Raw genomic sequence first — 54,674 nt, 5'->3', positions numbered from 1 at the left:
ACTACACCCGCCTGCGCAACAACGCGCGTCAGGCCGAGATCACTCAGCAGATCGCCGAGATCGTCGGCGGCGCCGACGCGCTGGCGTCCGGCAAGTAACGACCACACCGAAAGAGACAGACAATGACTGCCACCGCCACCGCCGAAAAGGCCGAGACGACGGTCGTCGGGCGCGTTGCACGCGTCACCGGCCCGGTCGTCGACATCGAGTTCCCGCACGATGCGATCCCCGACATCTACAACGCGCTGAAGACGACGATCACGATCGGCGACGAGTCGACCGAGATCACGCTCGAGGTCGCACAGCACCTCGGCGACGATCTGGTGCGCGCCATCTCGCTCAAGCCCACCGACGGCATGGTCCGCGGTCAGGAAGTGCGCGACACCGGCGGCCCCATCACGGTTCCCGTCGGCGACGTCACCAAGGGCAAGGTCTTCAACGTCACCGGTGACGTGCTGAACGCCGCCCCCGGTGAGACCATCGAGGTCACCGAGCGCTGGGGCATCCACCGCCAGGCGCCGAACTTCGACCAGCTCGAGTCGAAGACCGAGATGTTCGAGACCGGCATCAAGTCCATCGACCTGCTCACCCCTTACGTCCAGGGTGGAAAGATCGGCCTGTTCGGCGGCGCCGGCGTCGGCAAGACCGTCCTGATCCAGGAGATGATCCAGCGCGTCGCTCAGGACCACGGCGGCGTGTCGGTGTTCGCCGGCGTCGGTGAGCGCACCCGTGAGGGCAACGACCTGATCGGCGAGATGGAGGAGGCGGGAGTCTTCGACAAGACGGCCCTCGTCTTCGGCCAGATGGACGAGCCGCCGGGGACGCGTCTGCGTGTCGCTCTGTCGGCCCTCACGATGGCGGAGTACTTCCGCGACGTGCAGAAGCAGGACGTGCTGCTGTTCATCGACAACATCTTCCGCTTCACCCAGGCCGGCTCGGAGGTCTCGACGCTGCTCGGCCGTATGCCGTCCGCCGTGGGTTACCAGCCCAACCTGGCCGATGAGATGGGTGTGCTCCAGGAGCGCATCACCTCGACCCGCGGTCACTCGATCACCTCGCTGCAGGCGATCTACGTCCCGGCCGACGACTACACCGACCCGGCCCCGGCGACGACGTTCGCCCACCTCGACGCAACGACCGAGCTTTCGCGCGAGATCGCGTCGAAGGGTCTGTACCCCGCCATCGACCCGCTGACGTCGACCAGCCGGATCCTCGACCCCCGTTACATCGGTGAGGACCACTACCGCGTGGCCACGGCCGTGAAGCAGATCCTCCAGAAGAACAAGGAACTGCAGGAGATCATCGCCATCCTGGGTGTCGACGAGCTCTCCGAAGAGGACAAGATCGTCGTGTCGCGCGCACGCCGCATTCAGCAGTTCCTCTCGCAGAACACCTACATGGCGAAGAAGTTCACCGGTGTGGAAGGCTCCACGGTTCCGATCAAGGAGACCATCGAGTCGTTCGACGCCATCGTCAAGGGCGACTTCGACCACGTCGCCGAGCAGGCCTTCTTCAACGTCGGTGGCATCTCCGACGTCGAGGAGAAGTGGGCGAAGATCCAGAAGGAGAACAGCTGACATGGCGCTGACCGTCACCCTCGTCTCCGCGGAGGAGGAGGTCTGGCACGGTGAGGCGAACCTCGTCGTCGCCAAGACCGTCGAGGGCGAGATCGGCTTCATGACCGGCCACGAGCCCGTTCTCGCGATCCTCGCCGAAGGGCAGGTGCGCATCACGCAGTCCGACGGCACGAAGGTCGTCGCTCGTGCGCAGGACGGCTTTCTCTCGATGGAAGGCAATGAGCTGACCATCGTGGCCGGTCACGCCGCTCTCGAGTCCTGATCGCCCGCTGAGTACCGCCAGCAACCACTCCCCGCTCGAGAACGCATCGTTTCTCGGGCGGGGAGTGGTTTTCGTTGTGCGCGAGGAGACCACCCATGCTGATCCTGTTGCCGCCGTCGGAGACCAAGCGTCCCGGCGGGCGTGAGCGAGCTCTCGACATCGGCGCGCTCGCGCTCCCCGAGCTGCGCGCGGCGCGCGACGCGGCGGTGGACGCGCTCGTCGCATTGAGTGGCGACGAAGAGCACGCTGCGCGCGTGCTGAAGCTGTCTCCGCGCCAGCGCCCGGACATCGCCCACAACGCCACGCTGCGCACCGCCCCGACGTTGCCCGCGGTCGACCGGTACACGGGAGTGCTCTTCGATGCGCTGGATGCCGCCACCTTGGACGCGGCGTCGCGGCGTTGGCTGGGCGCTCACGTGCTCATCCACTCCGCACCCTTCGGGCCGGTCGGCGCTCTCGACGCCATCCCGACCTATCGGCTCGCCGCCGGAACGGCGCTTCCCGGCATCCCGCCCCTGCGACGACACTGGGCGGGTGAGGTCACCGAGGCTTTACGTGCCGCCGCGCCCTCGTTCATCCTGGATCTGCGCTCCGAGGCCTACGTCGACCTCGGCCCCGTTCCCGCGGAGGTGGATTCGGCCTACCTGCGGGTGGTGACGATCGGTGAGGATGGCGTGACGCGCGCGCTCAACCACTTCAACAAGCACGGCAAAGGCGCCGTGGTCAGACGGCTCGCGCAGACCCGCCCGCGCATCGCGACGCGCAAGGCGCTGATGGCGTGGGCCGACACGGCCGGGGTAGCTTTGCGCGACGGTGCGTCGGGAGAGATCGACCTCGTCGTCTGATCAGTCGTGTTCCGTGTTGGCGGCGGTCCGCTCGGTGTTCTCGGCGATGGCTACGAGGGCGACCCCGGACTCGATGATGAAGCGCAGCACGACGACGGCGAGGAACGCGACGACGGGAACGACGATCAACGTCGACAGGATGAGCGCGATGCCACCGCCCACGTTCCACCACAGCGAACCGATGCCGGAGATGAGGCCCCACAGGAACGTCGCGATGAAGGCGATGCCGATCGCGACGAGGCCCACGAGATAGAAGACGCTTGCCAATCTGCGAGTGATGAACCGCGTGAACGACAGGTCGAACAGGGCGGAGAGGAAGCCGCGACCGATGTCGTCGAGGTCGCCGACCAGCCGTGGAACCCCCGTGTCGTCGACACCGGCGATGCCCGCCCCGGATGCCGTGTCGCGCGACACCTCCTCTGCGGGACGTTCCGGCAACGGCGGCAGTGTGGGCTCGGTCATCGGTGGATCCTTCCGGCGCGGGCGGGGGTGGCCCCAGGGTAGCGCTCCGGCCGACGCGCGATGCGACGAAACGCTCCGCGGGATCCCTCGCGCCCGTGGCTCCACTACCAATACGATGTGAGCCGGAGCCGGCCACGGTGGTCGCGCTCGACGGCGAGAATCGCCGGGGGAGGTACTCATGGATGATTACTCGGGCGGGAGCGCTGCGGCCGCCGCAGCTGCCCTGATCGTGTTTGCGTTCTTCATCTTCATCTTCGCGGTGATCGGCTACGTGATCAGTGCGTTCTTCCTGATGAAGATCTTCGACAAGGCGGGAGTCCAGGGCAAGTGGCGCGCCTGGGTGCCGATCTACAACTTCATGGTGTTCGCCAAGCTCGGCGACGTCAGCCCGTGGGTCATGCTGGGCGCCATCCTGGTGTCCGGTGTGCTGAACCAGGTCCCGGTTCTCGGGTGGATCATCGCGCTGCTCCCGGTCGCTGTGGGTGCACTGGCCGCGTGGCGAGTGGGCCTGAAGCTGCAGAAGGAGACCCCCTGGGTCATCCTCTATGTGCTGCTCGGCCTGGTCTGGCTCGGCATCCTCGCCTTCGACAAGTCGCGCTGGAACACGAACGTGCCGCCCGCGCCGTGGGCGGCGAACGGCTTCCTCGCCGATCGCACCGTCTGGCAGGGCGTTCCCGTCCAGACGTCGGCGGCGCCCGGAGGCTACACGCCTCCGGCGGGCTACCAGCCTCCGGCGCCTCCGGCGGGCTACCAGCCGCCGGCGCCTCCGGCCGGATACCAGCCGCCCGCGCCGCCCGCGGCCACCGAGCCGCCGGCGGCCCCTGAGTCGCCGACCACGGAGCAGCCCAGCGCTCCGGAGCCGCCGCGCTCCTGAGCGGCATCGACCGTCCTCGCCCGCCCGGGTGCACTGACAGCGCACCCGGGCGGGCGCGCGTGGCGGTCGGGTGGCCTGATGCTCGACCTGCTCCTTCGAGGCGTCCGCCGGTGCCGCAGCGGACTCCGCCCCGGCTGCGCCGCCTGTCGGCGGGGTGCAGACCCGCCCCGTCCACTAGAGTGGGACTGTGCCCGAAGCCGCGACTCACTCGCGCACCCTCCCGCTCGCGGATGGTGCGATCGAACTGCAGTGGGCGGAGCTGACCCACACGGGGCGTCGGCGTGAGGTCAACCAGGACGCCGTCCTCGCACGCTACCCGCTGTTCGTGGTCGCCGACGGGATGGGCGGCCACATCGGTGGTGAGATCGCCAGCAGCAGCACGATCGCACGCCTGGAGTCGATGGTCGGCAAGGGCGAGGTCAGCCCTAAGAACATCGAGAAGGCGCTCTCCAAGGCGGTCGGGGACATCGCTTCGCACCCCGAAGCCACCGATGACGGCACCGGGACGACGGTGACCGGGGTCTACCTCGACACGTCTACCGCCGAACCCACGTGGGTGACTCTCAACATCGGCGATTCGCGGGTCTATCTCTTCCGCGACGGTGGCCTTGCCCAGGTCACGACCGATCATTCCGTCGTCCAAGAGCTCATCGCTGCGGGACGCCTCAGCCCTGAAGAGGCCGAGAACCACCCGTACGGAAACGTGATCACGCGCGCCGTCGGTCCCTCCGACGGCGTCGCGCCCGACTACGTGCGACTCGAGGTCGTCGACGGCGATCGTTTCGTGATCTGCAGCGATGGCCTCACGAAAGAGCTGACGGACTACGGCATCCTGCACTTCCTCCTGCAGCACGACGATCCGGCCGCCGCGGCGGCGGACATGCTCGACGCCGCGCTGGAGAACGGCGGTCGCGACAACATCACGATCATCGTCCTGAACGTGCACCGCACCGGCTCCTCCCCAACGGTCGACTGACGTCCGTCGTGCACCGGTCTACCCGGTGCGCGTCGCACCGGGTCGCCGCCCCGCTTGACTGCCGGCATGACCGATGTCGACGATCTCGACGACGAGCCGCTCCGCCTGCCGCCCGCTCCGACGCCGCCGGCGCGGGCACCGCTGCCGATCCTGACCGCCATCGTTCCCGTCGTCGGTGCGCTGGTGCTCTGGCGCATCACGGGGTCGGTTCATTCCCTCTGGTTCGCCGCGCTCGGACCGCTCGTCGCGGTGGCGTCCTTCGTCGACGGGCTGCGGACGGCCCGGCGTGCCCGACGGCGTGCCCGGCGTGAGGACCTCCGTGCGCTGGCGCACCTGGAGGATGCGGTCGCTCGGCGGCACGAGGCGGAGCGGCGCAGCGCGTGGCAGCGTACCCCCGACGTGGCCACGCTGTGCGCCGACGAGGCAGAGGTGTGGCGCTCGGTGCCCGGACGTGACGAGGCGCTGGTGGTCGGTCGCGGGGAGGGGGTGAGCAGTCTGCGGATGGAGGGCGAGCCCGCCGACGACGCCGCGCGCGCGTTGCGACGGCGGGCCCGGCGCCTGGAGGACGCGCCCGTGACCGTGCCTCTGCATGCGGGGCTCGCCGTGCGTGGCCCCGCGACACAGGCCACGGCGGTCGTCCGGGCGCTCGTGATGCAGATCTGCCTCGCACGTGCTCCCGGTCGGGTCCGGATCCCCGACCCCGAGGCCGTGGGGGCGATCCTGGGCGACGTGTCGCCTCTCCCGCACGCGTTCGCGAGTGCCGGGGATGCCCTGGTGCTCGCCGACGGCGCGGCTCGCCTCGCCTCGGAAGCCGATATCCCGATCGTCGTCCTGGCCGACGACGCCCCGCCGCCGACGCGCTGTCGCGCCGTCCTGACTCTCCACGGTGGTGATGAGGCCGTCCTTGACCACGAGGGCTCCACGCGTTCGGTGCGCATCGAGGCGTTGTCGGAGCCGCAGGCATCCGAGGTGGCGGCCATGCTCTCGGAGCGAGCTCGCGAGCTCGGTCACCGCGGTGACGCTCCCGTCGCATTCGAGGAGCTCGTCGACGATCGCTCCGGCGCGGGACTGACCGCCGCCATCGGCGTGAGCGCGGGAGAGGTCGTCACGGTCGACCTCGTGGCCGACGGGCCGCACGCGGTCGTGGTGGGCACGACCGGCTCCGGCAAGAGCGAGCTGCTCGTCACCTGGGCGGCCGGCCTGTGTCGCGGACGACACATCGGTGAGGTCTGCCTGCTGCTCATCGACTTCAAGGGTGGCCGCTCCTTCGACGCCCTCGCGGCGCTCCCGCACGTCGCCGGGATCGTGACCGACCTGGATGACCGCGCGGCGGTGCGTGCGGTGGAGAGCCTGCGGGCCGAGATCCGGCGTCGAGAACGCGTTCTCGCCGAGCACGGTGCTCGTGATGTGGAAGAGGCCGCGGGAGCGCTGCCGCGGCTCGTCGTGATCGTCGACGAGTTCGCCGCGCTGGTGGCCGCGCACCCCGAGATGCACGAGCTGTTCTCGGACGTCGCGGCGCGTGGCCGGGCACTCGGCATCCACGCGATCCTGGCATCCCAGCGCGCAGCCGGAGCGTTCCGCGATGGGCTGCTGGCCAATGCGCCGCTGCGGATCGCACTGCGCACCCTCGACGCCGCAGACTCGCGCGCCGTGATCGGGCTCGATGACGCCGTGCGGCTGCCCGGCCGCGCCGAGGCACGGGGGACGGCGCTCCTGCGGCGTGCGGCTGACGTCGATCCACAGCGCGTGCGGATGGCGCGATGCTCCCCGGTCGCGCTCGCGGCGATCAGCGATTCCGCAGGAAGCGACCGCGCGACGGCGCCGTGGCTGCCCCCGCTTCCTCCCGTCGTGGAGCTGGATCGGGTCGCGGTGACCGGTCGCATCGCGCTGGGGCTCTCGGACGAACCGGAGCATCAGCGGCAGGCGCCCGTGCTCCTGCCCCTGGCGGCGACGGCGCTGGCGGTGATCGGCGCGCCGGGAAGCGGACGCTCCTCGTTGCTGCGCGCGATCGCCCGTCAGCTGCCGCAGCCCCCGACGTGGGTGTCCGACGACCCCGAGGCGGCATGGGATGCCGTGGGCGCCGCCGTCGGCCGGCGCGACGGGGCGGGCGTGGTGGTCGACGACGTCGACGCGCTGCTGGCGCGCTATCCCGCGGAGTACGCGGCGGAGATGGTGGTGCGCATCGAGCGGCTCGTGCGGGACGCAGGACAGAGCGGAGGCCTCGTCGTGCTCTCCGCGGCGAGATGTGCGGGGCCGCTCGTCCGTCTGTTGGAGCTGATCCCACATCGCGCCATCCTGCCGCTGGCGACGCGCGCCGACCATGTGGCGGCCGGGGGCGACGGATCCGACCACGTCCGCGACCAGCCCCCCGGGCGGGGGCGCTGGGGACGCGTGCTGGTGCAGTTCATCCGTGACGACGCACCCACGACACCGACGGTGGTCGGCTCCCCGCCGCCGACCTGGACTCCCGGTGAGGCCGACACGGCCGGTCTCGTGGTCGCTCACGGTTTCGCCCGTGACGGCCTGCATCGCGCGAGCGCGGCACGCGATGTTCCGATCATCAGTGTCGATGAGGCGGCCACCCGCGGCGCCCCGTCTCCGCGGACGCTCGTGGTCGGCACGCCGGAGGAGTGGCTTGCCCAGTGGAAGCTCCTGGGCGAACTTCGCATGCGTCACGAGTTCGTCGTCGCCGCCGAGTGCAGCGCAGAATATCGCGCGCTCACCGGGCGACGAGATCTTCCCGTCTACGCCGCTGCACGTGCCGACCGTGCCTGGCGCCTCGTGCCGGGCGGTGCCGCACAGCGCGTGCTGCTGCCCTGGTCGTGACCAGCCGAGGAGGAGGAGACGCCGGGCCGCGACAACGCCGGAACGCCCGAACGAGTCGAATCAGACGGTGGGGCGGATGCGTCCCACCTCGCGGCCTCCGCCGGTGATCTCCAGCGGCAGCTGGTCGAGCGTCGCGACGACGTCCGCCGACGACAGAGCGCCCACGCGCTCCAGCAGACGGATCGCGACGGCGGTCGCCACCCGGCCGCTGCCGTCCAGCGTCTTGAGTGCGACCGTGGCGCCGTTGGGTGCCGTCATGATCATGATTCCCTCGGCGCCTCCCTTGGCGAACACGCCGAGCCGCTCGATGGCGATGGTGTCCGGCCGCCCGGGTCCGTCGATCGCCCACGGGTTCTCGCGGACCGCGCGCACCAGGGCTCCGGCGAGACGGTGGAGGGCGAAGGGGGAGCGCTCCGAGGCGGTGCCGATCCGATGCGCGGCGCGAGCGAGGGCCGTCAGGCCCATGGCGTACACGGGCGCGCCGCAGCCGTCGATCGCGGTCGTGGAGATCTTCGTCCCCGTGAGGCGTTCGATGACCTCACGGATATGCACCTGCAGCGGATGCTGGGGATCGAGATAGCTGTCGGTGTCCCAGCCGTTCGCGGTGCAGGCCAGCAGCATGGTCGCGTGCTTGCCGGAGCAGTTCATGCGGACGCGCGCCGGCTGTCCGAGCTCGCGGACGAGCTCGTCGCGCGTGGCGGTGTCACCGGGCCACGCCGGCGGGCACTGCAGGTGATCCTCGCCGAGACCGGCTGTCGCAAGGATCTCGCGGACGACGCCGGCGTGTCGGTCGGTGCCGCTGTGGCTGGCGGTGGACAGGGCCAGCTGCTCGCCTTCCAGCGTGACGCCGGCGGTCAGGCAGCCCAGCGCCTGCAACGGCTTCATGCTCGAGCGCGGCAGGATCGGCGTGTCGACGTCACCGAGGCTGAGTTGGATCACACTCTCGGGGTCCAGCACGATCGCCGCTCCCGCATGTCGCGACTCGACGAAGCCACTGCGCTCGACGACGGCGAGTTCCACCGCATCGGCGACCGCGATGGTGCCGGACGGTGCGGAGGGACGGGACACGGTGAGAGGATCTGACACGCAGAAGAGCCTACTTCGCCGCGCACCGCGCAACGGGTCGGCTGGGACCACCGAGGAGATGGGCATGCGCCAGCTGGACGAGGTCGCCGACGGCATCTGGGTCACGACGAGCCGGCGCATGGCCACCACCAGCACCGTCATCGTGGGCGGCGCAGAAGCTCTGCTCGTGGATCCCGCGTGGGACGCCGACGAACTCGACACCCTCGCCGCCGCGCTGCGCGCCCGCAACCTGCACGTGCGCGCGGGCTTTGCGACCCACGCCCATCACGACCATCTGCTGTGGCATCCCGCGTTCGGGGACGTCCCGCGGTGGGCCTCCCGCGCCACGGCTGCGCTCGCCGTCTCGGAGCGCGCGGACCTGGTCGCCGCGCTGGGCGACGACGCACCGCCGTGGCTCGTCGAGCTCATGGGGCGGGTCGACGGGATCGGCGACAGCTTCCCCTCCGACAGCGCGCCGGCCGGTGTGCAGATCGAACCGGTCTTCCATGACGGGCATGCGCCGGGGCACACGGCCCTCTGGCTGCCGGAGCGGCGGGTGCTGATCGCCGGCGACATGCTCAGCGACATCGAACTGCCCCTGCCGTTCTTCCCCGACGACCTGCCGGCGTACCTGGACTCCCTGGACCGCCTCGCGCCTCTCGCGTCCCGCGCCGCCGTCATCGTGCCCGGTCACGGGACGGTGGGCGCGGACGCGCTGGTCCGACTCGACGCCGACCGGCGCTACCTCGACGACATGATCAACCGCGGCCGCTCCGACGATCCGCGTGTCGCGAACCCCGGCATGACCGAGGAGCACGCGCATCTGGCGGAGCTCGCGGCCGCCTACCGCGATACGGATGGCAGACTGGCGAGATGATCGGCGAACACCGCTACGCACTCCACGCCCGCTGGACAGGCAACCGCGGCACCGGAACGAGCGGCTATCGCGATTACGACCGTTCGGTCACGCTGGCCGTCGACGGCAAGCCCGCACTGGATGCCTCGAGCGATCGGCCGTTCCGCGGTGATCCCTCGAAGTGGAACCCGGAGGACATGCTGTTGGCCGCGCTGTCGGAGTGTCATCTGCTGTCCTACCTCCACGCGTGTGTGCAGGCGGGTGTCGTCGTCGTGTCCTACACGGACGACGCGACGGGACGGATGATCGAGGACGGTCGAGGTGGCGGCGCGTTCGCCGAGGTGGTGCTGCGACCGCGGGTCGAGGTGGCCACGGCCGCCATGGTCGCCGCTGCAGAGGCCGCACACGCGCAGGCGCACGAGTGGTGCTTCATCGCGAACTCAGTCAACTTCCCGGTTCGTCACGACGCCATCGTCACGGTGGCCCCGGATGCCGCCCTCAGCGGCGTTCGTGCGGAAGAACCTGCTTGAGGCGTTCGACGGGATTGGATGCCGGGGCCTCGTTGTACGCGTTGGCCAGCTCCTGGCCGGAGAGCGCATGGATCGCGGCCATGATCTCGTCGGTCGCCTGACGGCGGGCGCGCCCGGAGTCGGCGGAGCCGTGATGAGAGAGGTCGAGGGGTTCGCCGAAGCGCACCGTCACCCGCGGGCGCAGGCGGGGAAACTTCGCTCCGACGGGCATGATCTCGTTGGTTCCGACCAACCCCACGGGAATTACGGGTGCGCCGGTCTGCAGCGCGAGGAACGCGACACCGGTGCGGCCTTTGTACAGACGCCCGTCGAGGGAGCGCGTCCCCTCCGGATAGAGCGCGGTCGACCACCCCGCGTCGAGCATCCGTCGCTGCTGCTCGAGAGCATCGAGGGCCGCCTGGCCCGCCCCGCGCTGAACGGGGAATGCGCCGACGGCGTAGAAGAACTGCCGCGAGAACCATCCCTTCAGCCCCGGACCGTCGAAGTAGCTCGACTTGGCGAGGAAGCGCACCGGGCGAGGAGCGGCCATCGGAATGACGAAGGAGTCGATGAACGACAGATGATTGCTGGCGAGGATCACCGCACCTTTGCGGGGGAAGTTCTTGCGCCCCTCGATGCGCGGCCGGTACAGCAGCCGCGCGAGCGGGGCCACGACCCACCGGCCGATGACGTAGGTGGGGCCGATTCCGGTGACGTCATGGGCGCCGTCCGGGGGCTGCAGCTCGCCGGCGGCGTCGGGGGCGGGCTCTGCGGATGTCACCAGTCGAGGGTACTCCCGATCGCATGCCGCGTTGAGCATGGCGCCACGGGCGCGCTCCCAGCGCACGCAGAACAAAGTAGGGGAGGATGGAGCCAATCCGTCTTCCATCTGTGAGGTCCTATCGTGCGCCTGCGCCCGCTCGTCGCTGTTTCCGTCGCCGCCGTGTCCGTCATCCTGCTTGCGGGCTGCTCCGGGTCCACCGGCGCCACCGCGTCGGGGAGCCCGACCGCCGCGCCGGCTGCGGACCTCTGTGGCGCGCAGGTCTCCTCGGGTGCCGCCGCCGACGCGGTGACGGTCAGCGGGGATGCGGGAGTGGCTCCCACCCTGTCGTTCACGGCGCCGATCCAGATCGACACCCTGCAGGCCAAGACCATCGACAAGGGGTCGGGTACGCCCGTGACGGCGGGGCAGTTCATCTCCTACGCCATGACGGCCTACGACGCCGAGACCGGTCAGAAGCTCGGCGACATCGGCTACAAGCCCGGGCAGCTGCTTCCCGCGCAGATCTCGGCATCCAGCCCTCTCGGCCAGGTTCTCGGCTGCGGTGCGCCGGGCGAGCGCGTCGTCGCAACGTTCCCGGCGAGCGAGCAGGGTGCGGCGCAGGTCTACGTCGTCGACCTGCTCGGCATCGTCCCGAGCGCCGCATGGGGCGCCGAGCAGGCACCCGTGGCGGGGATGCCGACGGTGTCGCTGGCCGACAACGGAGCGCCCACGATCACGCTGCCGGGCGGCAACCCGCCCACCGAGACGCAGATCGCCACCCTGAAGAAGGGCGACGGGGCCGCAGTCCAGAGCGGCGACCAGGTGCTGGTGCAGTACACCGGCGTGCGCTGGTCGGACGGCAAGACCTTCGACTCGACCTGGGACAAGGGCGGCGTACCGACGAGCTTCAGCACCACCGGCGTCGTCCCCGGCTTCCGCAAGGCGCTGGAAGGCCAGACCGTGGGTTCCCAGGTGCTCGTGACGATGACCCCGGCCGACGGCTACGGCGAGGGCGAGATCAACGCGAACGACCTGAAGGGCGAGACCCTGGTGTTCGTCGTCGACATCCTGGGCGCGCAGACCTCCGCGGCCCAGTAAGTGCCCGCCGGTAGGCTGGCCGCATGCGGCGCATCCTGATCCTCGGTTCGACCGGTTCCATCGGCACCCAGGCTCTGGATGTGATCCGCGCCCGTCGCGACCAGTTCGAGGTGGTGGGACTCGCCGCCGGAAGTGACGCGGCGGGCGTCGCCGCGCAGGCGGCCGAGTTCCAGGTCGAGCACACGGCGCTCGGCGCCGACGAGGCCGAACAGCTCGTGCGGGATGTGGATGCCGACGTCGTACTCAACGGCATCACCGGATCGGTAGGCCTCGGCCCGACACTGGCCGCGCTCGAAGCCGGACGCACGCTCGCGCTGGCCAACAAGGAGTCGCTCATCGTCGGCGGCGATCTGGTCACCGCCATCGCGGCCCCGGGACAGATCGTCCCGGTCGACTCGGAGCACTCCGCGATCGCGCAGGCCCTGCGCGCCGGCACGAGCGACGAGGTGCGCAGGCTCGTGCTGACCGCCTCGGGCGGCCCCTTCCGCGGTCGCTCCCGCGGCGAACTCGAGGGCGTGACTCCGGCCCAGGCGCTGGCGCACCCGACCTGGGATATGGGTCGGGTGGTCACCACCAACTCGGCGACCTTGGTCAACAAGGGGCTCGAGGTGATCGAAGCCCACCTGCTGTTCGGCGTCGATTACGACCGCATCGACGTCGTCGTTCATCCCCAGTCGATCGTGCACTCGATGGTCGAGTTCATCGACGGATCGACCATCGCGCAGGCATCGCCGCCCGATATACGGCTGCCGATCTCGTTGGGCCTCGACTGGCCCCACCGTGTGGGCGGCGTCGGGGTGCCGCTGGATTGGACCCGGGCGGCCTCGTGGAGCTTCGAGCCTCTCGACGAGGGGGCCTTCCCGGCGGTCGCCCTCGCCAAGCAGGTGGGGCGCGCCGGCGCGACCTACCCCGCCGTGTTCAATGCGGCCAACGAACAGGCGGTCGATGCGTTCCACGCGGGACGCCTGAGCTTTCCCGGCATCCTGGACACGGTCCAGCGCATCGTCGATGCGCACGACGCGCCGCCCGTGCTCTCACGCGGGGCGCTGGTCGACGCGGAGGGCTGGGCCCGCGCCGCCGCCGACGAGGCTATTGCCGCCGGCTGAGGCGAGGCGCCCGCGCGCGCGACGGAGAGGACCGGACCGCCCGCAGAGGATGGGGAGGGCGGTCCGGTCAGCGCCCGATCGGGGGACGATCCGGGCGAGCGGCCGCGGGGGAAGCGGCGGCCGGGGGTAGGGTGAAAAGGTCAGTACGTGAGCAGGCCGTGAGCGCGGAACTGCTCGCGGACCCGGTCGACGAGGTCGACGGAGGGGGGTTCGGTCTCGGCCAGACGGTAGTCGCGCCCGAGCGCGTCCCACTTGTCTCGGCCCATCTGGTGGAACGGCAGCACCTCGACGCGGGTGACCGTCTCGGGGCGGATCTCATTGAGTGACGCGGCGTACGCAGCGACCGCCTCGACGTTGTCGACGTCGTCGGTCAGGCCCGGAACGAGGACGAAGCGGATCCACACCTCGGGCCCCTCGGGCCGAGCGGCCAGACGGCGACCGAACGCCAGCGTGGGTTCGAGCTCGCGCCCCGTCACCTCGCGGTAGGTCTCGGGGTCACCGCTCTTGACGTCCAGAAGGACGAGGTCGACGTCGTCGAGCATGGCGTCGGATGCCGCGGCGCCGAGGTAGCCGGACGTGTCGATGGCGGTGTGGATGCCGAGCTCCTTCGCGCCGCGCAGGATCCGTGCTGCGAAGGCGGGCTGCATGAGCACCTCGCCGCCGGAGAGGGTGATGCCGCCCCCGGTCGCCTGGAAAACCGCGGTGTAGCGCGCGATGCGGGTGAGCAGCTCATCGCTCGTGACGGGCTGACCGTCCTTCATCGCGAGGGTGTCGGGGTTGTGGCAGTAGAGGCACTGCAGCGGGCATCCGCTGAGGAACGTGGTCAGCCGCGTTCCCGGCCCGTCCACGGCGGTGACGAGCTCCCACGAGTGCACGGAGCCGAGCCGGCCCTCGCGCATCGCGGTCAGTCGCTCATGACGATCGACATCCGAGACCGCGAGCCCGTCGAGGCCGGCGCCCGCGCGCCGGTGGGCGGGCGCCTGGAGGGGGACCTCCAGGCGCACCGCGTCATCGGGGAGTGCGGGAAAGGTGGACGGCACCGCGTTGCACGGGTGGCGACGGAGCATCGCCTTGGCCATTGTCCTCAGCTTCTCTCTGCGTGTCGGTTCGTCTGCCGGAGGATCCGGATCACATGGAGCCGTGGAACGTACGCGACAGCACGTCGAGCTGCTGCTCGCGTGTGAGGCGGACGAAGTTCACGGCGTAGCCGGAGACCCGGATGGTCAGCTGCGGGTAGTTCTCCGGGTGCTCCATGGCATCTTCGAGCGTCTCGCGGTTCAGCACGTTGACGTTCATGTGATAGCCGTGCGAGCCCACGTAGGCGTCGAGCAGACCGGCGAGGTTGCGCACCTGTTCCTCGACGGTGCGCCCGAGGCCGCTGGGGACGACGGTGTTGGTCAGCGAGATGCCGTCCTGCGACTGCGCGTAAGGGATCTTGGCGACCGACAGCGCCGAGGCGAGCATGCCGTGGGTGTCGCGGCCGTTCATGGGGTTGGCGCCCGGGGCGAACGGCTCTCCGGCGCGGCGACCGTCGGGTGTGTTGCCCGTCGCCTTGCCGTAGACGACGTTCGAGGTGATCGTGAGCACCGACTGCGTGGGCAGGGCGCCCCGGTACATCGGGTGACGGCGGATCTTCGACATGAAGCTCTCCACCAGGCCGACAGCGATCTGGTCGGCGCGGTCGTCGTCGTTGCCGTAGCTCGGGAACTCGCCCTCGGTGAGGTAGTCCACCACGATGCCGCGTTCGTCGCGCACGGGGGTGACGGTGGCGTACTTGATGGCCGACAGCGAGTCCGCCGCGACGGACAGTCCCGCGATTCCGCAGGCCATCGTGCGCAGCACGTCCTTGTCGTGCAGGGCCATCTCGATGCGCTCGTACGCGTACTTGTCGTGCGACCAGTGGATGCAGTTGAGGGCCTCGACGTAGGTCTCGGCCAGCCAGTCCATCGTCTTGTCGAAGCGCTCCATGACGTCGTCGAAGTCGAGCGGGCCGTCGCCGACGGGTGCCGTCACCGGCGAGACCTGCTTGCCGGTGACCTCGTCGCGGCCTCCGTTGATCGCGTAGAGCAGCGTCTTGGCGAGGTTCACGCGCGCACCGAAGAACTGCATCTGCTTGCCGACGCGCATGGGGCTCACGCAGCAGGCGATCGCGGCGTCATCGCCCCAGGCGGGGCGGATGATCTCGTCCGACTCGTACTGCACCGCCGACGTGTCGATGGACACCCGTGCGCAGTAGTCCTTGAACCCCTGCGGCAGCTCGGGGCTCCAGAACACGGTCATGTTGGGCTCGGGCGCCGGACCCAGGTTGTAGAGGGTCTGCAGGAAGCGGAACGAGTTCTTCGTCACGAGGGGGCGACCGTCCTCGCCCATGCCGCCGATCGTCTCGGTGACCCAGGTCGGGTCGCCGGAGAACAGGCTGTCGTACTCGGGGGTGCGCAGGAAGCGGACGATGCGCAGCTTGATGACGAAGTCGTCGATGATCTCCTGCGCCTCGGTCTCGGTGATCAGGCCCGCCTGCAGGTCGCGCTCGATGAAGACGTCGAGGAACGTCGAGGTGCGTCCGAGCGACATCGCGGCGCCGTTCTGCTCCTTCACGGCGGCGAGGTAGCCGAAGTACAGCCACTGCACGGCTTCCCGCGCGGTGGTCGCCGGCCCGGAGATGTCGAAGCCGTACGCCGCTGCCATCTGCTTCAGTTCGCCGAGCGCGCGGATCTGTTCCGCGTGCTCCTCGCGCATGCGCACGACCTCTTCGGTGAAGGGTGTCGTGTCCAGGCCGAGCTTGTCGATCTTCTTCGCGGCGATCAGCTGGTCGACGCCGTACAGTGCGACGCGGCGGTAGTCGCCGATGATGCGACCGCGACCGTAGGCGTCCGGGAGTCCGGTGATGACGTGCGAGCTGCGCGCGGCGCGGACGTTCGGCGAGTACACGTCGAAGACGGCCTCGTTGTGCGTCTTGCGGTAGCTCGTGAAGATCTCCTTGAGGGTCTGGTCGACCTCGTAGCCGTAGGTCTCGAGCGCGCCCTCGACCATGCGCCAGCCGCCGTTGGGCATGATCGCGCGCTTCAGCGGCGCGTCGGTCTGCAGGCCAACGATGAGCTCGTCGTCCTTCGCGATGTACCCGGGGCCGTGGGCGGTGATGCCGGCGGGCGTGTGCGCGTCGACGTCGTAGATGCCCTTCTCGCGCTCGACCGGGAACATCGCCGACAGCGTGCTCCAGATCCGCGTGGTGCGGGCCGTGGCGCCGGTCAGGAACGAGGCGTCGCCGAGGTACGGCGTGTAGTTGCGCTGAATGAAGTCGCGCACATCGATCACGTCCTGCCACGGGCCGGCGGTGAAGCCGTTCCAGGCGACGGGCTGCGTGTCCTGTGCGGAGGGGGTGACGGTGGTCATGATTCGCTTCCTCAAATCCTCGTGGGAGCGGCCCGTCCACCCATCCGTGGGCGAGTCGTTGAGATCAGCGTAGCGCTTGTGGTCAGACCACAAAGAGAGCATGGATGCCGCCGACAATCGACTCTCCGGAAAGACGGACGCCCCTTGTGGTCAGTCCACAAGGGGCGTCGCGGGGTCGCGGGTGTCGCTGGTCTCAGGCGGGGCGCGTCGGATCGGAGTCCGGCGTGGAATCCCGCGGGTAGAGGGCACCACCCACGACGGTGCCGGCGGGGCCCATCCGGCTGCGGCGAGGGCTCGGCGTGCGAGCTCTCGCGCCGAGTACGGCACACGAGCGCCTCGGATGTCGCGATAGTCCTGGTGGCCGGGGCCCGCCCAGAGAATCGCGTCGCCGTCGCCGACGCGCGAGATCGCCTCGACGATCGCCCGTTCCGGCGGCGAGATCTCGAGGATCTCGGTGGCCGACACGGCGGCGCGAGCGCCGGTGAGCAGTTCGGCGCGGATGTCGTCGGGGTTCTCGTGTCGCGGATGGTGATCGGTGATGATGAGGATGTCGCTGCCGAGCGCGGCAGTGCGTCCCATATCGAATCTCTTGGTCGTGTCGCGGTCGCCGTCGGCGCCGAACAGCATCCGAACGCGTCCCGGGGTGATGCGCCGCACGGCGGCGAGTGTCTTCTCGAACGCGTCGGGGGAGTGGCCGAAGTCGACGTAGACCGCCGGGCCGCTCTCTCCGGACACGCGCTGTGTCCGCCCGGGACAGCCGCCTCGATCCGGCGGCCGTCGAGGGCCGCGGCCAGCCGCTCCCACGCGTAGCCCGCCTCTCGGAGCATCACGATGGCGAGCGCCGCGTTGGAGGCCATGTGCGGGCCGATCACCGGAACAGTGGTCGTCAGCAACTGCCCATCGGGGCCGTGAGGAGCGAAAGTGGTGCCGTGTTGTCGCTCGGCGACGATGTCCACGGTCCAATCCGCCGCGACCGGCTCCACGGCCAGGGCCGGGGTGATGATCGTCGTGGTGGGAACCCTCGCTGCCGCGACGACCTCGACGCCGTATTCGGAGTCGAGGCTCACCACCGCCCGACGACTGCGTTCGGGGGTGAACAGCGGCAGCTTCGCGCGGAGGTAGGTGCCCATGTCGCCGAAGTCGTCGAGATGGTCGTGCGTGAGGTTGGTGAAGCCCGCGACATCGAAGACGATCCCGTCGACGCGGTGACGTGCCAGTGCCTGCGCGCTGACTTCGTCGGCCACCGCCTCCACTCCGCGCTCGCGCATGTGCGCGAGCAGAGCGTGGAACTCGGGCGCCTCCAGAATCGCCTTGAGGAGATGTGCGACGCTCGTCTTGTCGTTCGTTCCCGTGACGCCGAGCATGATCGGCACGTTCTGCTCCGTGCCGTAGATCCAGGCCGAGATCTCGCCGAGGATGCCGCGCGGATCGTCCACCACGGCGATCGGCACGCCGGCGTCGGCTGACAGCTCCGCACCCGCGCGGTCGGTGATGACGGCTGCCGCCCCCGCCGCGACGGCAGCCCCCACGAACTGCGCACCGTGATGGTTGCGGCCGGGGAGCGCGACGAACAGATCGCCGAGACGCAGGTCGTCCGTTGCCAGCGTCACTCCGGAGCGAGAGCCATGGGCGGCGACCGGGCCGCAGGCCAGGACGAGCCGGGTATCCGTCAGGCGCGGCGTCGACGCACCAGCGCGACGACGAGCGCTGCGATCGCGGCGGCGAGGGCGCCACCGCTCAACCAGCGTGCGACCGGGTCGGCATCCGACGCCGCCGCGGCGGTCGTGGCGGCGTGCGCATCTGCATCGCCGTCGGTCGTCGACGCATGCCCGTGGTCGCCAGAGCCGGTCGACACGGCACCGACCGCGACGACGGGGGCAGGCGCTTTCAGATCGTCTTCGCTCTGCCCCTCGGCGGCGACCTCCGACCAGTCGGTCGACCCGGTTTCGCACGTCTGCAGGACGGGGAAGGCCACCGAGGTGTTCGCGGCGCTCGACGAGAAGATCACATCGAGCGCGACCGAGGCCGCTACGCCGGAGTCGACCGGCGTGATCGCCGTGAACGTGACGGAGGACGGGATGCCATCCGTGTTCAGCTCGCGGGTGATCTTCCATGCGCCGTCGAGCACCGGCTTCACGCCGTCGATGCCCTGGGGGATGGTGATCTTCACTGCGGTGGTGGGCGAGTCCTCGCAGCCGTGGCTGAACGAGAACGCGAGGCGTGTGGTCGACCCGGCATCCGACGCGTCCGGCGTGACGTGCACGTGAGCCGATGCGGCGAGGGGGGCCGCAAGCACGAGGGCGGCGCCGGCGAGGATGCCGGCGATCGTGCGTGCGCGGCGGCGGGAGTCAGGGGTGACAGTCATCAGGGTGCTCTTTCTGTTCGTTCGTGGCGCGGCGGATGCCGCGATGACGGGTGCGGCGGTGCCGCGGGGTGCCGCGGGTGCGGCGGTGCTCAGCGTGCGAACGCCGGTGGACCCCGTCGAGTGAGAACGGACAGGTGGGCATCGGCACGCGCGACGCGCGGGCCGGGAGAGGGAATGACGACCCACGGGAAGCTCTGCGGTGCCGGCGAGTGGGTACGGTTCAGGACGCGCCGGATGCCGCGGGCCAGAACCGCCACAAGCCGCTCGCCGTAGGCCACGAGCGCGATGGTGACGACCGCCGCCAGGGCGTGGGCGAGCAGCATCCCGACGCCGAGGTGGGCGGCGGAGTGTCCGGAGCCGGCAACGGCCGGACCGATCGAGAGCGCACCGTGCACGTGCCCGGTGCCGGCGGCGGGGAGGGAGGCGGGTCCGATCACGGCGAACATCGTGTGCAGTGCGATCTGCGCCGCCGCGATGGCCGCTGCCGTCCGAAGGAGACTCCGGCGTCGGCCGACGAGAGCGACGGCGACGGGTGAGGCGAGAACGGTGACGGCCACGATCAGCCACAGCGGGGGTGCCTGTCCGCCGCCCAACGTGTGCCCCGCCGAGGCGATCGTCGTCGCGATCGCCGCTGCGGTCGTGCCGCGCAGGGCGCGCACACGGCGGCTCGTCGATCGGTGGGGCACCTGATGAGCCTACCGGCGCCGAAAGGGGCGTGCCGCGCGAGGGCTGAGCAAACTCAAAGCGGCGACCGGTAGCCTCTTGGCTCGTGACCCTCATCGCCTTCATCGTCGGCGTCGTGCTGCTGGTCGTGGGGCTCGCGGCATCGATCGCTCTGCACGAGGTCGGGCATCTCGTGCCCGCCAAGCTCTTCGGCGTGCGAGTGGGCCGCTACATGGTGGGTCTCGGGCCGACGCTGTGGTCTCGCCGGTTCGGTGAGACGGAGTACGGCGTGAAGCTCCTGCCGCTCGGCGGCTACATCTCCATGGCGGGTATGTATCCGCCGGCCCCGCAGACCGTGGCGGCCACGGCCGCCTCGCGGGCGCGCGCCGGCTTCTTCGCGTCGATGGTGCAGGATGCGCGGGCCGCCAACGAGGAGACCCTCGACGGTGTGGACCGCACCGGAACCTTCTACGCCCTCCCCGTGTGGCGGCGGATCGTCATCATGCTCGGTGGCCCGGTCATGAACCTTCTGCTGGCGATGCTCCTGTTCGCGATCGTCTTCAGCGGCATCGGCGTGCAGACCGCGACGACCACCATCGCCGCGGTGAACCAGTGCGTGCTGCCGGCAGGATCGACCCAGACCGCGTGCGCGGCAGACGATCCCGTCTCACCGGCCGCGGCGGCCGGCATCCAGACCGGTGACGTGATCGTGTCGGTCGACGGCACGTCGGTGCAGACGTTCGAGGAGGCGTCGGCGATCATCCAGGCCTCGCCCAACCGCGCCATCGCCGTCGTCGTCCGCCGCGACGGTGTCGAGCAGACCCTCCAGGTCACACCGCTGCTCGCGCAACGTCAGATCGCGGGGCCCGACGGCACCACCGTCACCGCCGACGTCGGCTTCGTCGGAATGACCGCGATGACGGACTATGTGCACCAGCCGCTGTGGGCGGGTCCCGCCGCAGCGGTGCAGCAGGCCGGTCAGGTCGTCGGCATCATGGGGCAACTGCCGGCACGCGTCTACCAGACGGCGTCCGACATGATCACCGGGGCTCCGCGCGATCCGAACGGGCCGCTGTCGGTGGTCGGCGTCGGCCGGCTCGCCGGCGAGGCCGCGGCCACCGATGCGCCGGTGCTCAACCGCGTCGCCACCATTCTCGGGCTGTTGGGCTCGCTCAACCTGGCACTGTTCGTCTTCAACCTCATCCCGCTGCTGCCGCTGGACGGTGGCCACGTGGTGATCGCCCTCTGGGAGGGCGTGAAGCGCGCCTGGGCCCGGCTGTGGCGCCGCCCGCCGCCGCGCCCCGTCGATGCGACCACGCTCGTCCCGGTGACGTTCGTCGTGGTCGTCGCGATCGTCGTGATGGGCGGCATCCTGATCCTGGCGGACATCGTGAATCCGCTCAAGATCTTCGGCTGAGTCAGTCGAGAGCCCAGGACACCAGTCGTTCGAGCGTGGCGAGGCCGTCGCGCGAGAGGATCGACTCCAGGTGCCCCTGCACCGAGGCGTAGCCCGGTCCGCGCAGGGCGTAGACGTCACCGGAGCCCCCATCCGCCGAGATCTCCGTGCGCCCGAGGCGGGCCGTTCCCGGGTTCACGCGGGCCGTGAACGTGTTGTAGAACCCGATCGACGATGGTTCTCCGAAGACGTCCACGGTCTTCTGCAGGCCCTGATGGGGCGTCGCCAGGGGAGCGAGGTCCAGGCCGAGCCGGTCGGCGAGGATCTGGTGGCTCAGACAGACCGCCAGGAGGGGCCGACCGCCGTCGAGGCGGGCGGCGACGACGTCGCGCATGGCGCGGATGCGGGCGCTGCCGTCGTCCCGCGGATCGCCCGGCCCGGGTCCCGCGACGACGATGTCGGCCGCCGCGAGAGCGTCGGCTTCCGCCGCGGCACGGCTCCAGGGCACGATCGAGGTGGCGAAGCCGAGGTGACGCAGCTGGTGGGCGAGCATCGTGGTGAAACGGTCCTCGGCATCCACCACCACCGCCGTTCGGCCGACGTAGGGACCCGCGGCAGCGGTCTGCTGCGGGTTCAGCCAGAAGGGGGCGAGCCGCTCGTTGCGCGCCGCGAGCAGCGCGGCGATCGACGGGTCGTCGGCCAGGCGGGGCGCGGTCGATGCCGGGGCGTCCTCGTCGAGGAGCGTGTCGGGGGCCGCATCGCGTGCCACGGCGCCGATGGCCCCGAGCACGCCGGCCGCTTTGCCGTGGGTCTCTCCGACTTCGCCCTCGGGGTCGGAGTGGCGCACGAGCGTGGCGCCCACGGGAACGCGCAGGGTGCCGTCGACCAGGTAGGCGGTGCGAATGAGGATGGGCGCATCCAGGTCGTGGCGACCGTCGGCGGTGGGGGTGAACAGTGCCGCGACGCCGGAGTAGTAGCCGCGGGGCTCGCGTTCGTGCCGCTGGATGACGGTGCACGCGTTCTGCATGGGCGATCCGGTGACCGTCGGTGCGAACATCGTCTCGCGCAGGATGTCCCGCGGGTCCATCGTGCTCGTGCCACGCAGCATGTACTCGGTGTGCGTCAACCGCGACATCTCCTTGAGATGCGGGCCGGTGATGCGGCCCCCGTCGCTGCAGACGGCGCTCATCATCTTGAGCTCCTCGTCGACGACCATGAAGAGCTCTTCGGTCTCCTTCGTCGACGACAGGAACGCGGTGAGCGTCTCGGCCGTGGCTCCTCCGACGGGGTGGCGGAAGGTGCCCGAGATCGGGTTCATCGTGACGACGCTGGTGCCCGCGATCGTCGCGCCGTCGCGCCGCGCGCTGACGTGGGCCTCCGGGCTCGCGCCGACCGCGAGATGACCGGGCGTGGACACGAGGAAGGTCCAGTAGGCGCCGCGTTCGTGCTCCAGCAGGGCGCGGAACCAGGTGAGTCCCGCGGTGACCGCGTCGGTGTCGACGGATGCCGTGAAGTCACGGCGGATGACGAAGTTCGCGCCTTCGCCGCGGCCGATCTCGTCGGCGATGACGCGGCGGACGATCGTCGCATACTCGTCATCGCTGACGTCGAATCCGGCGTCGGCCAGCGGAATGGTCTCGGACGGCAGCGTCGACAGCAGCGCGGCGCGCTCGACTGTCACGTGCTCGTCGACCACGAGACAGCGCAGCGGCGCGCCGTCGTCGTGGCACGCGAAGCCCCGCTCGACGACCTGCCGATAGGGCACGAGCGCCAGCACCTCTCGCGGGGTGCCCGTCGCATCCGTCAGCGGGATGTCGGACAGCAGGGGGACGTCGACCACCTCGCCGACGAGGAGCTCGACGGTGCCGGCATCCCGGGCGATCAGGGCGAACGGACGCTCCGCGCGCAGCACGGACTCCAGCGGGGAGGGGCTCGGGGTCATCGCCGGGCCTTTCTTCAGGTCGGGCGGGCTGCATTCGTCGAACGAAAAGACCGCCTCGAGGGCGGTCTGTGTCGTGGGTCGCGAGCACACCGCCTCAGCGGGTGGGCCACCAGGAGGTGTTCGCGAACATGCGGTCACGATATCAGAACGAGCGATGACGATCACCGCGCAGCCCCCGCGCAGTGTGCGCGGCGTAGTCTGGTGCAGTGCCAGCAGTGAACATCGGGATGCCGCGCGTGCCGGACGTCCTCGCCCCCCGCCGCAAGAGCCGTCAGATCAAGGTCGGGAAGGTGCTCGTCGGTGGCGACGCCCCCGTGAGCGTGCAGTCGATGACCACGACGCCGACGACGAACATCAACGCGACCCTCCAGCAGATCGCCGAGCTGACGGCATCCGGCTGCGAGATCGTGCGCGTGGCCGTGCCCAGCCAGGACGACGCCGATGTGCTGCACATCATCGCGAAGAAGAGTCAGATCCCCGTCATCGCGGACATCCACTTCCAGCCCAAGTACGTCTTCCAGGCGATCGACGCCGGGTGCGGCGCGGTGCGGGTGAACCCGGGCAACATCCGCAAGTTCGACGACCAGGTCGGCGCCATCGCGAAGGCGGCGAAGGATGCCGGTGTGTCGCTGCGCATCGGGGTGAACGCCGGCTCGCTCGACAAGCGGCTGCTCGAGAAGTACGGCAAGGCGACCCCGGAGGCGCTCGTGGAGAGTGCGGTCTGGGAGGCGTCGCTGTTCGAAGAGCATGACTTCCACGACTTCAAGATCTCGGTGAAGCACAACGACCCGGTCGTGATGGTGAAGGCGTACCGCATGCTCGCCGAGCGGGGCGACTGGCCCCTGCACCTCGGTGTGACCGAGGCAGGTCCTGCGTTCCAGGGCACGATCAAGAGCGCCACCGCCTTCGGCATCCTTCTGGGCGAGGGCATCGGTGACACGATCCGCGTCTCGCTGTCGGCGCCGCCGGCGGAAGAGGTCAAGGTCGGCCACCAGATCCTGCAGTCGCTGAACCTCCGCGAGCGCAAGCTCGAGATCGTGTCGTGCCCGTCGTGCGGCCGTGCGCAGGTGGACGTGTACACGCTCGCCAACGACGTCACCGAGGGTCTCAAGGACATGACGGTGCCCCTGCGCGTCGCTGTGATGGGATGCGTCGTCAACGGACCGGGTGAGGCGCGGGAAGCCGATCTGGGCGTCGCCTCGGGCAACGGCAAGGGCCAGATCTTCGTCAAGGGCGAGGTGATCAAGACCGTTCCCGAGGCCGAGATCGTCGCCACTCTGATCGAAGAAGCCAACCGCATCGCCGACGAGATGGGCCCCGACGCCCCGATCGGCACGGCGCAGGTCGTCACCGCCTGAGCCACGTTCTTCGTGGACGGCCTCGTATGCCGTCGGCGGCATGGGCGTGATCAGATCGTTGTCCCGCAGCGTGCGCCGTCCCGCCGCGCGCTGACACGTGACCGCCGGCGACCTCTGGTTCCTCGCCACGGCATCCCCGATGGGCGATGACGTTCTCGCCAGCGACGGGACGAACCTGATCCGCGTGCACGTCAACGCGGGTCAGATCGCACCGGACGTCGCAGAGCGAGCGATCGCTGCTCTCGCCCAGGAGTGAGTATCGCCGATCGCCTCCGGCGCGTCAGTGCACCGTGGTCGCCGTCGACTTCCCGTCGCGGGTGAGCGCCAGAGCCTGCCTGAGGTCGTCGAACAGATCGTCGACGTGTTCGAGACCGATCGACAGGCGCAGGATGTCGGCGTCGGGCCGGGCCTCGGGCGCGACCGGGCGGTGCGTGAGGGCGGCCGGATGCTGGATCAGCGAGTCCACGCCGCCCAGCGAGACGGCATGGGTGAACAGGCGCGTGGATGCCGCGACGCGCGCCGCGGCATCGTAGCCTCCGCGCAGGCGGAGCGACACCATCGCGCCGGTGCCGTGCTGCTGGCGGGCGAGCAGCCCCGTCGGGTCGCCGTGCAGTCCCGGGTAGAACACCTCCGCGATCGCATCGTGCTCGAGCAGGCGCCGGGCGATCTTCGCGGCCGTCTCCTGCTGCGCGCGCATCCGCAGGGGCAGGGTCGGGAGGCCACGATGCAGCAGATACGCGCCGAGAGGGTGAAGGATGCCGCCGGTGATCGCCCGGACGCGGCGAAGAGCAGCGGCGGATTCCGCGCCACAAGCGATGACGCCGCCGACGACGTCGCCGTGGCCGCCGAGGTATTTCGTCGCGCTGTGCAGCGACATCGTCGCGCCGTGGGCGAGCGGTTGCTGGAGGACCGGCGTGGCGAACGTGTTGTCGACGAGGACCGGAACGTCGTTCGCCTGCGCGACGACGGCGGCGATGTCGACGAGTTCGAGTGTCGGGTTCGCCGGCGTCTCCACGATGACCAGTCCGGTCTCCGGGCGCAGTGCTGCGCCGACCTCGTCCGGACCGCAGAAGGTCGCCTGCGTACCCAGCAGGCCGCTAGCCAGCATGTGATCGCTGCCGCCGTAGAGCGGTCGGACCGCCACGACGTGCGGATGCCCGATCGAGACCGTGTGCGAGACGATCGCCGCCGTCAGCGCCGCCATTCCGGAGGCGAACGCCACGGAGGCCTCTGCCGCTTCGAGCGTGGCCAGGGCCTCCTCGAAGCGGGACACCGTCGGGTTCCACAGGCGGGCGTACACGTGGCTGCCCCCGGGGATCGGCGTTCCGCCGGTCGCGAGCGCCTCGTACGAGTCCCCGCCGCGCTCCACGTCGGGCAACGGGTAGGTCGACGACAGATCGAGCGGCGGGGTGTGCACGCCGAGGGAGGCGAAGTCCGCGCGCCCGGCGTGCACGGCGAGCGTGTCGAGATGGTCCATGCCGCGAGTATGGAGGAAAGTGCGGCAGGGGTTCGGTGCGATTGTGAAATCCGCAATCACCTGATCGAATTGTGCCGAACTGAGCAATCCGAGACGACCGTTCAGGAGGCGCACTTGGCTGAACAGCAAAGCACGGCATCCGCCCTCGATGAGCTCGACCTGCGGATTCTCGCGGCCGTGGTCCGCGCGCCCGGCCGGTCCAACAAAGCGCTCGCCGAAGAACTCGGCGTCGCGGAGTCGACCTGCGCATACCGCATTCGCTCCCTCCGCGTTCGCGGGGTGCTGGCCGGCGTCCGCGTCCTCGTCGACCCGGCATCCCTCGGTCTTCCGCTGCAAGCTGTCATCCGCGTGCGTCTCGGTCGACACACTCGCGAGGGGGTCGGGCAGCTGTTCGACGCGATCGTGGCGACGCCCGGCGTGATCGAGGCCTTTCACGTGGCAGGCGAGGACGACTTCCTCGTGCATGTGGCCGTGGAGGATGCCGCGGCGCTGCGCGACATCGTCCTCCAGCACATCACGGTGCACGAGGCGGTACTCACCACCGAAACCCACCTCGTCTTCGAGCGGCGCGAGGGAGTGGGGCCGCTCGCCCGCGTCACCGGGAGGCGCTCGGGTCCCAGAGCGAGTGATACGCGTTGATCGCCGGCTGCCCACCGAGGTGCGCGTACAACACGGTGGACGATGCCGGAATGTCGCGGGAGCCGACGAGGTCGATCAGCCCGGCCAGGGACTTCCCCTCGTAGACGGGGTCCGTGATCATCGCTTCCAGCCGTGCGCCGAGTTCGATGGCCTCCATCGTGGAGTCGACGGGGATGCCGTACAGCTCACCCGCCCACCCCTCCAGAACCTGGATCTCGTCATCGCGCAGATCGCGGCCGAGCTCGATGAGCTGCGCCGTATGCCGAGCGATGCGCGCGACCTGATCGCGAGTCTTCCGGAGGGTCGCGGAAGCGTCGATTCCCAGCACGCGACGTCGGACGCCGGTCGCCTCTTCGAGCGCGGCGAATCCCGCGATCATTCCGGCATGGGTCGATCCGGTGACGGTGCAGACGATGATCGTGTCGAAGAAGACGCCGAGCTGCTTCTCCTGCTCGGCGACTTCGAACGCCCAGTTGGCGAAGCCCAGACCTCCGAGCGGGTGCTCGCTCGCTCCGGCGGGGATGGGGTAGGGCGTACCGCCGCCGGCTTCGACCTCGGCCAGCGCCTGCTTCCAGGAGTCGCGGATGCCGATGTCGAAGCCGGCATCGTCGAGGCGCGAATCCGCGCCCATCATGCGCGAGAGCAGGATGTTGCCGACCTTGTCGTTGGTGGGGTCGTCCCACGGAACCCACTTCTCCTGGACGAGTCGCGCTTTCAGCCCGAGGTGCGCCGCGACGGCCGCGACCTGGCGCGTGTGGTTGGACTGGTAGCCGCCGATCGACACGATCGTGTCGGCACCGGACGCGAGGATGTCGGGGACGATGTACTCGAGCTTGCGCACCTTGTTGCCGCCGAACGCGAGGCCGCTGTTCACATCCTCGCGTTTCGCCCAGATCTGCGCGCCCCCGAGGTGGTCGCTGAGCCGCGCCAGGTGCTGCAACGGGCTCGGCCCGAAGGTGAGCGGGTGGCGAGCGAACTCGTGCAGCTTCATGAGGGATCCTGTTCAGTGGGGGCGGGGGAGATGGTGAGGGACTGCCAGGCGCTCTCGGCGAGGCGTGCGGCGTCGTCGGCGGCGCCGGCCGCGCACAGCGCCACCAGGCGGTCATGCCGCTCAGCGGAGGCGGCCGCTTCGTCGGAGGCGAACCTCAGTCGCTCCACGCGGCGCAGGACCGGCTCATAGCGGGCGATGACGGCCGCGGCTGCCGCATTCGCGCACACCTCGAGGGCGACGCGGTGAAAGCGCGCATCCGCCTCGAGGGCGCCGTCGATGTCGCCGGCGCTCAGTGCGGCACGAAACGCCGCGTTCGCCGCGCGCATCGCATCGAGGTCGCGCGTCGTCATGCGCGGTGTCGCCGTGCGGACGGCAAGGGCATGCAGGGCGCCAACGACGGCCTGCGCGTCGCGGAGGGCGCCGGGGTCGATCGGGGCGACGACGGTGGAGCGGCCGGGTGTCGCCTGCACGAGCCCGGCCTGAGCGAGTTCGAGCAGCGCCTCTCGCACGGGCGTGCGACTGACGCCGAGTCGCTCGGCCAGTTCTGCGTCGCGCAGTTGCTCACCGGGGGCGAGGCTGCCGTCGACGATCGCCTCCTGCAGGCGCGCGTGCACGTCGTCGCGAAGAAGTGCGCGGGGCACGGGGACGGCAGCGAGTGGCACGGTATGCAATATATCTCAGGTTGGACGCGACGCCCGTCGCACATCCGTCTCGGGCGGAGGCCGTCAGACGACGCTGAACCGGACGGTTCCCTCGTCAACGGACGCCGCATCCAGCCGCAGACGTACGAGGGTGCCGGGCGCAGCCGCCACGCGCGCCACGCGCGCCTCGACGGCCGGTTGCATGAGCTGGATGCGTGCCTCGTCCCCGCGTCTGCTGAGCACGAGTGCGTCGAACTCGTCCCCGACGTGTCCGGCCAGCAGCGCCGCCTCGACGCGATCGATCGCCCCGGAGCTGAGCTGGGCGGCGATCGACGAACTGCGCGCCATGATCGCGGGGAGGATGGGAAGTGATGCGCGCGCCCACCCGGGAACCTCTTCACCGTTCACGAGAGCATGGCAGATCACCAGCGACCATCTGTCGACCACGCGTCGCAGGGGAGCAGTCGTGTGAGCGTACGGGGCGCCGATCGCAGCCTGCGATCGCTGTTCAGGCAGCTCGCCGTCGAAGGTCGCGTAGCCCGCTCCGCGGAACAGGCCCGCCGCGTATTCGCGAACAGCGAGAGCGGCGGGCGAACGGTCGAGGCTGCGCAGATAGTCGCCGTAGGCGACGTCGGTGGTCCACGGCAGTCCCAAAGCCACCGTCTGTGACCGGAACTCCTCCACGTCGGTCGACGCGGCCGGAGGCATGGTCCGCAGGATGCCGACGCGACCGTCGATCATGATCTGCGCCGCCGCCATGCCGGTGAGCAACGAGACATCGGCGTTCCAATCCTCCAACGCCACACCGTCGGCGCGCTCGAGACCGTAGGCGTCGTCCTCCGCCGCCGTGACGATACGCGTCTCCGGCAGGTTCAGGCTCGCGCCCCCGCGCTCGCGCTCCCGTTCGGCCCGGGCGGCGCCGAACCATGGCAGCGCGGCGAGGGTGGCGGGGGCAGTGCCGGCGTCGATCGCCGCCTGCGCCTCGGAGTAGGACCATTGGCGCCGCGACCGCACGATCGCGCGGGTGATGGTCGTCTCCGTCGGGCGGGCGCCCTCGTCCAGCACGAACCGCCACACGTACGCGCGTCGGTCCACGCCCGGCAGCAGGGACGCGTGGTCCTCGCTGATCACCGCCGGGTGCAGGGGGATCCGTCCGTCCGGCGCGTACAGCGTCTGCCCGCGACGGCGGGTCTCGGCATCCAGCGCGCCGTCGGGTGCCACGAATGCCGGAACGTCCGCGATCGCGTAGTGCAGGACGGCGCCCGTCGAGGTGCGCTCCAGGTGCAGCGCCTGGTCGAGGTCGGTCGATCCGGCCGGGTCGACCGTGAGGAAGGCGACATCGCGGAGATCGGCGAGGCCGGTCGCGGTCGGATCCGTCGAGACGCGTGCCGCGGCGGCCATCGCCTCGGCAAGTGCGTCACGGGGGTATCCGTCCGGCAGAGCGAGCTGATGTCGCAGCGCAGACAGCGACGCGGCCAGTTCACCGCGCAGAGATCGAGCGACGAAGCGGGAGCGGCGGTGCGGCACCCGGCCAGTGTAGGGCGGTCGGGTGAGGTGGCTGCGGACTAGGCTTGACGCTCGTGGTCACCCGTCTGTCGAACTTCTTCCTCCGCACGCTTCGCGAAGACCCTTCGGATGCCGAGGTCACGAGCCATCGCCTGCTCGTGCGCGCCGGCTACATCCGCCGCCAGGCACCGGGAATCTTCGCGTGGCTGCCGCTGGGGCTGCGGGTCAAGTCGCGGATCGAGAACATCATCCGCGAGGAGATGGCGGCCGCCGGCGCACAGGAAGTGCACTTCCCGGCACTGATGCCGCGCGACCCCTATGAGGCGACCGGACGCTGGGAGGAGTACGGCGACGGCATCTTCCGTCTGAAGGACCGCAAGGGCGCCGATTACCTGCTCGCCCCGACGCACGAAGAGGCGTTCACGCTGCTGGTCAAGGACCTGTACGGCTCGTACAAGGATCTGCCCCTAACGATCTACCAGATTCAGGACAAGTACCGCGACGAGGCACGTCCGCGCGCGGGACTCCTGCGCGGCCGCGAGTTCACGATGAAGGACGCGTACTCCTTCGACTACACCGACGCCGGGCTCGACACCAGCTACATGGCGCAGCGCGACGCCTACGAGCGCATCTTCCAGCGGCTGGGGCTGGAGTACGTCATCGTCCAGGCGGATGCCGGGGCGATGGGCGGCTCGCGCAGCGAGGAGTTCCTGCACCCGACGGCGATCGGCGAGGACACGTTCGTGCGTTCGGCCGGCGGCTACGCGGCCAACGTGGAGGCGTTCGAGACCCTGGCGCCCGAGCCCATCGCGTTCGACGGGTTCGGCGAGCCGGTGATCTTCGACTCCCCGAACACGCCCACGATCGAGACGCTCGTGGCGCACACCAACGCCGTGCTCGACGGCGAGTACACCGCCGCCGACACCCTCAAGAACGTCGTCCTCGCGCTCACACACCTCGACGGCAGCCGCGAGCTCGTCGTCGTCGGTCTCCCCGGCGATCGCGACGTCGACGAGAAGCGCGTCGAGGTGGCGTTCGCGCCCGCCGAGGTCGAGCCCGCCACGCCCGAGGACTTCGAGAAGCACCCGCTGCTGGTCAAGGGGTACATCGGGCCGTGGTCTCCCCAGGGCGCGATCCTGGGCGAGGAGTCAGCCACCGGCATCCGCTACGTCCTCGACCCCCGCGTCGTGGACGGCACGCGCTGGATCACCGGTGCGAACATCGATCAGAAGCACGTGCACTCGCTCGTCGCCGGACGCGACTTCGCCGCCGACGGCTACGTCGAGGTCGCAACGGTGCGGCCGGGCGATCCGGCGCCCGATGGTTCGGGACCTGTCGAGCTTGCGCGCGGCATGGAGATCGGTCACGTCTTCCAGCTGGGGCGCAAGTACGCCGAGGCGCTGGGGCTGAAGGTGCTCGACGAGAACGGCAAGCTCGTCACCGTCACGATGGGCTCCTACGGCATCGGCGTCACGCGGATCCTCGCGATCATCGCCGAGCTGAACAACGACGACAAGGGCCTCATCTGGCCCGCAGCCGTCGCGCCGTTCGACGTGCAGGTCGTGGCGACGGGGCGGGATGCCGCGGCCTTCGAACTCGCCGAGAAGCTGTCGGCGGATCTCGATGCGGTCGGTCTCGACGTGCTCTACGACGATCGACCGAAGGTCTCGCCCGGCGTCAAGTTCGGCGACGCCGAGCTCGTGGGAGTGCCGCAGATCGTGATCGCCGGCCGGGGCGCCGCCGAGGGTGAGGTGGAGCTCTGGGATCGTCGCTCCGGCGAACGCACGCTCGTCTCGGCCGCCGAGGCCGTCACCCGCCTCGCCGCGCGCTGACCGTCGCTCGCACCGCTCGCACCGCTCTTCGAGGGGCCCGCGCGAGCCGCCCGCGTGGCGCACGTGCGCACACGTGCGTGTGGCGTGTGCGGGTCAGAACGGTGCCGCGCGGTCGTCCGACGGCGCTGCGCGCTCTGAGGGTTCCGCCGCTCGGAACACCGGCATGCGTCGTTCGGGCTCCACGAGATAGCGCCGGCCGTACGGCGACGTCCACTCCACGACACCGCCGCTGTCGGGGAGCTGCACCACCGTCCAGCCGCCGTGATGCTTCACCGTGTGGTGCCCGGCGCACAGGGGTGCGAGATTGTCGGCGGAGGTGTTCCCGCCGTCGAACCAGGCCACGGTGTGGTCGATGTCGCATCGCGAGGCGGGCATGACGCAGCCCGGAGCCATGCACCGTTCCGCCCGCTACCTGACGAGCCGACGCAACTCAGGCGGCGGGTCGTAGCGGTGGCGCCCGACCGACAGCACCGCGCCCGTCTCGGGGTGGGTCAGAACGCGCAGCCAGCTCGTGGCGCCGCCGCTGAGTCGTCGTGCCTGGTCGATCGGAACGGGACCCACACCTTCGACGGTGGCCGGCTCGGACGCCGCGCGGGAATCGTCGAGCAGCGACAGCACCGGCACTGTCACGACGACTGTCGGACGGATGCCCGCCACAGCCGGAGCGTGGCCGTCGCAGCGACCGTCGATGAGCAGATCGCCCAGAATGTCCGCGCGTACCTGGTCGAGCGTTCGCTCGTCGGGCGGAACCTCGTCTGCGGGCGCGGCGCCGGGGGTCGCCAGCGCGGCATCCGCCCCGCCGCGACCGGTTCGATGGCCCGCGATGGCCTTTCCCATGCGGGTGAGGCGGTCGAAGATGGCGTGGGCCTCGACGCTCGGCAGATACGCGGTCAGGAGGGACATGCCGTCGCCCGCGGGGGCGACGGACACCCGCCGCTCGTCGACGGCGCGCGCATGCTTGTCGGCAAGGGCCTCTGCGGTCGCCGCGGTGGCCAGATCGCGCAGCCGGCGGCGGAAGGTTCCCGCGGGGAGGCGTTCGGCCAGCGACACCGCGTCATCGATCAGCCGCGACCCGATCGCGGGATCGACGCTGTCGAGCACGTCCACGAGGAAACGTGCGTGCTGGTCGGTGATGCGTGCCCCGTGAAGTGCATCCCATGCCGCCGGGTAGCGCTCGACCAACGCCGTCGCGCGGGCCATCAGATCGCCGGCCGCGTACTCGGTGATCCGAAGCGCCGCCGCCAGCTCGAGTCGCAGCGACCGGTCGATCATGTCGTCGGTGCACGCGTGCGGTGCCGCGGCGGCCATCGCATCGCTTCGCGCGGCGGCGACGCAGGCGTACTGCTCCGCCGTGTGGACGGCGACCACCGCGGCGATATCGGTGACCTGCGCGACGGGATCGCGCGGCGGCAGTGACGACTCGATCGCCACGATGTCCGCCCAGAAGCCGGGGTCCGGCTCGAGGTCGGTGTCGATGTTCATGATCCGAGTATAGAACATATGTTCTAATATGGGAAGCGTGTTGGGCCATGGTCGAGCAAGCGTTTGGGGACCAGCGGCGACGCGGCGAGCGCCGGGTCGCTACTCTGGGGGCGGCGAGATCGTCGACGATGCCACCTGTCGCGAGACGCCGACCACCCCCGCAGTTGGCATCGAAAGGAATGCGCATGCGCGATCGTCGTCGTCCCCTCGGCATCCGCCGCCTCATGAGCATCGCGGCGCTCGCCGTCAGCGCGGTGCTGGCCGTCGGCGCCGTGGCCCCGCTGTCGGCGCACGCCGCTGCGGACGGGTGGTGGCACACCTCGGGCTCGCGCATCGTCGCCGCGGACGGAAGCACCGTCACCATCAAAGCGGCGAACTGGTTCGGGCTGGAGACTCCCAACTGCGCGCCGCACGGGCTGTGGTCGATCACCCTCGACGAGGGCCTCGCGCAGATCGCGGCCATGGGGTTCAACACGGTGCGACTGCCGTACTCGAACCAGTGCCTCGCGGCATCCACGACATCGTCCATCGACGCCTCGCGTAATCCCGACCTGGTCGCGCTGACGCCGTTGCAGCTGATGGATGCGGTCATCGCCAAGGCGCGCGCCCACGGGCTGCGCGTCATCCTCGACCGTCACCGCATCGAGTCGTCGGGCCAGTCCGAGCTCTGGTACACCTCGACCTACAGCGAGAAGCGCTGGATCGACGACTGGGTCATGCTCGCGAACCGCTACCGCGATGACCCGACGGTGGTCGGCGCCGACCTCCACAACGAGCCGCACGGTTCCGCCTGCTGGGGGTGCGGCGATACCTCCCGCGACTGGTGGGCGGCGGCGACGCGCGCCGGCAATGCCGTGCTCGCCGCCAACCCCCGACTGCTGATCATCGTCGAAGGCGTGGAGCGCCAGAACGATGCCAGCACGACCTGGTGGGGAGGCGGCCTGAAGGATGCCGGCGCCAAGCCCGTGGTGTTCGCGACATCGAACCGGGTCGTCTATTCGCCGCACGAGTATCCCGCCTCGGTGTACGGGCAGTCGTGGTTCTCGGCGCCGAACTACCCCGCCAACCTGCCGTCGGTCTGGGACGCGAACTGGGGATATCTGGCCCGCACCGGCTCCGCGCCGATCTTCGTCGGGGAGTTCGGCACGAAGCTCGAGACGACGAGTGACGCCCAATGGTTGAGGGCTCTGGTGTCCTACCTGGGGACGAACGGCCTGAGCTTCGGCTACTGGTCGTTCAACCCGAACAGCGGCGATACCGGCGGGCTCGTCGCGGACGACTGGAAGACGCCGCAGACAGCAAAGCTCGCCGCGCTCGCGCCGGTGCTCGCCGGCGGGTCCGCCACCCCGATGCCATCGCCGACCGCGTCCGCCACCCGGACACCGTCGCCCACGCCTACGCCGTCGCCCACGCCCAGGACGTCGCCCACGCCTACGTCGTCGCCCACGCCTACGCCGTCGCCCACGCCCAGGACGTCGCCCACGCCCACGCCTACGCCGTCGCCCACGCCCACGTCGTCGCCCACGCCCACGTCCCTCCCGTCCCCGGGCTCCGCACCGGTTTCCGCCACCTGGATGCTGCAGAGCGCGTGGCAGGACGGCTATGTGGCGGAGTTCTCCGTCAGCGCTTCTCGCGCGGTCGCCGGCTGGACGATCTCCTGGTCCAGCCCGGGAGCGACGCAGGTGGTCAACGCCTGGGGCATGTCGTGTACGGTCGCCTCCGGCTCCATCGCCTGTACCGGAAAGGACTGGGCCGGCGCGCTCGCCGCCGGTCAGAGCGTGCGCGTCGGCCTGCAGGTCGCCGCGGCTTCCGCGCCGGTGAGTCCGCGCCTGACGGTGGCGGGGAAAGAGACCCGCGTTCGGTGATCGTTCACCCGATGACCGTCGAGGATGCGAGGGTGGGGACATGGCAGAACGCTCCACGCTCCCTCCCGCGGTGACCGACGGCATCCGACGCCTGCTGGACGAGGCCGGCGTCGTCGAGGATGCAGATCTCATCGCACGCATCCTCGCGACGGGCGTCGGCATGGGTCTCGACCGCGCCGATCGCCTCGACCTCAAGATCACATCGGCTGCTCTCACAGAGATGCGCGCCGCGTTTCAACTGTTCGCGCCGTTTCGAGGTGTCCCGAAGGTGACGGTGTTCGGCTCGGCGCGCACGGCCCCGGACTCGCCGTTGTACCGGCTCACGGTGGAACTGACTGCAGCCCTCGCCGCTCGCGGCTGGATGACCGTGACCGGAGCAGGCCCGGGAATCATGCAAGCCGCCGCCGAGGGCGCCGGGCCCACACACTCTCTCGGCGTCTCGATCCGCCTGCCGTTCGAGGAGAAACCGAACGCGATCATCGCCGCGCACGAGCGCAACGTCGCGATGAAGTACTTCTTCACCCGCAAGCTCATGCTCGTGAAGGAATCCAGTGGCTTCGTCTGCTTGCCGGGAGGCTTCGGCACGCTCGACGAGATGTTCGAGCTGCTGACGCTGCAGCAGACGGGAAAAGCCGTTCCCACGCCGATCGTGCTGCTCGATCGCCCGGGAGGCGCCTTCTGGGCGGGGCTGCGCCGCTTCGCCGATGAACAGCTCATTCCCGACGGCGTGATCTCCGCCGACGATCTCGATCGCGTCGTGATGACGGACTCGGTCGATGCCGCCGTCGAGGAGATCACGGGCTTCTATCGCAATTACGTCTCGTTGCGATGGGTCGGGCGACGCCTCGTGCTGCGGCTGCGCTCCGAACCGACGGATGCCGAGGTGTCGGCACTCAACGACAGGTTCGCGGATCTGCTCGCCGACGGTGCGATCGAGCGCCGCGGCCCGCTGAAAGCAGAGCGCGAGGACGAGGACGACCTCGCGGCACCGCGCCTCGTCATGACGTTCGCACAGCGCCGCGTCGGTGATCTGCATCACCTGATCCGCGCCGTCAACGCCCTGCCGAGCGCGCCTGCCGAAGCGCGTCCCGCCTGATCAGGCCGACGGGAGCCGGCCCGATGCGGTCCTCAGCACATCAGCTTGCCGTGGTTCATCGTGTCGTCGGGGGCGTCGCGAGTGACCAGAGCCTTGAGCATGCCGGCCGCCATGACGAGCCTGCCGTGGGCGGGTTCCCAGAACTCCGTCTCGACCGGTGTGACTTTCAGCAGTGCGATGTCGGGCGTGTCGAGTCGCGTGCTCATCGGCCGGCTGGCGAGGCGTCCCGCGGCATCCACGGTGGTGAGCATGGTGATGTCGATGTCCTCGACGAGTGCCTTCACGCGGTCGCGGGCCTCGGTTCCAGTGATTTCGCTCATGCCCCGAGCCTGCCCGCCCGCCCACGGCCGCCCCAGGGCCTTGACAGCCGGTCCCGCAGGCCTCAGAGCCGCGCGTAGCGCGCCCGAAAGCCGCAGAAGACGCCGTAGGCCACCAGCCCGATCCCGAGGGTCACGGCGATGGCGCGCCCGGCCGGCAGTGTGAGCAGTCCGTCGACGGCGCTGTCCAGGCCGCCCGCACGTGCGGCATCCGCATGGGCGGCGGCCACGAGCAGCAGGACGCCGAGGATGCCGAGCGCGGCCCCCTTGGCGATGAAGCCCGCGACCCCCAGCGAGCGGACCAGCGTGCCGAGCGCGGATCGCGGGATGGACATGCGCTTTTCGAACGAGCGACGCACGCCCATCACGACGAAGACCACACCGGCCACCGCGATGCCCACTCCGACGGCGGCCAGGACGAATGGCCCACCCGTCATCGCGAGGATGCCGCGACTGGCCGCCCGCGCGCTCCCATCGGCATCGAGCGCCGCGCCCAGGGCGATCGAGGCGGCGAGCGTGCCGACGGCGGCGAAGACGATGCCCTGGCTCCACTCCGAGGCCCGCCGCCCCCAGCGCCCGTCGCCGCGAGCCGTGATGCCCGCGGCCAGATGCCACAGCGCCAGGCCCCAGAGGCCGATCGCGATCGCCCACACCAGAACGGCGCCCCACGGTACCGCGGCGACCGTCCGGAGCGCGCCGACCTGATCGGCCTCGCCCCGACCGCCGGCCGCGATGGCGACGACCAGGGTGCCGATCAACGCATGGACGAGGCCGTTGGCGGCGAAGCCGGCCCGCGCGAGTGCCTGCACCAGCGGGTGGCGCCGCGTCGCGGCGGCCGCGGGGTGAGCCTCTGTCACGGGCGTCCGGCGGGCGCGTCGCCGCGGCGGATCCACGGGGGCCCGAGGGGCACCACGTGGCGACCCGTCGTGCGCCACGCGAACTTGTCCACGAGCATGTAGAACGCCAGCGCCGACGCGCCGATCAGCAGCCATGCGCCGACGGTACCCAGCGTCGCCGCACCGGCGAAGGCGGCGACGGCTTCGAGGGCCAGCCCCGCCGCCACGAGCAGCAGGGTCAGCGGTAGCGCCGAGTTGTGGGTGGCGCCGGCGAACATGAATCCGAGCGCGAGCACCGCGAACATCATCGAGAACAACGGGCGCGCCGGGCCCGACACCTCGAAGAAGCCGAGCTCTCCGCCGAGGAGGAATCCGGGCATGCAGATCCAGTACCACCCGAAGGCGTTGTAGACGACGAAGTGGAAGTCGTCGCCGACGAAGTAGGAGAGCATCCCCGCGATCACCTGGACGAGGCCCCCGAACACCGCGCCCACCCAGAACACCGCGCTCTCGTTCTGCACACCCAGATGCGCCAGCTGAGCGGTGAGGGTCGCGATCACGAACCCGAGCAGGCCGATCAAACCGGGATCCGCGCGCCGCGGCTCTGCAATCACGTGTGCGGGTGGGGGGACTGCGGCATCCATTCCGTCAGTATGCACGGCCGCGGAGTCCGCCAGCGGAGGCCATCGGGTAAAATCGGCCGGGTGACCGAGGGTGACCTCGCGTCGAGAGCTGAATAGGGAGGCACCTGTGGACATCGATCTGGGACTGCTACGGACGGTCGAGCGCGAGAAGGAGATCCCGTTCGACGAACTGGTCGGGATCATCGAGCAGGCGATTCTCACCGCCTACGCCAAGCACACCTCTCCCGACGGGGAGCTTCCCGAGGGCGCACGTGCGCTCCTGGACCGCAAGACCGGTCACGTCGCCGTCTACATTCCCCTGCGCGACGAGGACGGCGCGATCATCGGCGAGGAGGAGTCGACGCCCGAGGACTTCGGCCGCATCGCCGCCTACGCCGCCAAGCAGGTGATCGGCCAGCGTCTGCGTGACATCGCCGATGACGCCATCCTGGGCGAGTTCCGGGGCAAGGAGGGCGACATCGTCGCCGGTGTGATCCAGCAGGGGCCCAACCCCCGCATGGTCCACGTCGACCTCGGCACCGTCGAGGCCATCCTTCCGCCCGAGGAGCAGGTCGCCGGTGAGCAGTACGCCCATGGCTCACGTCTGCGCGTCTACGTGACGTCGGTGTCGAAGGGCACCAAGGGTCCGCAGATCACCGTCTCGCGCACCCACCCCGGCCTTGTCCGCAAGCTCTTCGCCCTCGAGGTGCCGGAGATCGCGTCGGGGCTCGTGGAGATCACCTCTCTCGCACGTGAGGCCGGCCATCGCACCAAGATCGCGGTCACGGCCAAGGATCCGGCGATCAACGCCAAGGGCGCCTGCATCGGCGAGCTCGGACGACGCGTGCGCGCCGTCACCGAAGAGCTGGGCGGCGAGAAGATCGACATCGTCGACTACGACCCGGAGCTCGCGAAGTTCGTCGCCAACGCCCTGTCGCCCGCCAAGGTCACGTCCAGCTTCGTGCTGGACGCCGGCACCAAGGCGGTGCGCGCGCTCGTTCCCGATTATCAGCTGTCGCTCGCCATCGGCAAGGAGGGTCAGAACGCCCGCCTGGCCGCGAAGCTCACCGGCGCCAAGATCGACATCCAGCCCGACTCGATCCTCGAGTCGTGACCGAGAGATCCGGCCCGGCTGCTCGCTCTCGCCCCGCATCGCAATCTCCGCGTGGCGAGTGGGGGTAAGATGGATCCTGTTCGAACGTGCGTGGGATGCCGCGCGCGCGTCTCCCGGTCCAGCCTCCTGAGGGTGGTGGACAGGGGCGGTGTCCTCGTCGCCGACGAGAAAGCCGTCCTCCCCGGGCGAGGTGCGTGGGTGCATGACACGGATGCGTGTGTGGATGCCGCGATCCGGCGCCGCGCCTTCGGACGAGCACTGCGTGTGTCGGGACCACTCGACACGCAGACCTTTCAACACACCCACCAGCGAAACGGCTGAACGGCTATGGACACAAAGTGAACGGCTCGAAATGAGACCCGTCCGCAAGTAACGGTCTGCCCTGTCCGGGGGAGACCTCAGACAGGAGAATTGTGGCAAACCCACGCGTGCACGAGATCGCTTCGGAGATCGGCGTCGACAGTAAAGTCGCCCTCGCGAAGCTGAAGGAGCTCGGCGAATACGTCAAGAGCCCCTCATCGACCATTGCGCCCCCGGTGGCGCGCAAGCTCCGCGCGGCCCTCGAGGCCGAGGGTGCAGCGAAGAAGCCGGCGGACTCCGCTGCCGCCCCGGCGGCGGGCGCGGCTCCCAAGGCCCCCACGCCGGGCGCTCGCCCGGCGGCGCGTCCCGGACCGGCGAAGCCCGCCGCACCGGCCACGCCCGCCGCGGCCGCCACGCCGGCTCCCGCGACGCCGGCGGCTCCCGCCGCTCCGGCTGCTCCCGCCGCCGCTGAGGCGGCACCCGCCGCACCGGCGACCCCTGGTGCCAGCACCCCGCAGGCACCGCGTCCGGGCGGTGCACCGCGACCGGGCAACAACCCCTTCTCGTCCGCGCAGGGCATGGGGCAGCGCCCCGCCGGCCCGCGTCCCGGCAACAACCCCTTCGCGTCCGCGCAGGGCATGGGCCAGCGCCCGACGCCGGGCAACATCCCGCGTCCTCAGGCCCCTCGCCCCGGCGCGCCGCGTCCGGGTGCCCCGCGTCCCGGTGGCGCCGGTCGGCCCGGCGGCGGTGGCCGTCCGGGTGCACCGTTCCAGCAGCGTCCCGGTGGTCCGGGTCGTCCCGGTGGTGCCGGTGGATTCCAGCGCCCCGGCGGCACGGGCGGACCGGGAGCTCCCGGCGGTTTCGCGGGTCGTCCGGCCGGTGGCGGCGGTCGTGGCCGTGGTCCCGGCGGCGGCACCGCTGGTGCCTTCGGTAAGGGTGGCGGCAAGAGCAAGCAGCGTAAGTCGCGTCGTGCGAAGCGGCAGGAATTCGAGATGCGGTCGGCGCCCGTCGTCGGCGGCGTCAACGTCCAGAAGGGCAACGGCGAGATCATTCGCCTGCGCCGCGGTGCATCCATCGCCGACTTCGCGGACAAGCTCGAGGCCCTGCGCGGTTACACCGTGCAGCCCGGCACGCTCGTGACGATCCTCTTCAACCTGGGCGAGATGGCCACGGCGACGGAGTCGCTCGATGAGGCCACCTTCGAGGTGCTCGGTGCCGAGCTCGGTTACAAGATCCAGATGGTCTCGCCCGAGGACGAGGACAAGGAGCTCCTGGAGGGCTTCGGTCTCGACCTGGAGGCCGAACTGGCGGCGGAGAGCGAGGACGACCTCGAGATCCGTCCTCCGGTGGTGACCGTCATGGGCCACGTCGACCACGGTAAGACGCGACTGCTCGACGCGATCCGCCAGACCAACGTGGTCGCGGGCGAAGCCGGTGGCATCACCCAGCACATCGGTGCCTACCAGGTGTGGACCGAGCACGAAGGCATCGAGCGCGCCATCACCTTCATCGACACCCCCGGACACGAGGCGTTCACCGCCATGCGTGCCCGTGGTGCGCAGGTCACCGACATCGCGATCCTCGTGGTCGCCGCCGACGACGGCATCATGCCGCAGACGGTGGAAGCCCTCAACCACGCGCAGGCCGCAGGCGTGCCGATCGTGGTCGCGGTGAACAAGGTCGACAAGCCCGACGCGAACCCCGCGAAGGTGCGCCAGCAGCTCACCGAGTACGGGCTGGTCGCCGAGGAGTACGGCGGGGACGTCATGTTCGTCGACGTGTCGGCGCGTCAGGGCACGAACATCCAGGCGCTTCTGGATGCCGTCCTGCTGACGGCCGACGCCGGGCTCGACCTCACGGCGAACCCGAACAAGGCCGCCCGCGGTGTCGCGATCGAAGCGAAGCTCGACAAGGGCCGCGGTTCGGTGGCGACGGTGCTCATCCAGTCCGGAACGCTCCGCGTCGGCGATGCGATCGTGGCGGGAACGGCCTACGGCCGCGTCCGCGCCATGATCGACGAGAACGGCGACGCGGTCGACGAGGCCTACCCCTCGCGTCCCGTCCAGGTGCAGGGTCTGAACTCGGTGCCCCGCGCCGGCGACGTCTTCATCGTCACCGAGGAAGACCGCCTGGCTCGCCAGATCGCCGAGAAGCGCGAGGCCGCCGAGCGCAACGCCCAGCTGGCCAAGGCCCGCAAGCGCATCTCGCTCGAGGACTTCACCCGTGCTCTCGAAGAGGGCAAGGTCGAGTCGCTCAACCTCATCATCAAGGGCGACGTCTCCGGTGCCGTCGAGGCGCTGGAAGAGTCGCTGCTGAAGATCGAGGTCGACGACAGCGTCCAGCTGCGCATCATCCACCGCGGCGTCGGCGCGATCACCGAGTCGGACATCAACCTCGCCACGATCGACAACGCGATCGTGATCGGCTTCAACGTCCGTCCCGACACCAAGGCCCGCGAGCGTGCCGCCCGCGAGGGCGTGGACGTGCGCTTCTACTCGGTCATCTACAACGCGATCGACGACGTCGAGCAGTCGCTCAAGGGCCTGCTCAAGCCGGAGTTCGAAGAGGTGCAGTCGGGTGTCGCCGAGATCCGCGAGGTGTTCCGCTCCTCGAAGTTCGGCAACATCGCCGGTGTCATCGTGCGCTCGGGAACGATCACGCGCAATGCCAAGGCTCGCGTCATCCGCGACGGCGTCGTGCTGGCCGACGGCCTGGCCATCGAGTCGCTGCGCCGCTTCAAGGACGACGTCACCGAGGTCCGCACCGACTTCGAGGCCGGTATCGGACTGGGCAAGTACAACGACATCCAGGTCGGCGACGAGATCGAGACGACCGAGATGGTGGAGAAGCCGCGAGGCTGATCCTCCCTCCTTGGCTGCGGCTGCGCCGGTCGCGCCGCGGAGGCAAGAGCGGGGCCCCTACCCCGATTGCCTCCGCGGCGCGACCGGCTCCGCCCTTGCCGTGACTGCGGTGCAGCCGCATTGCTGTGATGTGAAGGGAAGAGAAGATGTCGAACGAACGGCAGGCGAGACTCGCCGACCGCATCCGCGTGCTCATCGCCGAGCGGCTCGAGAAGGGGCTGCGCGACCCGCGCCTCGGCTTCGTGACGATCACCGACGTGCGCGTCACGGGCGACCTGCAGCACGCTTCGGTGTTCTACACGGTGTACGGCGACGACCAGGCGCGCGAGGACTCCGCCGCTGCGCTCAAGGCCGCGACCGGCATGCTGCGCAGCGAGGTGGGCAAGCGTCTCGGCATCCGTCTCACCCCGTCGCTGGAGTTCATCCCCGACGCGCTTCCCGAGAACGCGGGACACATCGCGCAGCTGCTGCGCGAAGCGCAGGAGCGCGATGCGGCCGTGGCAGGGCTTGCGGCCGGGGCCGCGTACGCGGGCGACGCCGACCCGTACGTCAAGCCGCGTGAGGACGACGACGAGGACTGAGCCTCATCGCTCACTGCGGCAGGCGCAGGTTGCCGTCGACGACCTCGACGAGTCCGTCGACGATGAGCGAGTCGATCGCACGATCACGCTGCGCGGGAGTCGGCCAGTCGGCGGCGACGTCGTCGGCGGGCAGCGCATGTGACGGCGCCGCCCGCAGGGCGTGCAGCACCGCTCCGCGCGCCTGACGGTCGCTGCCCTCGTAGGCAGCCTGCTTGCGGCGCAGATCGCCGGTGTCGGGGTAGCCCGCGGCGCGCCAGGCGCAGAGCGCGGAGATCGGACACACGTCGCATCGCGCTGCACGCGCGGTGCACACGAGCGCGCCGAGCTCCATCATGGCGGCGTTCACGATCGCGGCATCCTGATCGTCGCGCGGAAGCAGCGCCGTCATCGCCGCCAGATCACCGCGAGCCGGCGGTCCCGGCTGAGAGCGTCCGTCGACGGCCCGCGCGATGACGCGCCGGGTGTTCGTGTCGACCACCGGGTGACGCTCGCCGTAGGCGAACACGGCCACGGCACGCGCCGTGTAGTCGCCGATGCCCGTCAGGGCGAGAAGGGCCTCGACCTCACGCGGCACGACCCCGTCGTGACGGTCGCGGATCTCCACCGCGGCGCGGTGCAGCCACAGCGCCCGCCGCGGGTAGCCGAGGTTCGCCCACTGTGCGACGGCCGCGGCGGGCGGATCGGCGGCCAGAGCCGTGGGTGTCGGCCAGCGCGTCAGCCAGGCTTCCAGCAGCGGGATGACGCGTGCCACCGGCGTCTGCTGCAACATGAACTCGCTCACCAGCACACCCCAGGCCCCGAACCCCTCCGCGCGCCAGGGCAGATCGCGGGCGTTGTCGCGGTACCAGGCGATGAGCGGCGTCGCGAGGTCGGGCATCGCACCAGCCTACGGTCGCCGACGCGTTGCGTATTCAGTCTCCGCACGATCGCGGCATCCGCGCTCCCGCGACTTCTCGACGATCCGCACTCTGCCGCGGCAGCGCGGACTGAACACGGAACAGGCCGGACGGCAGGGGAGAAGAGGCGAGGCAGACGGGGCCACAGCGTGACGCGGGGCCACCCTGTGATGTGGGCCGTTGCGGTGCGCGCAGACACGGCGAGATGTGGCGCCGCGCCTAGGCTGGAGCAATGCCCGCTTCTCTGCTTGCTGCCCCCAACGGCGTCCTCCTCGTGGACAAGCCGCAGGCGATCACGAGCCACGACGTGGTCGCACGGGCGCGCCGCGCCCTGAACACCCGCAAGATCGGACACGCCGGCACGCTCGACCCGATGGCCACCGGGCTGCTCATCCTGGGGGTCGGACCGGCGACCCGGCTGCTCACCTTCATCGTCGGGCTCGGCAAGACGTACGAGGCCACCGTGCTGCTGGGCGTTGCGACCGACTCCGACGACGCGGACGGCATCGAGACCGCGTGGGCGGATGCCGAGGTCCTCGCGGCCGTGACCGACGAGCGCATCGCCGCCGGCATCGCGGCGCTCACGGGCGAGATCGATCAGGTTCCGAGCACCGTGTCGGCGATCAAGGTCGCCGGCAGACGCGCCTACGACCTCGCCCGAGCGGGAGAGAGCGTCGAGCTGGCAGCCCGCCGGGTGACGGTCGATCGTTTCGACATCGTCCGCCGCCGCGACACCGCCGAGGGGCGCATCGAACTCGACGTCGTCGTCGATTGTTCCAGCGGCACGTACATCCGCGCCCTGGCGCGCGATCTCGGCGCCGCTCTGGGAGTCGGCGGCCACCTGACGGCGCTGCGGCGCACGCGCATCGGCGCGTTCGAGGTGCGCGACGCCGTCTCCGAGATCGCTGCGGACGCGCCGCTGCTGTCGCCGGCGCAGGTCGCGGCATCCGTGCTCGGTGCCCTCCCCGTCACTGCGGACGAAGCGCGCGACCTCCGCCACGGCAAGCGTCTGGTCGGCGCGGCACCGCGGCTGGAGGGGGCGATGTCACCGACGCCGGCGGCGATCGATCCCGACGGCCGGCTCGTCGGGATCGTCGAGCGACGCGGTGCCGACATCAAGAGCACGATGAACATGGCGGAGGACGCATGATCGAGTGGTTCGCCATCGTGCAGGTCGCCGTCGCCGTCGTGGCGGGACTCGTCGCGATCATCCTCGGACTCGCCGGCCGTCGACCGAGCGATCTCACTGTCGGCGCGATGGCGCTGATCCTGCTGCTCCTGCTCGCCCAGGTGGTCATCGTGATCGTCGCCCCCCTCGTCGGCAACCCGCCGGCCGGCAGTGCGCTGGAGTTCTGGGTCTACCTCGTCTCGGCCGTGCTCATCCCCCCGGCATCCGTCATCTGGGCGCTCATCGAACGCAGCCGCTGGAGCACGGTGATCATGGGCATCGCTGCGTTGTCGGTCGCGGTCATGGTGTGGCGCATGCAGGTCATCTGGGCCACCGCGGGCATGTGAGGCCGCCGCTGCGGCGGAGGCGGGCGCCTATCATTGACAGGTCATGACTGCGCCACACACCGACGCCGCCGCCCCGACCCGGATGACGGGAATCGGGCGCGTGCTCGTCGTCGTCTACGCGGTCATGGCGCTGGCGGCGACCGGACGCTCGTTCGTTCAGATCGTGCAGGACTTCGCCGCCGCGCCGCTGGCGTACACCCTGTCGGCGGCGGCGGCCGTCGTCTACGTGCTCGCTACCGTTGCCCTCGTCAAGTCGGACAGCCGCCGGTGGTACCTCGTGGCCTGGGTGGCGATCTGCTTCGAGCTGGCAGGCGTGCTCATCGTCGGAACGCTCAGCCTCACGCATCCCGAGCTCTTCCTCCACGACGCGACCGTCTGGTCCGGCTATGGCTTCGGCTACTTCTGGGTGCCGCTCGTGCTGCCGTTCGTCGGTCTGTGGTGGCTGCGCAGCGGAGGCCGCGAGCGCGCCGAAGAGGTGGATGCCGCGGCAGCCGCGTCCGACGAGGCGGGCCTTGGCGCCGCGCGCACCGAGGGGAGCTCCAGCTGGTGATCGTCTTTCACGACCCCGCGGAGGTGCCGGCCGGGTTCGGCCCCAGCGTCGTCGCGATCGGCAAGTTCGACGGCGTGCACTCCGGACATCGTGCGGTGATCGACCGTGCGCGTGTCGCCGCGGAGGATGCCGGGGCGCGGGTGGTGGCCGTCACATTCGATCGCAACCCCTTGAGCCTGCTGCGCCCCGAACGGTGCCCGCAGCCCGTGTGCAGCCTCCCGCAGAAGCTCGACCTGCTCGCCGCCGCCGGGGTCGACGCCACCCTCGTGCTCCGCTTCGACGAGGCGCTGGCCTCTCTCGATCCCCGTGCCTTCGTCGAGCATGTGCTCGTCGGCCTGGGAGTGGTCAACGTGATGGTCGGCGACGACTTCCGCTTCGGCAACGGGGGAGCGGGCGATCCCGACACCCTGGTGCGCCTGGGGGCGGAGTACGGCTTCCACGTCGATGTCGTCGGGGACGTGCAGGGCGGAGGCCGCCGTGTGTCGTCCACGTGGGTGCGGGATCTGCTCGCAGCGGGCGACGTCGAGGGCGCCGCGCGCCTGCTGGGACGTCCCCACGCGGTGCAGGGCGAGGTCGTGCACGGCCTCAAGCGCGGCCGCGAGCTCGGCTACCCGACCGCGAACCTGTCACCCGATGCACAGGGTTTCATCCCGGCCGATGGCGTGTATGCCGGGTGGCTCGTCGACCTCGGCACCGACGGTGCGACGGTGACGACCCGCTACCCGGCGGCGATCTCGGTGGGGACCAACCCGACGTTCGATGATGTTCCGACGCGCCAGGTCGAGGCGTACGTGCTGGATGAGACGGGGCTCGACCTCTACGGGCATCGCGTGCAGATCCGGTTCACGAACCGCATCCGCGGCATGGTCGCCTTCGAGGGGATCGAGGCGCTCATCGCCCAGATGGACGACGACGTCACCCGGGTGCGTGCCGCGCTCGGCTGAGCCGCGCGCACCCGGGCGGGGTCAGTACGACGAGGTGTCGACGGTGCCCGACGCCTGCTCGCCGGCATCCACACGGCGCGCCTCGCCGAGGATGACGGCGCTGCCGCTGGTGCCGAGCCGGGTCGCCCCGGCGGCGAGCATCGCGAGGGCGTCGGCGTAGCTGCGCACCCCGCCGGAGGCCTTCACCTGCACGTCCGGGCCGACGCTGGAGCGCATGAGCTCGACATGGGGGACGGTCGCCCCGCCGCCGGCGAAGCCCGTGGAGGTCTTGACGAAGTCGGCGCCACCGGCTTCGGTCAGTCGGCTGCCGCGGGCGATCTGCTCGTCGTCCAGGAGTGAGGTCTCGAGGATGACCTTCGTCACCTTGCCGGCCGCGGCCGCGACCACCGCCTGGATGTCGGCGACGACGGCGTCGTCGAAGCCCGAGCGCAGGGCGCCGATGTTGATCACCATGTCGAACTCGACCGCACCGTCGGCGAGGGCCTGGCGGACCTCGGCGACCTTCGCGGCGCTGGAGGTGGTGCCGTGCGGAAAGCCGATGACGGTGCCGACGGTGACGCCGGTGCCCGCCAGACGCTCGACGGCGTGCGCGATGTCGCTCGGGCGGACGCACACGCTGAACACGCGCCATTCGGCGGCGATGTCGAGTTCGGCGTCGACATCGGCGCGCGTCATTTCGGGCTTCAGGATGGCGTGATCGATCGTCGCGGCAAGGTCGCGTTCGGTGATGCTGAACATGTTCCCAGCCTACGCCAGCGCTGTGCGGGAATACCCCAGGGGGGTATCATGGTTGTCATCGACAGCCGACGCCGATCCGCGCCGTCGGCGAAAGGAGTTCCCATGTCCACGCACACGTACGCCGTCGAGGGGATGACCTGCGCCCACTGCGCCGGGGCGGTCACCCGTGAGGTCCGGAAGGTCGACGGCGTGACCGATGTCGCCGTCGACGTCACCGAGGGCACGCTCACCGTCACCGTCGAGGGCGCCGCGCCCGATGACGAGATCGCCGCCGCCGTCGACGAGGCCGGTTACGCCGTCGTCGCACGCTGACGCGAGGGGACGATCATGGAGGCGATCACGTCGCACGCCGAGCCGCGGGCAGAGGCGGTGCTGGAGATCGAGGGCATGACCTGCGCGAGCTGTGTCGCGCGCCGAGAAACGGCTGGAGCGGATCGACGGCGTCTCGGCATCCGTGAATCTCGCGACCGAGTCCGCGCGGGTGGATTACCCGAGCGGTGTCGATGTCGCGGCTCTCATCGCCGCGGTGCGCGAGGCGGGGTATGACGCCCGCGTGCGCCAGCGCGGCGGGCACGCACACGAGGCGGTGCACGCCTCCGCGACGGGAGCGCACGACGAGCACGGCTCGCAGGGGGGCCATGTCCATGATGTGGAGGACCGGCCGGGCGCGACACCGCTGATGACCCGACTGTGGGTGAGCGCCGCGCTGGCCGTTCCGGTCGTCGTGCTGGGCATGATCCCGGCGTGGCAGTTCCCGGGCTGGCAGTGGGTTTCATTCGTCCTGGCGGTGCCGGTCGTGGTGTGGGGCGGGTGGCCTTTCCACCGCGCGACGATCGCGAACGCGCGTCACGGCGCGATGACGATGGACACGCTCATCACACTCGGCACGGGAGCGGCGACACTGTGGAGCATCTGGGCGCTGTTGTTCGGAACCGCCGGACGGCTCGACATGCGCCACGAGGGAGGCACGTTCGCTCCTGTCCACGACCCCTCCTCGTTGGTGTACTTCGAGGTCGCCGCGGTGGTGACGGTGTTCCTCCTGCTCGGACGTGTCATCGAGCAGCGTTCGAAGCGCACCGCCGGCGCAGCCGTGCGCGCGCTCATGGAACTGTCCGCTCGCGACGTCGAGCTCGAGGACGGCCGCCGCGTGCCGATCGAGATGCTCCGTGTCGGCGACGCCTTCGTCGTGCGCCCGGGGGAGAAGGTCGCGACCGATGGCGTCGTCCGCAGCGGACAGGCGTCGATCGACGAGAGCATGATCACGGGGGAGTCCGTTCCCATCGATGTGGAGGCCGGTTCCGCCGTCACCGGCGGCACCATCGCCGCCGACGGCCGCCTCGTCGTGGAGGCGACCTCGATCGGTGACGACACCCGCCTCGCCCGGATGGCTCGGCTCATCGAAGACGCGCAAGCCGGAAAGAGTCGCGTCCAGCGCCTGGCCGATCGCATCTCGGGGATCTTCGTTCCCGTGGTCATCGGCCTCTCCCTCCTCACGCTGCTCGTGTGGCTGCTGGTGGGAGGATTCACCGGCCAAGCGCTCGCCTCGGGCTTCACCGCCGCCGTCGCGGTGCTCATCATCGCCTGCCCCTGCGCGCTCGGGCTGGCGACGCCCATCGCGATCCTCGTCGGCACCGGACGCGGCGCGCAACTGGGCGTCTTGATCACAGGCCCCGAAGCGCTCGAGGCCGCCGACAGGATCGACACGGTGATCCTCGACAAGACCGGTACCGTCACCGAGGGGGCGATGACGGTCGCCGCCGTCACGCCGATCGGCGGAGCCGACATCGCCATGGTGCGACTGCTTGTCGGCTCGCTGGAGAGGGCGTCCGAGCATCCCGTCGCGCGCGCCGTCGCAGCGCTCGCCGAGAACCCTCGGGAGGTCAGCGACTTCGCCGGGCGTGCCGGGCTCGGCGTGACCGGTGTCGTCGACGGTCACCGCGTGTTCGCGGGTCGACCGGCGTTCGCCCTCGATCAGGCCGCCGCGTCCGACCCGGAGCGGGCCGCTGCGGTGGAGGACGCCGTCGATCGCGCGCAGCGAGGCGGTGCGACCGCGATCGTCGCCGGGTGGGACGGCCGTATCAACGCTGTCATCGCCGTCGCCGACACCGTTCGTCACGACAGTGCTCAGACGGTCACGGCGCTGCGGGAGATGGGCCTCGAGGTCGTGCTGTTGACCGGCGACAATGCGGGCGCCGCGCGGGCGGTCGCCGGTGCCGTCGGCATCCGCGAGGTCATCGCCGGCGTGCTCCCGGAGGGCAAGGTCGCCGAGGTCGAGCGGCTGCGTGCCGTCGGACACCGGGTCGCCATGGTGGGCGACGGTGTCAACGACGCGGCCGCGCTGGCGACCGCCGATCTCGGCATCGCGATGGGGTCGGGGACGGATGCCGCGATGCATGCGAGCGACATCGCGGTCACCGGCAGCGGCTTGTCACCGGTGCTCACCGCGATCCGCCTCAGCCGGCGCACCATGCGCATCATCCGCGGCAACCTCTTCTGGGCCTTCGCCTACAACGTCGCCGCCCTGCCGTTGGCAGCGCTCGGCGTGCTCAATCCGATGATCGCCGGAGCGGCCATGGCCTTCTCGAGCGTCTTCGTCGTCCTCAACAGCCTGCGGCTGCGCCGGTGACCCGGCCGCCGCTCGCGGCGATGGGGGAGGGCGCGCTAGACTGAGGGGGAGGTCCGCGCCGTTCGTCGCCGCAGCTCGCAGAAGCGAGTACCCGCAGCCGAAGGATCCGCGCCTCGCCCTACCCCGCGGCGACCGCTGCGGAATGACTGACCGGTCATCCGACCGGACCCACGCCGGTCTTCCGGCGCTTCACGCTCAGGAGGAGCATGCCGACCACGGCATCCACTGCCACCTCGTCACGCCGACGCGGCTCGTCCCATCGCGGCTCGTCCGCCCGTCGCGACGACGACGCCCCGCTGATCCCGATCCTCGCCCGCAAAGTGCGCGAGGTCGAGGCGAAGGCCCAGAAGGGCAAACTCGGTCCGACCAACCGTGTCAAGTTCCAGGTCATCGCCTTCCTCGTCCGCGAGGAGCGCGCGCGCGTCAAGGCCGACGAGACCGTGCCCACCGCAGCGCGTGCCGAGCTGCTCAAGCGCCTCGACGGCGTTGCGACGATCCTCGCCAAGACCGCGGCCCGCGACACCTCGCTGATCCAGCTGCTCGAGGTCGACCAGGCCACCTCGCCGGTCGCCAAGCGCATGCGCCGCGACTGGCTGCTCGAGTCGGGGGCGGAGCTGCCCGATGACGAGCTCATCATCACCGACGCCGCGCCCGCCGCTCAGGGGTGGGGACAGACTCCCGTCGTGCCCGCGGCGCTCGCCGAGCGCCAGGTCGTGCCGCCGCAGATCGAGGCGCGCCGTGAGGCGAACCCGTTCCTGGCTCCCGACGTGGCACTGCGCGCACCGGCATCCACCGCCCGCCGCCGGCTGGACGGCTGGGAGCTGATGGGGCCGCTGTACAAGGCGTTCGAGATCGGGGCCGGCGGCGCGAGCGCCTCCATGGAGCTTCCGCCCGTTCCCGAGTTCGATCGGATCTCGCCCAAGGGGCTCGAGATCATGCCGCACCAGTCGCGCTTCCTGGAGGCCGTGCGCGCCGGTCACCGGTCGTTCCTGCTGGCCGACGAGCCGGGCCTCGGCAAGACCGCACAGTCGGTGCTGGCCGCCTCCGTCGCCGATGCGTATCCGCTGCTGGCGGTCGTGCCCAATGTCGTCAAGATGAACTGGGCGCGTGAGGTCGAGCGGTGGACGCCGCAGCGACGTGCGACCGTCATCCACGGCGACGGCGACACCGTCGACGCGTTCGCCGACGTCTTCATCGTCAATTACGAGGTGCTCGATCGGCACCTGTCTTGGCTCGGCTCGCTCGGCCTGAAGGGCATGGTCGTCGACGAGGCCCACTTCATCAAGAACCTCAGCTCGCAGCGTTCCCAGAACGTGCTCGCCCTGGGCGGGCGCATCCGCGAGCAGGTGCGCAACCCGCTGATGCTCGCCCTCACGGGAACGCCGCTGATCAACGACGTCGAGGACTTCGACGCGATCTGGCGCTTCCTCGGCTGGACCAACGGCGAGAAGCCGGGCCCCGAGCTCATGGAGAAGCTCGACGCGACGGGATTCACGCCGGCGGACAAGGCTTTCTACCCCGAGGCGCGCGACGCCGTGATCTCGATGGGCATCGTCCGTCGCAAGAAGAAGGACGTCGCAGCCGACCTTCCCGACAAGCTCGTCGCCGACCTGCCGGTGGAGCTCGACGACGAGTTCGGACGCTCGATCCGCGAAGCCGAGCGTGAGCTCGGGTCGCGCCTGGCGGCCAAGTACCGCCGCATCATCGAAGCGCGCGGCGACAAGGTGCTCATCGGCGAGGTCGACGAGGACATCGTCCGCCTCGTCGCGCACGGCGAGCTCGAAGAGGCGAAGGCGTCGGCCGCCGGCGCGGACAACGTCTTCACGATGGTCCGCAAGATCGGTCAGGCCAAGGCGCACCTCGCCGCCGACTATGCCGTGCAGCTGCAGCGCTCGGTCGGCAAGGTGGTGTTCTTCGCGAAGCACATCGACGTGATGGATGCCGCAGAGGCGCACTTCGCGGCATCCGGCCTGCGGACGATCTCGATCCGCGGTGATCAGACGACGACCGCCCGCCAGCAGGCCATCGACGCCTTCAACACCGACCCCGGTGTGGCGATCGCCGTCTGTTCGCTGACGGCGGCCGGCGTCGGACTGAACATGCAGGCGGCATCCAACGTCGTTCTCGCCGAGCTCTCGTGGACCGCCGCCGAGCAGACCCAGGCGATCGATCGGGTGCACCGCATCGGTCAGGACGAGCCCGTCACGGCATGGCGGATCATCGCCGCGCACACGATCGACACGAAGATCGCGGAGCTGATCGACTCGAAGCAGGGGCTCGCCCAGCGCGCCCTGGACGGCGCCCAGCTGGACCCCACCTCGAGCGATTCCGTGCAGCTGTCGGCGATCATGCACCTGCTGCGCCAGGCGCTCGGCGCCGCCTGAGGCGGGCCGGGATTATCGACGGCGGATGCGGTGGCATCCGCCGTCGATACGGCGATAGTGTCGAGGAGGCAGCGTCGCCGAATCACATCCCGAATCACCAAAGGATCTCCACATGAAGATCGGTATCCTCACCAGCGGCGGAGACTGCCCCGGACTGAACGCGGTCATCCGCGGTGTGGTCCTCAAGGGCACCACGAACTACAACATCGAGTTCGTCGGCATCCGTGACGGCTGGCGTGGCGTCGTCGACGGCGACTTCTTCCCGCTGACCCGGCACGAGGTCAAGGGCCTCTCGAAGGTCGGCGGCACGATTCTCGGCACGAGCCGCACCAACCCCTACGAGGGTCCCCGCGGCGGCGCGGAGAACATCGCGAAGACGCTCTACGGCCACCACATCGACGGGATCATCGCCATCGGTGGCGAGGGCACGCTCGCCGCGGCCAACCGGCTGTGGAACGACGGCATCAATGTCATGGGCGTGCCCAAGACGATCGACAACGACCTCCGCGCCACCGACTACTCGTTCGGCTTCGACACCGCCGTCAACATCGCCACCGACGCCATGGATCGCCTGCGCACCACCGGAGACTCGCACCAGCGCTGCATGGTCGCCGAGGTCATGGGCCGGCACGTGGGGTGGATCGCCCTGCACTCCGGCATCGCGGCCGGTGCGCACGTGATCTGCATCCCCGAGGTGCCCATGTCGATCACCGAGATCGCCGCGCAGGTGCAGAAGGCGCATGACCGCGGTCGCGCGCCGCTCGTCGTCGTCTCGGAGGGCTTCACGCTCACGGGCATGGACGAAGCCTTCAGCGACAAGGGGCTCGACGCCTTCAACCGCCCTCGCCTGGGCGGCATCAGCGAGGTCCTGGCGCCCGAGATCGAGCGTCTGACCGGCATCGAGACGCGTGCGACCGTGCTCGGTCACATCCAGCGCGGCGGCTCGCCCTCCGGTTTCGACCGGGTGCTGGCGACGCGCCTGGGTCTGCATGCCGCAGACTCCGTCTACGAGCAGGCCTGGGGCCAGATGGTCTCGCTGAAGGGCACCGACATCGTGCGGGTGCCGTTTGCGGAGGCTCTCGGTGAGCTGAACACGGTGCCGATCTACCGCTACGAAGAGGCCGCCGCGCTCTTCGGCTGAGCCCGCCACCGGGACACCGCAGATTCCGTGTCCCACTTTTCGCTGGCGTTGTCCCACTTCCGCCGTGCCGTGTCCCGCTTTCTGCTGTGCAGGAGGCCACCGGACAGCAGGAAGTGGGACACGTCCTGCGAGGGTCACTCTCACTGATCACGCCCTACGCAGGTTCCTCCCCGGCCGCGTTAGGCTCCGAGGTTTCCACCGTTCGGTGCTCAGCCACCAGAGCATCGCTGCGCACGGGTGACGCTTGCGCGATGACGACCTCGAGCGACCTGCCGCTGAGTCTGCCGGACGCGTTCACCGTCGCTCAGGCGCGAGATGCGGGCGTGAGCCCCGGGCGGCTGCGGGGACGCGATCTGTCGCGTCCCTTCCACGGCGTCCGCGCGCGAGCGGAGCCCACTCCTGGCTCGCTCGAGGCATCGTGTCGGGCGCTGCTGCCGAGGCTGCGCATCGGGCAGTTCTTCAGCCACGAGACCGCCCTGTATCTTCTCGGAGTGCCTCAGCCGGAGTGGCCGTATGAGCCGACCATCCACGTGTCCACCCACCGTCCTGCGCGCGAACCCCGTACTCACGCCGTGGTGGGTCATCGGCTGCAGCTGCGAACGCCGGCCCACACGACGGTGGGCGGGATGCCGGTCGAGCACCCGGCGCGTGCCTGGCGTCAAACGGGCACGCTCTGGCGGCTCGATGACCTCGTTGCCGCGGCAGATCACCTGATCTCAGGCCGGAGCCCGCTGGCGAGTGCGGCCGAGCTTCGGGGTGAGATCGAGGTGATGGGCGACGTGCGCGGCGGAATTCTCCGCAGGGCGCTGGCGCTCGCTCGCGGTGGCGTGCGCTCTCCTCGCGAAACGCGCTTGCGGCTGCTGCTGAGTCGCGCGGGCCTGCCGGAGGCCGAGGTGGCCTGGAACCTGTTCGACGATCGGGGGACGTTCGTCGCGGAGCTCGATCTGGCCTTTCCCCGCTACCGTCTCGCGGTCGAGTACGACGGCCGCGTCCACGCTGACGATGCGCGTCAGTTCGCGCGCGACGCCGACCGGTGGGCGGCCATTCGCGGCCTGGGGTGGCAGCACGAGCGCGTGCTGGCTCATCACCTCGTCGGCGATGGCCGGCTCGCGGTCGCGATGGTACGAGACGCCCTGCAGCGTGCGGGGTGGACGCCCGGGCGCTGACGCCGGGGCACAGAGGCGCGGCGCCGGAGCTGTGTGTCCCACATCCCGCTGCCTGGGAGCGCTGTCAAGCACAGATAGTGGGACACGCCTCGGCATAAGTGGGACACGCCTCGGCATAAGTGGCTCTTCGGACATGCGGTGGGGGTGAGGCTCGCCGGGTGATGGTCGGCGGGTAGGGGTCGAGGTCCCCGAGGATCAGTAGCGCCAACTGCTGATCCAT

General features: G+C 70.2%; 49 protein-coding genes and 3 pseudogenes. 31 read left to right on the top strand and 21 right to left on the bottom strand.

The window, feature by feature from the left end; genetic code table 11:
* The 4 genes and pseudogenes from ABS64_RS11855 to yaaA form a co-directional block, all read left to right on the top strand.
* Positions 1-98, top strand: a pseudogene (locus tag ABS64_RS11855) (F0F1 ATP synthase subunit gamma); the annotation flags it as partial.
* Positions 99-122: 24 nt separating this feature from the next.
* The gene (atpD, locus tag ABS64_RS11850) at positions 123-1,577 is read left to right on the top strand and encodes a F0F1 ATP synthase subunit beta (RefSeq protein WP_292683749.1); all 1,455 of its coding nucleotides are present in this window, start codon (positions 123-125) and stop codon (positions 1,575-1,577) included.
* Position 1,578: 1 nt separating this feature from the next.
* Positions 1,579-1,839 carry a F0F1 ATP synthase subunit epsilon gene (locus tag ABS64_RS11845; RefSeq protein ID WP_005048643.1) on the top strand — a complete coding sequence of 87 codons (261 nt, stop codon included), beginning with the start codon at positions 1,579-1,581 and terminating at the stop codon, positions 1,837-1,839.
* Positions 1,840-1,934: 95 nt separating this feature from the next.
* Positions 1,935-2,684: a peroxide stress protein YaaA gene (gene yaaA, locus ABS64_RS11840; protein ID WP_292683747.1), complete on the top strand. Its 750-nt coding sequence runs from the start codon at positions 1,935-1,937 to the stop codon at positions 2,682-2,684.
* Here the strand turns inward: yaaA and ABS64_RS11835 are convergent, their stop codons facing one another.
* A complete protein-coding gene (locus tag ABS64_RS11835) occupies positions 2,685-3,146 on the bottom strand; it encodes a DUF4282 domain-containing protein (RefSeq protein WP_061682833.1) in 462 nt (153 codons plus the stop codon).
* Between the two features lie 178 nt (positions 3,147-3,324).
* Between ABS64_RS11835 and ABS64_RS11830 the strand changes: the two genes are divergently transcribed.
* From ABS64_RS11830 to ABS64_RS11820, 3 genes are all read left to right on the top strand, one after another.
* Entirely contained in the window at positions 3,325-4,020 is a 696-nt protein-coding gene (locus ABS64_RS11830) for a large exoprotein (RefSeq protein WP_292683745.1), read from the top strand.
* Between the two features lie 187 nt (positions 4,021-4,207).
* Positions 4,208-4,996, top strand: coding sequence for a protein phosphatase 2C domain-containing protein (locus ABS64_RS11825; protein ID WP_121190600.1), 789 nt, complete (start codon positions 4,208-4,210; stop codon positions 4,994-4,996).
* 66 nt (positions 4,997-5,062) lie between these two features.
* Entirely contained in the window at positions 5,063-7,822 is a 2,760-nt protein-coding gene (locus ABS64_RS11820) for an FtsK/SpoIIIE domain-containing protein (RefSeq protein WP_292683743.1), read from the top strand.
* A gap of 60 nt (positions 7,823-7,882) precedes the next feature.
* On the opposite strand, the gene ABS64_RS11815 is transcribed toward ABS64_RS11820, so the two are convergent.
* Positions 7,883-8,908: an asparaginase gene (locus ABS64_RS11815; protein WP_292683742.1), complete on the bottom strand. Its 1,026-nt coding sequence runs from the start codon at positions 8,906-8,908 to the stop codon at positions 7,883-7,885.
* 64 nt (positions 8,909-8,972) lie between these two features.
* Here ABS64_RS11815 and ABS64_RS11810 point away from each other — a divergent pair, with 64 nt between their 5' ends.
* Complete coding sequence (locus ABS64_RS11810; protein WP_292683739.1) at positions 8,973-9,764, top strand: MBL fold metallo-hydrolase; 792 nt, start codon at positions 8,973-8,975, stop codon at positions 9,762-9,764.
* The gene (locus tag ABS64_RS11805) at positions 9,761-10,273 is read left to right on the top strand and encodes an OsmC family protein (protein ID WP_061682827.1); all 513 of its coding nucleotides are present in this window, start codon (positions 9,761-9,763) and stop codon (positions 10,271-10,273) included. The genes ABS64_RS11810 and ABS64_RS11805 overlap by 4 nt, the downstream gene beginning before the upstream one ends.
* Here the strand turns inward: ABS64_RS11805 and ABS64_RS11800 are convergent.
* Complete coding sequence (locus ABS64_RS11800) at positions 10,242-11,072, bottom strand: lysophospholipid acyltransferase family protein (RefSeq protein ID WP_005048664.1); 831 nt, start codon at positions 11,070-11,072, stop codon at positions 10,242-10,244. The two genes, ABS64_RS11805 and ABS64_RS11800, sit on opposite strands and share 32 nt — an antisense overlap.
* Before the next feature lie 84 nt (positions 11,073-11,156).
* Here ABS64_RS11800 and ABS64_RS11795 point away from each other — a divergent pair, with 84 nt between their 5' ends.
* Together ABS64_RS11795 and ABS64_RS11790 are read left to right on the top strand one after the other, a co-directional pair.
* On the top strand, positions 11,157-12,113 hold the full coding sequence (locus ABS64_RS11795; protein ID WP_292683737.1) for an FKBP-type peptidyl-prolyl cis-trans isomerase: 957 nt from the start codon (positions 11,157-11,159) through the stop codon (positions 12,111-12,113).
* Between the two features lie 23 nt (positions 12,114-12,136).
* The gene (locus ABS64_RS11790; protein WP_292683735.1) at positions 12,137-13,219 is read left to right on the top strand and encodes a 1-deoxy-D-xylulose-5-phosphate reductoisomerase; all 1,083 of its coding nucleotides are present in this window, start codon (positions 12,137-12,139) and stop codon (positions 13,217-13,219) included.
* A 140-nt stretch (positions 13,220-13,359) separates the two neighbouring features.
* On the opposite strand, the gene pflA is transcribed toward ABS64_RS11790, so the two are convergent.
* The 6 genes and pseudogenes from pflA to ABS64_RS11760 all read right to left on the bottom strand — a co-directional run bounded on the left by pflA (position 13,360) and on the right by ABS64_RS11760 (position 19,660).
* Entirely contained in the window at positions 13,360-14,298 is a 939-nt protein-coding gene (gene pflA / locus ABS64_RS11785) for a pyruvate formate-lyase-activating protein (protein ID WP_292683733.1), read from the bottom strand.
* A 49-nt stretch (positions 14,299-14,347) separates the two neighbouring features.
* Complete coding sequence (pflB, locus tag ABS64_RS11780) at positions 14,348-16,609, bottom strand: formate C-acetyltransferase (RefSeq protein ID WP_292683731.1); 2,262 nt, start codon at positions 16,607-16,609, stop codon at positions 14,348-14,350.
* A 150-nt stretch (positions 16,610-16,759) separates the two neighbouring features.
* The gene (locus ABS64_RS11775; RefSeq protein WP_292683729.1) at positions 16,760-17,344 is read right to left on the bottom strand and encodes a cyanophycin synthetase; all 585 of its coding nucleotides are present in this window, start codon (positions 17,342-17,344) and stop codon (positions 16,760-16,762) included.
* Between the two features lie 149 nt (positions 17,345-17,493).
* Positions 17,494-18,138: pseudogene (locus tag ABS64_RS11770) on the bottom strand (Mur ligase family protein); the annotation flags it as partial.
* Positions 18,139-18,278: 140 nt separating this feature from the next.
* The gene (locus ABS64_RS11765) at positions 18,279-18,974 is read right to left on the bottom strand and encodes a DUF1775 domain-containing protein (RefSeq protein ID WP_288121473.1); all 696 of its coding nucleotides are present in this window, start codon (positions 18,972-18,974) and stop codon (positions 18,279-18,281) included.
* A gap of 89 nt (positions 18,975-19,063) precedes the next feature.
* Entirely contained in the window at positions 19,064-19,660 is a 597-nt protein-coding gene (locus ABS64_RS11760; protein WP_288121474.1) for a hypothetical protein, read from the bottom strand.
* 83 nt (positions 19,661-19,743) lie between these two features.
* Between ABS64_RS11760 and ABS64_RS11755 the strand changes: the two genes are divergently transcribed.
* The gene (locus ABS64_RS11755; RefSeq protein WP_036289405.1) at positions 19,744-21,054 is read left to right on the top strand and encodes a M50 family metallopeptidase; all 1,311 of its coding nucleotides are present in this window, start codon (positions 19,744-19,746) and stop codon (positions 21,052-21,054) included.
* A 1-nt stretch (position 21,055) separates the two neighbouring features.
* On the opposite strand, the gene ABS64_RS11750 is transcribed toward ABS64_RS11755, so the two are convergent.
* Complete coding sequence (locus tag ABS64_RS11750) at positions 21,056-22,975, bottom strand: chorismate-binding protein (RefSeq protein ID WP_288121475.1); 1,920 nt, start codon at positions 22,973-22,975, stop codon at positions 21,056-21,058.
* A 227-nt stretch (positions 22,976-23,202) separates the two neighbouring features.
* Here ABS64_RS11750 and ispG point away from each other — a divergent pair, with 227 nt between their 5' ends.
* Positions 23,203-24,333 (top strand): flavodoxin-dependent (E)-4-hydroxy-3-methylbut-2-enyl-diphosphate synthase, encoded by a 1,131-nt coding sequence (gene ispG / locus ABS64_RS11745; protein WP_036289440.1) that lies wholly within the window; start codon positions 23,203-23,205, stop codon positions 24,331-24,333.
* A gap of 97 nt (positions 24,334-24,430) precedes the next feature.
* Entirely contained in the window at positions 24,431-24,589 is a 159-nt protein-coding gene (locus tag ABS64_RS11740; protein WP_197017292.1) for a hypothetical protein, read from the top strand.
* A gap of 24 nt (positions 24,590-24,613) precedes the next feature.
* On the opposite strand, the gene ABS64_RS11735 is transcribed toward ABS64_RS11740, so the two are convergent.
* A complete protein-coding gene (locus tag ABS64_RS11735; RefSeq protein ID WP_061682818.1) occupies positions 24,614-25,810 on the bottom strand; it encodes a PLP-dependent transferase in 1,197 nt (398 codons plus the stop codon).
* 114 nt (positions 25,811-25,924) lie between these two features.
* Between ABS64_RS11735 and ABS64_RS11730 the strand changes: the two genes are divergently transcribed.
* Positions 25,925-26,449, top strand: coding sequence for an Lrp/AsnC family transcriptional regulator (locus ABS64_RS11730; protein WP_036289409.1), 525 nt, complete (start codon positions 25,925-25,927; stop codon positions 26,447-26,449).
* On the opposite strand, the gene ABS64_RS11725 is transcribed toward ABS64_RS11730, so the two are convergent.
* From ABS64_RS11725 to ABS64_RS11715, 3 genes are all read right to left on the bottom strand, one after another.
* Positions 26,406-27,440, bottom strand: coding sequence for a 1-aminocyclopropane-1-carboxylate deaminase (locus tag ABS64_RS11725; protein WP_036289411.1), 1,035 nt, complete (start codon positions 27,438-27,440; stop codon positions 26,406-26,408). The two genes, ABS64_RS11730 and ABS64_RS11725, sit on opposite strands and share 44 nt — an antisense overlap.
* Positions 27,437-28,102, bottom strand: coding sequence for a GntR family transcriptional regulator (locus ABS64_RS11720; RefSeq protein ID WP_061682817.1), 666 nt, complete (start codon positions 28,100-28,102; stop codon positions 27,437-27,439). Before ABS64_RS11720 ends, ABS64_RS11725 begins: the two co-directional genes overlap by 4 nt.
* A gap of 63 nt (positions 28,103-28,165) precedes the next feature.
* Positions 28,166-29,608, bottom strand: a complete 1,443-nt coding sequence (locus ABS64_RS11715) for an RNB domain-containing ribonuclease (protein WP_061682816.1) — start codon at positions 29,606-29,608, stop codon at positions 28,166-28,168.
* 53 nt (positions 29,609-29,661) lie between these two features.
* Here ABS64_RS11715 and ABS64_RS11710 point away from each other — a divergent pair, with 53 nt between their 5' ends.
* A complete protein-coding gene (locus ABS64_RS11710) occupies positions 29,662-31,419 on the top strand; it encodes a proline--tRNA ligase (RefSeq protein ID WP_204946775.1) in 1,758 nt (585 codons plus the stop codon).
* Positions 31,420-31,512: 93 nt separating this feature from the next.
* Here the strand turns inward: ABS64_RS11710 and ABS64_RS11705 are convergent, their stop codons facing one another.
* A complete protein-coding gene (locus tag ABS64_RS11705; RefSeq protein ID WP_292683727.1) occupies positions 31,513-31,812 on the bottom strand; it encodes an HNH endonuclease signature motif containing protein in 300 nt (99 codons plus the stop codon).
* Positions 31,813-31,827: 15 nt separating this feature from the next.
* Entirely contained in the window at positions 31,828-32,901 is a 1,074-nt protein-coding gene (locus ABS64_RS11700) for a DUF222 domain-containing protein (protein ID WP_292683725.1), read from the bottom strand.
* Between the two features lie 185 nt (positions 32,902-33,086).
* On the opposite strand from ABS64_RS11700, the gene ABS64_RS11695 reads away from it, so the two are divergent.
* Both ABS64_RS11695 and ABS64_RS11690 read left to right on the top strand, forming a co-directional pair.
* Positions 33,087-34,766 (top strand): cellulase family glycosylhydrolase, encoded by a 1,680-nt coding sequence (locus ABS64_RS11695; protein WP_292683723.1) that lies wholly within the window; start codon positions 33,087-33,089, stop codon positions 34,764-34,766.
* 40 nt (positions 34,767-34,806) lie between these two features.
* Positions 34,807-35,862 carry a TIGR00730 family Rossman fold protein gene (locus ABS64_RS11690; protein ID WP_036289420.1) on the top strand — a complete coding sequence of 352 codons (1,056 nt, stop codon included), beginning with the start codon at positions 34,807-34,809 and terminating at the stop codon, positions 35,860-35,862.
* Between the two features lie 32 nt (positions 35,863-35,894).
* On the opposite strand, the gene ABS64_RS11685 is transcribed toward ABS64_RS11690, so the two are convergent.
* The 3 genes from ABS64_RS11685 to ABS64_RS11675 all read right to left on the bottom strand — a co-directional run bounded on the left by ABS64_RS11685 (position 35,895) and on the right by ABS64_RS11675 (position 37,659).
* Complete coding sequence (locus tag ABS64_RS11685; protein ID WP_061682812.1) at positions 35,895-36,182, bottom strand: hypothetical protein; 288 nt, start codon at positions 36,180-36,182, stop codon at positions 35,895-35,897.
* 62 nt (positions 36,183-36,244) lie between these two features.
* Positions 36,245-37,036 (bottom strand): DUF1206 domain-containing protein, encoded by a 792-nt coding sequence (locus tag ABS64_RS11680; RefSeq protein ID WP_288121617.1) that lies wholly within the window; start codon positions 37,034-37,036, stop codon positions 36,245-36,247.
* Positions 37,033-37,659 (bottom strand): GPR1/FUN34/YaaH family transporter, encoded by a 627-nt coding sequence (locus ABS64_RS11675; RefSeq protein ID WP_288121618.1) that lies wholly within the window; start codon positions 37,657-37,659, stop codon positions 37,033-37,035. The genes ABS64_RS11680 and ABS64_RS11675 overlap by 4 nt, the downstream gene beginning before the upstream one ends.
* 106 nt (positions 37,660-37,765) lie before the next feature.
* On the opposite strand from ABS64_RS11675, the gene nusA reads away from it, so the two are divergent.
* The 4 genes from nusA (at position 37,766) to rbfA (ending at position 42,494) form a co-directional block, all read left to right on the top strand.
* Positions 37,766-38,752, top strand: a complete 987-nt coding sequence (gene nusA / locus ABS64_RS11670; protein WP_005048719.1) for a transcription termination factor NusA — start codon at positions 37,766-37,768, stop codon at positions 38,750-38,752.
* A 69-nt stretch (positions 38,753-38,821) separates the two neighbouring features.
* Positions 38,822-39,073: a YlxR family protein gene (locus ABS64_RS11665; RefSeq protein ID WP_288121619.1), complete on the top strand. Its 252-nt coding sequence runs from the start codon at positions 38,822-38,824 to the stop codon at positions 39,071-39,073.
* A gap of 92 nt (positions 39,074-39,165) precedes the next feature.
* Entirely contained in the window at positions 39,166-41,913 is a 2,748-nt protein-coding gene (gene infB, locus ABS64_RS11660; protein WP_197017293.1) for a translation initiation factor IF-2, read from the top strand.
* A 146-nt stretch (positions 41,914-42,059) separates the two neighbouring features.
* Positions 42,060-42,494: a 30S ribosome-binding factor RbfA gene (gene rbfA / locus ABS64_RS11655; protein WP_016463288.1), complete on the top strand. Its 435-nt coding sequence runs from the start codon at positions 42,060-42,062 to the stop codon at positions 42,492-42,494.
* Between the two features lie 10 nt (positions 42,495-42,504).
* Here rbfA and ABS64_RS11650 read toward each other — a convergent pair whose 3' ends face one another.
* Positions 42,505-43,371 (bottom strand): A/G-specific adenine glycosylase, encoded by an 867-nt coding sequence (locus ABS64_RS11650; protein WP_036289722.1) that lies wholly within the window; start codon positions 43,369-43,371, stop codon positions 42,505-42,507.
* 251 nt (positions 43,372-43,622) lie between these two features.
* On the opposite strand from ABS64_RS11650, the gene truB reads away from it, so the two are divergent.
* From truB to ABS64_RS11630, 4 genes are read left to right on the top strand one after another with little or no spacing between them, the layout of a single operon-like run.
* A complete protein-coding gene (truB, locus tag ABS64_RS11645; protein WP_288121620.1) occupies positions 43,623-44,540 on the top strand; it encodes a tRNA pseudouridine(55) synthase TruB in 918 nt (305 codons plus the stop codon).
* Positions 44,537-44,905 (top strand): hypothetical protein, encoded by a 369-nt coding sequence (locus tag ABS64_RS11640; protein WP_288121621.1) that lies wholly within the window; start codon positions 44,537-44,539, stop codon positions 44,903-44,905. Before truB ends, ABS64_RS11640 begins: the two co-directional genes overlap by 4 nt.
* Positions 44,906-44,948: 43 nt before the next feature.
* Positions 44,949-45,455, top strand: coding sequence for a hypothetical protein (locus ABS64_RS11635; protein WP_061682205.1), 507 nt, complete (start codon positions 44,949-44,951; stop codon positions 45,453-45,455).
* Entirely contained in the window at positions 45,452-46,399 is a 948-nt protein-coding gene (locus tag ABS64_RS11630; RefSeq protein WP_288121622.1) for a bifunctional riboflavin kinase/FAD synthetase, read from the top strand. The genes ABS64_RS11635 and ABS64_RS11630 overlap by 4 nt, the downstream gene beginning before the upstream one ends.
* A 21-nt stretch (positions 46,400-46,420) precedes the next feature.
* Here the strand turns inward: ABS64_RS11630 and deoC are convergent, their stop codons facing one another.
* A complete protein-coding gene (gene deoC, locus ABS64_RS11625) occupies positions 46,421-47,137 on the bottom strand; it encodes a deoxyribose-phosphate aldolase (protein WP_288121623.1) in 717 nt (238 codons plus the stop codon).
* 102 nt (positions 47,138-47,239) lie between these two features.
* On the opposite strand from deoC, the gene ABS64_RS11620 reads away from it, so the two are divergent.
* The 5 genes and pseudogenes from ABS64_RS11620 to ABS64_RS11600 all read left to right on the top strand — a co-directional run bounded on the left by ABS64_RS11620 (position 47,240) and on the right by ABS64_RS11600 (position 54,454).
* Entirely contained in the window at positions 47,240-47,449 is a 210-nt protein-coding gene (locus tag ABS64_RS11620; RefSeq protein WP_005048740.1) for a heavy-metal-associated domain-containing protein, read from the top strand.
* A 15-nt stretch (positions 47,450-47,464) separates the two neighbouring features.
* Positions 47,465-49,763, top strand: a pseudogene (locus ABS64_RS11615) (heavy metal translocating P-type ATPase).
* Between the two features lie 206 nt (positions 49,764-49,969).
* Positions 49,970-52,147 (top strand): DEAD/DEAH box helicase, encoded by a 2,178-nt coding sequence (locus ABS64_RS11610; RefSeq protein WP_292683712.1) that lies wholly within the window; start codon positions 49,970-49,972, stop codon positions 52,145-52,147.
* 112 nt (positions 52,148-52,259) lie between these two features.
* On the top strand, positions 52,260-53,288 hold the full coding sequence (locus tag ABS64_RS11605) for a 6-phosphofructokinase (RefSeq protein WP_005048745.1): 1,029 nt from the start codon (positions 52,260-52,262) through the stop codon (positions 53,286-53,288).
* A gap of 251 nt (positions 53,289-53,539) precedes the next feature.
* Positions 53,540-54,454: a hypothetical protein gene (locus tag ABS64_RS11600; RefSeq protein WP_051498852.1), complete on the top strand. Its 915-nt coding sequence runs from the start codon at positions 53,540-53,542 to the stop codon at positions 54,452-54,454.
* The last annotated feature ends 220 nt before the right edge of the window (positions 54,455-54,674 follow it).

The organism is Microbacterium sp. SCN 69-37 (assembly GCF_001724435.1).
In the GTDB taxonomy this organism is placed as follows: domain Bacteria; phylum Actinomycetota; class Actinomycetes; order Actinomycetales; family Microbacteriaceae; genus Microbacterium; species Microbacterium laevaniformans.
Note: the sequence above shows the minus strand (reverse complement) of the source record. Positions and strands in the feature narration are given on the sequence as shown.

Bases quoted from the DNA above. Each gene is read 5' to 3' on its own strand.
- ABS64_RS11605 (WP_005048745.1), top strand. From the start codon at position 52,260: ATGAAGATCGGTATCCTCACCAGCGGCGGAGACTGCCCCGGACTGAAC.
- ABS64_RS11675 (WP_288121618.1), bottom strand. From the start codon at position 37,659: ATGGATGCCGCAGTCCCCCCACCCGCACACGTGATTGCAGAGCCGCGG.
- ABS64_RS11650 (WP_036289722.1), bottom strand. From the start codon at position 43,371: ATGCCCGACCTCGCGACGCCGCTCATCGCCTGGTACCGCGACAACGCC.
- yaaA (WP_292683747.1), top strand. From the start codon at position 1,935: ATGCTGATCCTGTTGCCGCCGTCGGAGACCAAGCGTCCCGGCGGGCGT.
- ABS64_RS11750 (WP_288121475.1), bottom strand. From the start codon at position 22,975: ATGACCCCGAGCCCCTCCCCGCTGGAGTCCGTGCTGCGCGCGGAGCGT.
- ABS64_RS11790 (WP_292683735.1), top strand. From the start codon at position 12,137: ATGCGGCGCATCCTGATCCTCGGTTCGACCGGTTCCATCGGCACCCAG.
- ABS64_RS11610 (WP_292683712.1), top strand. From the start codon at position 49,970: ATGCCGACCACGGCATCCACTGCCACCTCGTCACGCCGACGCGGCTCG.
- ABS64_RS11690 (WP_036289420.1), top strand. From the start codon at position 34,807: ATGGCAGAACGCTCCACGCTCCCTCCCGCGGTGACCGACGGCATCCGA.
- ABS64_RS11800 (WP_005048664.1), bottom strand. From the start codon at position 11,072: ATGCTCAACGCGGCATGCGATCGGGAGTACCCTCGACTGGTGACATCC.
- deoC (WP_288121623.1), bottom strand. From the start codon at position 47,137: ATGTTCAGCATCACCGAACGCGACCTTGCCGCGACGATCGATCACGCC.
- pflB (WP_292683731.1), bottom strand. From the start codon at position 16,609: ATGACCACCGTCACCCCCTCCGCACAGGACACGCAGCCCGTCGCCTGG.
- ABS64_RS11600 (WP_051498852.1), top strand. From the start codon at position 53,540: ATGACGACCTCGAGCGACCTGCCGCTGAGTCTGCCGGACGCGTTCACC.
- ABS64_RS11820 (WP_292683743.1), top strand. From the start codon at position 5,063: ATGACCGATGTCGACGATCTCGACGACGAGCCGCTCCGCCTGCCGCCC.
- ABS64_RS11830 (WP_292683745.1), top strand. From the start codon at position 3,325: ATGGATGATTACTCGGGCGGGAGCGCTGCGGCCGCCGCAGCTGCCCTG.
- ABS64_RS11665 (WP_288121619.1), top strand. From the start codon at position 38,822: ATGGATCCTGTTCGAACGTGCGTGGGATGCCGCGCGCGCGTCTCCCGG.
- ABS64_RS11735 (WP_061682818.1), bottom strand. From the start codon at position 25,810: ATGGACCATCTCGACACGCTCGCCGTGCACGCCGGGCGCGCGGACTTC.
- ABS64_RS11700 (WP_292683725.1), bottom strand. From the start codon at position 32,901: ATGAACATCGACACCGACCTCGAGCCGGACCCCGGCTTCTGGGCGGAC.
- ABS64_RS11765 (WP_288121473.1), bottom strand. From the start codon at position 18,974: ATGACTGTCACCCCTGACTCCCGCCGCCGCGCACGCACGATCGCCGGC.
- ABS64_RS11810 (WP_292683739.1), top strand. From the start codon at position 8,973: ATGCGCCAGCTGGACGAGGTCGCCGACGGCATCTGGGTCACGACGAGC.
- rbfA (WP_016463288.1), top strand. From the start codon at position 42,060: ATGTCGAACGAACGGCAGGCGAGACTCGCCGACCGCATCCGCGTGCTC.
- truB (WP_288121620.1), top strand. From the start codon at position 43,623: ATGCCCGCTTCTCTGCTTGCTGCCCCCAACGGCGTCCTCCTCGTGGAC.
- ABS64_RS11640 (WP_288121621.1), top strand. From the start codon at position 44,537: ATGATCGAGTGGTTCGCCATCGTGCAGGTCGCCGTCGCCGTCGTGGCG.
- ABS64_RS11620 (WP_005048740.1), top strand. From the start codon at position 47,240: ATGTCCACGCACACGTACGCCGTCGAGGGGATGACCTGCGCCCACTGC.
- ispG (WP_036289440.1), top strand. From the start codon at position 23,203: ATGCCGCGCGTGCCGGACGTCCTCGCCCCCCGCCGCAAGAGCCGTCAG.
- ABS64_RS11725 (WP_036289411.1), bottom strand. From the start codon at position 27,440: ATGAAGCTGCACGAGTTCGCTCGCCACCCGCTCACCTTCGGGCCGAGC.
- atpD (WP_292683749.1), top strand. From the start codon at position 123: ATGACTGCCACCGCCACCGCCGAAAAGGCCGAGACGACGGTCGTCGGG.
- ABS64_RS11805 (WP_061682827.1), top strand. From the start codon at position 9,761: ATGATCGGCGAACACCGCTACGCACTCCACGCCCGCTGGACAGGCAAC.
- ABS64_RS11695 (WP_292683723.1), top strand. From the start codon at position 33,087: ATGCGCGATCGTCGTCGTCCCCTCGGCATCCGCCGCCTCATGAGCATC.
- ABS64_RS11705 (WP_292683727.1), bottom strand. From the start codon at position 31,812: ATGGCTCCGGGCTGCGTCATGCCCGCCTCGCGATGCGACATCGACCAC.
- ABS64_RS11835 (WP_061682833.1), bottom strand. From the start codon at position 3,146: ATGACCGAGCCCACACTGCCGCCGTTGCCGGAACGTCCCGCAGAGGAG.
- ABS64_RS11845 (WP_005048643.1), top strand. From the start codon at position 1,579: ATGGCGCTGACCGTCACCCTCGTCTCCGCGGAGGAGGAGGTCTGGCAC.
- ABS64_RS11635 (WP_061682205.1), top strand. From the start codon at position 44,949: ATGACTGCGCCACACACCGACGCCGCCGCCCCGACCCGGATGACGGGA.
- pflA (WP_292683733.1), bottom strand. From the start codon at position 14,298: ATGGCCAAGGCGATGCTCCGTCGCCACCCGTGCAACGCGGTGCCGTCC.
- ABS64_RS11685 (WP_061682812.1), bottom strand. From the start codon at position 36,182: ATGAGCGAAATCACTGGAACCGAGGCCCGCGACCGCGTGAAGGCACTC.